The sequence below is a fragment of the Erwinia typographi genome (genome assembly GCF_000773975.1).
GTDB lineage: Bacteria > Pseudomonadota > Gammaproteobacteria > Enterobacterales > Enterobacteriaceae > Erwinia > Erwinia typographi.
Window position 1 is genome coordinate 1 of sequence record NZ_JRUQ01000012.1, and the last position, 55,029, is coordinate 55,029.

Consider the following 55,029-nt stretch of genomic DNA (forward strand, 5'->3'; position numbering starts at 1 on the left):
GCTATGAATAACGCAAGCTGTAGCCGCCGTTCTTTCGCTGCCGTGCTTAACCGGTGCTGGCGTATTGCCATGACCGCCGTCTGCTTTTCCCTGTTTGGGCTGGGCGGGCTGATGTTGTCGCTGGTGTGGTTCAATTTGCTGTTGCTGGTTCAGCGCGACCCTGTTCGCCGCCGTCAGCTTGCCCGCCGCAGCATCTCGTTCAGCTTCCGCTGCTTTATGCGTACCCTACGGCTGTTAGGCGTGCTGGATTACCGTATTGAAGGGGGAGGGCAGCTCCGCAGCGAGCGCCGTTGCCTGATCGTGGCGAACCATCCTTCGCTGATCGACTATGTAATGCTGGCGTCGGTAATGCCGGACGTTGATTGTCTGGTTAAAGCCGACCTGCAGCGCAATTTCTTTATCAGCGGGGTGATACGCTCTGCCAGCTATCTGGTCAACAGCCAGGCGGAAACCCTGCTGCCGGACTGCCAGCAGCGGCTGGATAACGGCGACGCGATCATGATCTTCCCGGAGGGCACCCGTACCCGCTACGGCCAGCCGCTGAAGCTCCAGCGCGGTGCGGCAAATATTGCCGTGCGCTGCCGCTGTGATTTGCGTATTGTGCACATCCGCTGCACGCAGCGGATGCTGGATAAACAGAGCCGCTGGTATCAGGTGCCGCCCGAAAAACCGCTGTTCACCGTGACGGTGGGCCAGCGCATAGACAGTCAGCAATTTACGGCAGGTGATGAGGAGGCGCAGCCGCTGGCCGCCCGTCACCTGACCCGTTTTTTACAGCAAGCATTAACCCCAGAACATTAATAATTATTCGGAAACAGGTATGGAAGAGCTAGCGCTTGAAATAAAACAGATGATCATCGACACCCTTAATCTGGAAGAGATCGCCGTGCATGAGATAGAGAGCGAGGCTCCGCTGTTTGGCGACGGCCTGGGGCTGGACTCTATTGATGCGCTGGAGCTGGGGTTGGCAGTGAAGAATCGCTATGGCGTGGTGCTCTCAGCGGAAAGCGAGGAAATGCGGCAGCATTTTTACTCTGTCGCCACGCTGGCCGCTTTTATCCTGACCCAGCGCAAGCTGGGCGCCTGACCCCTAACATCGCGAGTTATTTATGGACAAGAATGAAATTTATCAGGAAGTTACCGGGCTTCTGGTAAAGCTTTTCGAGCTGGATGCGGCAGATATCAAGCCGGAATCCAGGCTATATGAAGATCTGGAGCTGGACAGCATTGATGCCGTGGACATGGTGGTTCACCTGCAAAAACGCATCGGGCGTAAAATTAAGCCGGAGATGTTTAAAGCCGTGCGTACCGTCCAGGACGTGGTCGACGCTGTTGACCAGCTAGTCCGCGAAGGGTGATGCCGTAAGCATGTCCCGGCTGTTGCAGGCTGCCAGCGCCGTGCTGATGGTGCTATGGCCGTTGCTGGTCTGGGCCTCGCTGACGCACCCGGCGTGGCGCTGGCTGCTCCCGCTGGCGGCGGTGCTGTTTCTGCTGCGCGGGCTGGCCCTGTGGGGACGAAAGGGCGCGCTGCCGCTGGTGGGAAAATGGCTGGCGCTGCTCGGCGCAGGGCTAAGCCTGAGCAGCGGCTTTTTGCAGCAAAACCACCTGCTGCTGTGGTATCCGGTGATGGTTAACGGCCTGATGCTGCTGCTGTTTGGCGGCTCGCTATTTAGCAGAATGCCGCTGGTCGAACGCCTGGCCCGTCTGCGTGAGCCAGACCTCCCGCCGCAGGGGGTTCTCTGGACCCGGCGGGTAACGCAGATCTGGTGCCTGTTTTTCATTTTCAACGGCAGCGTCGCGTTAGCGACCTGCCTGATCAACAATCTTACCTGGTGGACGTGGTGGAACGGGCTGGTCAGTTATCTGTTGATGGGACTGCTGATGGCGGGCGAATGGCTGCTGCGTCAGCGCAGGAGAAGGCGGGCATGAGCCTGCCCGTCGGCCTTTGGCTGACCCGTGAAGCGGACGGGCCGGTGGCCCGCCGTGGCGCGCAAATTTTCACGCAGCGTCAGTGGCAGCGGGCAGTGGTGGCGCTCGGCCACCGCCTGCTGGCTCAGCCCCAGCAGAAATGGGCGCTGTGCTTTGAGGACAGTTATCTGTTCAGCATCGCGCTGCTGGCGGCGCTGCATGTAGGCAAGATACCGGTGATCCCCGGCCACTGCCGCGAGTCGCTGCTTCAGGAGCAAAGCAGCGAGTTTGACGCGGCCCTGAGCGATAGCGCCCTGGCGCTGGATTGTCCGGTTATCCAGCTCACCGCTGACGATGCTGAGGAGGCGGACTTAGCCGCGCTCCCGCCGATCGATCCTTTAGCCTTCGTGGTGCTGTTCACCTCAGGCTCGACCGGCGCGCCAGCCCAGGTGATCAAGCCGCTGAGCTGCCTGGACGAGGAAGTCCGCTGGCTGGCAGATCGCTGGGGAGAGCGCCTGGCGGGCTGCACGGTTATCGCCTCCGTCAGCCATCAGCATCTCTATGGCCTGAGCTTCCGCATTTTTCTGCCGCTGGCGCTGGGCCTGCCTTTTGACAGCCGCCAGGTGTATTACAGTGAACAGCTTTCCGCCCAGCAGGCGAGCCTCAAATTCGCCTTAATCAGCAGCCCGGCCTTTTTACGCCGTCTGGATCGTTCGCTGGCGGCGCCGGACTGTCGGCTGATTGTTTCCGCAGGCGGCCCGCTGCCCTGGCGCAGCGCGCAGGAGGTTTGCGCGTGGCTGAAACAGCCGGTAGACGAAATTTATGGCAGCACGGAAACCGGCGTGCTGGCAACCCGCACCCGCAACAGGGAGGGGGAGCTGTGGCAGCCATTCAGTAACGTGGCCTTTTCGCAGGATGCACAGCAGCGCTGGTGGGCAACATCGCCGTTAATTCCGCAGGCGGAAGGGCTTCAGCTGGATGATAAGCTCCAGTTTGCGCCGGGCGGCTTCCAGCTTTGCGGGCGTTATGACCGCATTGTGAAAATTGAAGACAAGCGCGTGTCGCTCAGTGAAATTGAGCGTCGGCTTCTGGCGCTGCCGCAGATTGTGGACGCCGTAGCCCTTTCGGTCAGCCGCCCGGAGCGCAACGGTATCGGCGTAGTGCTGGTGCTTGATGCTTCTTATGACGAGAATCAGCTGACGCAGCTTAAGCGCCAGTGGCGACACGAACTGCATCAATGGCTGGAGCCGGTAGCCATGCCTCGCTTCTGGCGGATTGTAGAAACGATCCCCCATAACAGTCAGAGCAAACGCGCCTGGCCGCAAATACAGGAGTTATTTTATGCTGCCCGTTGAACTCTCTTGTCAGCAGCAGGCTGACCAGGCCGCGCTGTTGCTGAAGGTGGAGTCCGATCTGTTCTGGTTTCGCGGTCATTTTCCCGCTCAGCCGATCCTGCCAGGCGTAGCTCAGCTGGATTGGGTGATGCACTATGGCGTGCTGCTGCTGGCCCAGGGCAAACGGTTTTCAGCCATCGAAAACATCAAATTTCAGCAGCCGATCCTGCCGGGGAGTACCCTCAGGCTGATGCTCAGCTGGCAGCAGGCGAAAAACTGGCTGCTGTTTGACTACCAAATCCTCGCTGGCGAAGGGGCGCAGCGAGCCAGTAGCGGGAAGATATCCCTGTGCTAGCCGCAGATTTTTCGCCCTGCGTGGTGATCCCTTGCTATAACCACGGTGCGATGATGGCGTCGGTGCTGGCGCGGCTGGCCCCGCTGGCGCTGCCGGTCTTTATCGTCGACGATGGCAGCGACGAAGCCACGCGCGCGCGACTTGAACCGCTGCTGAATGAGCGGGTAACGCTACTTCGCCTGGCTGAAAACCAGGGCAAGGGCGCGGCGGTGATGCGCGGATTACAGGCTGCTGCCGATGCAGGCTTCAGCCATGCGCTACAGGTTGATGCCGACGGGCAGCATCAGATTGAAGACAGCCCGAAGCTGCTGGCCGAAGCCCGCAGGCACCCGGACTGCCTGATCTCGGGCCAGCCGCTGTATGATGATTCGATCCCCAGGTCCCGCCTGTACGGTCGCTACGTCACGCACTTCTGGGTCTGGGTGGAGACGCTGTCGCTGTCGATCAAGGACAGTATGTGCGGCTTTCGCGTCTATCCGCTGGCGCCATGCCTGGCGCTGACCAGCCGCCATCCGGTCGGCCAGCGGATGGATTTTGACACGGAAATCATGGTTCGCCTCTACTGGCAGGGCACGCCAGCTCGCTTTATCCCCACTCGCGTAACCTATCCGCAGGACGGGCTGTCGCATTTCGATGCGCTGCATGACAACCTGCGGATCTCGTGGATGCATACCCGATTGTTTTTCGGCATGTTGCCGCGCATTCCGTCTCTGCTCAGGCGCCGCCGTAGTGGCCACTGGGCGGGCATTCAGGAGCGCAAGGGCCTGGCGGGCCTGAAGTTTATGCTGTGGGTTTATCAGCAGTTTGGGCGCGGCGTATTTACGCTGCTGCTGTGGCCGGTGACGTTTGCTTACTGGTTAAGCGGCGGGCCGCAGCGTGAGGCCTCCCGCCAGTGGCTACGGGCCATCAGCGCCCAGGCCCGCAGGCAAAACAGAGCGCTGCCGGGCCGCCTGAACAGTTTTCAGCACTTTCTGCGTTTCGCTGACTCGATGCTGGAGAAAATTGCCAGCTGGCGCGGCGATCTTCGTTGGGGAAAAGAAATTGACTTCGCTCCGGGCGCTGAGCGGGCGATTAACGCAGGCACGCCTGGCGGCAGGCTGATCCTCGCCTCCCATCTGGGGGATATTGAAGCCTGTCGGGCGCTGGCGCAGCAGGTAAGCGGGCTGACGATTAACGCGCTGGTGTTTACCGATAACGCCCAGCGTTTCCGCCAGGTGATGGATGAGATTGCGCCAGAGGCCAGCAAACACCTTATCCCGGTGACCGATATTGGACCGGATACCGCGATTCTGCTCCAGCAGAAGCTCGACGCGGGCGAGTGGGTCGCCATTGTTGGCGACCGCACCGCCGTAAACCGTCAGCGTGGCGGCGTGCGAAGGGTGATCTGGAGCGAGTTTATGGGCAAACCGGCTCCCTTTCCGCAGGGGCCTTTTGTGCTGGCCGCCGCGCTGCGCTGCCCGGTACTGCTAATGTTCGCCCTGCGCGAAAAAGGCACGCTGCGGCTGCACTGTGAGCCGTTTGCCGATCCGCTGCTGCTGCCGCGAGCCACCCGCCAGCAGGCGCTGCAACAGGCGGTGGATCGCTATGCCGCCAGGCTGGAACACCATGCGCTGATGGCGCCGCTGGACTGGTTTAACTTTTTTGATTTCTGGCAACTGCCAAATCAACCGCAAACGGAAGACAAAGAGGAGCCACAGTGTTAAACGACCCGCGTTTTACTGTTGATGTTGAGCTGAGTATTCCCTTTCACGATGTGGATGCGATGGGCGTTGTCTGGCACGGCAACTATTTCCGCTATTTTGAAATCGCCCGCGAAAAATTATTGAGCAAGTTCAACTATGGCTACCGCGAAATGAAAGCCTCTGGCTATCTGTGGCCGGTGGTGGATACGCGAGTGAAATACCGCGCGGCGCTGACCTTCGAACAGACTATCCGCGTGCGCGCCACGCTGGAAGAGGTGGAAAACCGCCTGCGCATCGGCTATCAGATTTTCGATGCGCACAGCGGCCAGCGTACGACCACCGGTTACACCATTCAGGTGGCGGTGGCGGAGGGGACGCAGGAACTGAGTTTCGTCTCGCCGCCGATTTTATTTGCGCGTCTGGGGGTTCAGCCATGATCAAATTCCTGCTTGCCGGGCTGCTGCTGATCGGCACCGCCGCTCAGGCAGTGACGCTGGAGGAGCTCCAGCAGCGGTTCGCCAGCCAGCCGGTGGTGCGCGCCGAGTTCACCCAGCTACGGGAGATCAAAGGCATGGCGCAGCCGCTGAAATCCAGCGGAGAGCTGCTGATCGCTAAGGATAAAGGGCTGTGGTGGCATCAGGCCAGACCCTTCCCGCTGACGCTGGTGCTGGATGATAAGCGCATGGTGCAGGTGATGAACGGGCAGCCGCCGCAGATTATTACCGCTGAGAGCAATCCGCAGATGTTCCAGTTTAACCATCTGCTGCGCGCGCTTTTCCAGGCTGACCGCAGGGTGCTTGAGCAGAACTTTGCGTTGGACTTTCAGCCTGCTGACCAGCAGAAATGGCAGCTGGTGCTGACGCCGAAAACCTCGCCGCTGGATAAGCTGTTCAACACCATTACCCTCCAGGGAGCGGAATATCTGGAGGCCATTAAGCTGAACGATCGTCAGGGCGATAAAACCGATATCGTGCTCAGCAATCAGCGCCTGACGCCCGTCAGCCTGAGCGAAGAAGAGCAGCAGCGTTTTGATTTCTAAGCATCCACGGGCGGCCGCCCTCGCCTGGCTGGCTATCTGCCTGCTGCTGGCGGCCACGCTTGCCGCGCTGCTGCCGAAGGCAACCATCAACAGCAGCGTGCTGGCTCTGCTGCCTGAGCAGACGATGGGCGACATTCCGGCCGATCTTCAGCAGGGCTTTATGCAGCGGCTGGACCGCCAGATGGTCTGGCTGGTCAGCGCAGGGGAAGAGGACAATCCTCAGGTCGCGGCATGGACGCTGCAACAGCTTCAGCGTTTAGCCATACTGCAAAACGTCAGGGGGCCGGTGGACGCCAGCACCCAGCAGGCGTGGGGGAAATTTGCCTGGCAGCACCGCAACGCGATGATTGATCCGGCCACTCGCGCCAGACTGCAAAACGGCGGCGGCGCTCAGGGGGACTGGGTGCTGGGGCAGCTCTATTCGGCATTTGCCGGCGTCAGCGGACAGGAGATGGCCAACGATCCGCTGCTGCTGGTGCGCGGCGCGCAGCTGGCTATGCAGCAAAACAGTGGCAGGCTGGGGCTGAGCCAGGGCTGGCTGACCACCACGGATAAGCAGGGGCGGGTGTGGTATTTCCTGCACGCGGAGCTGAACGGCAATTCGTTTGATATGCAGCAGAGCCACGCGGTAGTGACTCAGCTTGCCGCGCTCAAATCGCGGCTGAACGAAAAATATCCTCAGGCGCGGCTGCTGTCGCGCGGTACGGTATATTTCAGCGACTTTGCCAGCCAGCAGGCAAAGCACGACGTTTCCACGCTGGGCGTGGCGACCATTATCGGCGTGCTGCTGCTGGTGTTTTCCGTTTTCCGCTCACCGCGTCCGCTGCTGCTGTGCGCGCTTTCGGTTGGCATCGGCGCGCTGGCTGGCGTGACGATCACGCTGCTGATTTTTGGCGAACTGCACCTGATGACGCTGGTGATGAGCCTGAGCATCGTCGGAATCTCGGCGGACTACACGCTGTACTACCTGACCGAACGCATGGTGCACGGCGCGGAATCAACGCCGTCGCAAAGTCTGAGCAAGGTGATTCGGGCGCTGCTGCTGGCGCTGGGCACGACGGCGATCGCCTGGCTGATCATGGTGCTGGCTCCGTTTCCCGGCATTCGTCAGCTGGCAGTTTTTGCCGCCGTGGGGCTGGCGGCCTCCTGCCTGACGGTGATTTGCTGGTATCCGCTGCTGGTGAAAGGCCTGCCGGTTCGCCCGGTGCCGCTGCTGGCGCTGATGGGACGCTGGCTGGTGAGCTGGCGCCGAACCCCTAAGATTCGCATCGGGCTGCCGCTGCTGGTCGCGCTGATGTCAGCCGTCGGGCTGGCCCGGCTGCATGTCGATGATAATATCTCGCAGCTTCAGGCGCTGCCGCCTGCGCTGCTGGCGCAGGAAAAACAGATTGCGCAGCTGACCGGGCAGGGCGCAGAGCAGACCTGGATGGTGGTCTACGGCGAGACGCCTGAGCAGGCGCTGCAACGGCTGGAGACGCTGGCTCCGGCGCTGGCAAAGGCGAAGGCGCGTCAGTGGCTGACCCATTATCGCCTGCTGCCGATTTCCTCGCTGGCCCAACAGCAGCGGGACAACCAGTTGCTCAAGCGCGCCGCGCCGGGGGTGATGGCCCAACTGCGTCAGGCTGGCGTTGCGCTCGCGGAGCCGGATCTTTCGCCGATGACGCTGACGCCGGAACAGTGGCTCGCCAGCCCGAATAGCGAAGGCTGGCGGCTGCTGTGGCTCTCCGTTTCCGCCGGTCGCAGCGGCGTGCTGGTGCCGGTTGAAGGGGTAAAAAACAGCGCCGCGCTGGCCGGACTGGCGAAAAGCCTGCCGGGCGTGAGCTGGATCGACCGCAAAGCCACCTTCGACCAGCTGTTTAGCTTCTACCGAATGCTGCTGGGGTGGCTGCTGGCGGCGGCGCTGGCCGCTATTGCGCTAAGCTATATGCTGCGGCTGGGCCTTCGTCAGGGCGCGATTGGCGTGCTGCCTTCGGTGCTGTCGCTGGGCGGCGGCCTGGCGGCGCTGTCGCTTTCCGGCCATTCGCTCAACCTGTTTTCGCTGCTGGCGCTGGTGCTGGTCTTAGGGATAGGCATCAATTACACGCTGTTCTTCAGCAATCCGCGCGGCACGCCGATAACCTCGTTACTGGCGGTGACCCTGGCGATGATGACTACGTTACTGACGCTGGGAATGCTGGTGTTCAGCAGCACCCAGGCCATAGCCAGCTTTGGCATCGTGCTTTGCAGCGGTATCTTTACCGCCTTCCTGCTGGCCCCGCTGGCGCTGCCGCCTAAAAGGAAAAAATGATGAGAGTGATTGCCGCGGCCGCACTGGCCCTGCTGCTGGTCGGCTGTGCCAGCAAACCCAACGATAATCAGCCCGAAGCGTGGCTTAAGCCAGGGGTGAAGGTCGCCTTGCCCGCGCCCGGCATCGATCCGGCCTTCAGTCAGCAGCAGCTGCTGACCGGGACCTTCAAGGGGAAACAGCAGTCTTTACTGGTTCTGCTGAGCGCCGATCGGCAGCAGCTAACCCTGGCCGGCCTCTCTTCGCTGGGCATCAGGCTGTTCAGGGTGAGCTATGATCGCAGCGGTATCCACACCGAGCAGTCAATCGTGCTGCCGGAGATGCCGCCAGCCAGCCAGGTGCTGGCCGATATTATGCTGAGCCACTGGCCCGTAGCCGCCTGGCAGCCGCGCCTGCCGCAGGGATGGACCTTAGCCGACCACGGCGACCGGCGTCAATTGCGTGACGATCGCGGCACGCTGATTACCGAAATTCGCTACCTGCAGCGCGGGTCGCAGCGTGAGCCGGTCAGCATTCAGCAGTTTGCTTTTGGCTACCATATTCTTATTCAACAGCTGGACTCCTGATGATCTACATTTCAGCGGTCGGTATGCTCAGCGCGCTGGGCAACGACATGGCGACCACCGCAGAGAACCTGGCGCGTAACGAGGCTCCCGGTATGCGGCCGGACAGCGGCTGGCTGCTGCACGGTAAGCCCTGCTGGACCGGCAGAGTGGATGCCGCGTTGCCAGATATTCCCCCGGCGCTTGCCGCCCATCGCAGCCGTAATAATCAGCTGCTGCTGGCCGCTTTGCAGCAAATTCAGCCGCAGGTCAGTGAGGCGATTGAGACGTACGGCCATGACCGCGTCGCCATCGTGCTGGGCACCAGCACCTCCGGGCTGAACGAAGCCGACTCGCAGGTCGCTGTCTGCGCGGAAGGCTATCACTACTATCAGCAGGAGCTGGGCGATCCCTCGCGCTTTCTCGCCAGCTATCTGCGGCTGTCCGGCCCGGCTTATACCCTTTCAACCGCCTGTTCTTCCAGCGCCAGAGCGATCGTTAGCGGTAAGCGGCTGATTGAGTGCGGGCTGGCTGACGTGGCGATCGTGGGCGGTGCAGACACCCTGAGCCGTATGCCGATCAACGGCTTTGACAGCCTTGAATCCCTTTCAGCAGAGCGGTGCGCGCCGTTCAGTAAACAGCGCAGCGGCATCAGCATCGGTGAGGGCGCCGCGCTGATGCTGTTGACTAAAACGCCACATGAAGTGGCGATATCCGGCGTGGGAGAGTCTTCCGACGCCTGGCATATGTCTGCACCGCATCCCGCAGGAGAAGGAGCCATCCGCGCTATTGAGATGGCGCTGAAGCAGGCGAAGCTGGCCGCCGGCGCGCTGGGGTACATCAATTTGCACGGTACGGCAACGCGGCTGAACGACAAAATTGAAGCTGAGGTGGTCAGCAAGATTTTCGGCGAAACCATTCCCTGTAGTTCGACCAAGCATCTTACCGGGCATACGCTGGGCGCTGCCGGTATTTGCGAAGCCGCGCTGTGCTGGCTGATCCTCACGCAGTCCGTAGCGCTGCCGCCGCAGGATTTCACCCTGAGCGGGCAGGATGATACGCTGGCCGCCTGTGGGCTGCTGTTACAGGCCAGGCCGCTGGCGGGAAGCGCCGTGATGACGAACTCTTTTGCCTTTGGCGGCAACAATACCTGCCTGATACTGGAAAAGCATGATGGTTAACTACAAGAGCGCGGCAGCATATCTGCCGCACGATGCGCCAATGGTGCTGCTGGACAGGGTGCTTTCCGTCAGCGACGAAAGCGCCTGCTGCGAGGTGACGGTTGGCGAGGGGGTACTGGCCCCGTTTCTCACTGCTCAGGGCGATCTACCCGCCTGGTTTGGTATCGAAATCATTGCCCAAACCATCGGCGTCTGGGCGGGCTGGCATGGCCGCCAGGTCGACGATTTAAAGCCGTCGCCGGGGATGCTGCTTGGCGGCCGTGGCTATCGCTGCGAGGCTGCCGCGTTTCCCGCTGGATCAACGCTGAAGGTGAGCATCACTCTGCTGATGCGCGACGAAAAAATTGGCAGCTTTGACGGGCAGATTACGATTGATGGCGAGCGCTACGCCAGCGGCAGGCTGAATACCTATCAGCCCGACCGGGAAGAATTACACCAACTTTTGCAACAGGGTAACAACGGATGACGCGTTCTGTACTGGTCACGGGCGGCAGCAAGGGCATTGGCAGGGCGATAGCTCTGCGCCTGGCCGCCGAAGGATTCACCGTCGTTGTGCATTATCATAGCGACCGCGCTGGCGCGGAGGAGACCCTGCGCCAGCTGCAACAGGCTGGCGGCCAGGGCCGTGTCCTGGGGTTTGATATCGCTCATCGGGAAGAGTGCCGCACGCTGATTGAGCAGGATATTGCCGCAGCGGGCGCCTACTACGGCGTGGTCAGCAACGCGGGGATAACCCGTGACGGCGCGTTCCCCGCCTTGAGCGAGGATGACTGGGACAGCGTCATTCATACCAATCTCGACAGCTTCTATAACGTGATCCACCCGTGCATTATGCCAATGATCGGCCTGCGTCAGGGGGGCCGCATTATTACGCTGTCGTCGGTCTCCGGGCTGATGGGCAATCGCGGCCAGGTCAACTACAGCGCAGCCAAAGCAGGGATTATCGGCGCGACCAAGGCGCTGGCTATCGAGCTGGCTAAGCGGAAAATCACCGTCAACTGCATTGCGCCGGGGCTGATTGATACCGGAATGATCCGGATGGAACCCCTGGCCGTAGAGGAAGCGATGAAGATGATCCCGATGAAGCGAATGGGCCAGGCAGAGGAAGTGGCCGGGCTGGCAAGCTATCTGATGTCGGATATTGCTGGTTACGTCACCCGCCAGGTGATTTCGATTAATGGGGGCATGCTGTGATCCGCCGCGTAGTGGTGACCGGGATGGGCGGCGTAACCGCCTTCGGCAACGACTGGCCATCGATTTCAGCAAGAATGCGGGCGGGACGCAACGCGGTACGCAGGATGCCGGAGTGGCAGGTTTACGACGGGCTGAATACGCTGCTGGGCGCGCCGGTCGACGATTTTACGCTGCCGGAGCACTACACCCGCAAGCGCATCCGCTCGATGGGCCGGGTTTCGCTGATGGCGACCCGCGCCAGCGAACTGGCGCTGGCGCAGGCAGGCCTGCTGGAGGCCGCAGTGCTGACCAGTGGCGAAACCGGCATTGCCTACGGTTCCTCAACCGGCAGCACCGGCCCGGTGAGTGAGTTCGCCACCATGCTGACTGAGAAGCATACCAATAACATTACCGGCACCACTTATGTGCAGATGATGCCGCACACGGCAGCGGTGAATACCGGCCTGTTTTTTGGCCTGCGCGGCAGGGTGATCCCTACTTCCAGCGCCTGCACTTCCGGCAGCCAGGCGATTGGCTATGCGTGGGAAGCCATTCGCCACGGTTATCAGACGGTGATGGTGGCTGGCGGCGCTGAAGAGCTTTGTCCTTCCGAAGCGGCCGTCTTTGATACGCTGTTTGCCACCAGCCAGCGCAACGACGCGCCGGAAACCACGCCTTCACCGTTCGACAAAAAGCGTGATGGTCTGGTGATCGGCGAGGGAGCCGGTACGCTAGTGCTGGAAGAGCTGGAACATGCGCAGGCGCGCGGCGCAACGATCTATGCCGAAATTGTGGGCTTCCACACCAACTGCGATGCGGCACACATTACTCAGCCGCAGCGTGAAACGATGCAGATTTGCATTGAGGGCGCGCTGCGGATTGCGGGACTGAAGGCGGAAGAGATTGGCTATATCAATGCCCACGGCACGGCCACCGATCGGGGGGATGTGGCCGAGAGTCTGGCAACGGCCGCCGTGTTCGGCAACCGTACGCCTGTCTCCTCTTTTAAGAGCTATTTCGGCCATACGCTGGGAGCCTGCGGCGCGCTGGAGGCGTGGCTGAGCATTGAGATGATGCGGGAAGGCTGGTTCGCGCCAACCCTGAATCTGACCGAGCCAGCGGTAGATTGCGGCAGCTTAGATTACATCATGCACCAACCGCGCGAGCTGCAAACCGATTATATCCAGTCAAATAATTTTGCCTTCGGCGGCATTAACACTTCGCTGATCTTCCGCCGCTGGAGGGAGTAGAGCAGAAATATCATTCTCTTAAGCCAATAAAGACAGGTTTGATTTTTGAGCATTTTCAGCTTGCATTCTGGAATCTTCTGAGCATAATCGCAATCCGAATAATAATTATTATCAATTGCGTTTATTGTCAGGGGATCGTAATGGCATTGAAAAGAACAGGTAAAAACGGCTTCAAATTAACCTTGCTGGCGGCATTGACGGGATCCGTCATTGCGCCGGCGATGGCCGCTACTGGCGACAGCAGCAGTAAAACCGCAACCACGCAAGACACCATGACGGTGACGGCAAAGCCGGATGATAACTTCAAACCCGGCGGCGACCAGCTGGTTCCGGCCTACCTTGATGGGCCGGTCGCTAACGGCGGCCGACTCGGTATGCTGGGCGAGCAGGAGGCGAAAAACGTCCCGTTTAACGTTATCGGCTACACCAGTAAAATGATTCAGGATCAGCAGGCCACCACGATTAAGGATGTGGTGGCTAACGATGCTTCCGTGCAGAACGTGCAGGGCTACGGCAACTTTGCCGAAACCTACCGCATCCGGGGATTCGATCTGGATGGCGATGATATGACGTTTGGCGGCCTGTCTGGCGTGATGCCGCGTCAGGTTGTCTCTACACAAATGATTGACCGCGTGGAAGTTTTCAAAGGCTCGAATGCGCTGATTAATGGTGCAGCCACTTCTGGCGTCGGTGGGATGATCAACCTTGAACCGAAACATGCTGAAGACACGCCTCTGACCCGGGTTGGCGTGGATTACACGTCTTCTTCGCAGGTAGGCACTACCCTCGATGTCGGCCGCCGCTTCGGTGACAATAACCAGTGGGGCGTGCGGGTTAACCTGCTGCATCGCGAGGGCGAAACGGCCATCGACAACGAAAAACGCCGCGCAACTCTGGCTTCCATCGGACTGGATTATCGCGGTGACAAACTGCGGACCTCGCTGGATTTGGGCTATCAGAAGCAGGAATATCACGGTGGTCGCCTGGGCGTAAACATCAGCAAGGTTGATTTTATCCCTGAAGTTCCGCGCGCCACCAGCAACTACAGCCAGGACTGGGTATACAGCAATCTCGAAAGCGAATTCGGCATGGCCCGTGCGGAATACGATATCGCGCCGGACTGGACGCTCTACGGCGCGATGGGCGGACAGCATTCGCATGAAACCGGGGCTTACGCCTCGCCTAAGCTGACCGACGAAGACGGATCGGCTACCATTGGCCGTATGGACACCAACAAATATATCGATGCTTTCAGCGGCATGGGCGGGGTTCGCGGCAAATTTAATACCGGCGTGGTCAGCCACAGCGTTAACGTCGGCTATGCTGCGCAGACTACGCGCAACAAAACCTCTTATGGTATGGCGCTGACGACTAAAGACACCAATATTTACGATACTTCCGACGTGTCTGCGCCAACCAACACCTATTTTGGCGGCGATCTTGACGATCCGCGTCCAACCAGTCGCGTTCGTACTGAAGGCCTGCTGCTTTCCGATACGCTGGGCTTCATTGATGACAAAGTGCTGCTGACCGTAGGCGCACGTCATCAGAAAGTGGTGGTGCGTAACTATGCCTACGGCACCGCGATTGAAGATACCGACTCCCGCTTCACTAAATCACGCTGGACGCCGGGCTATGGCCTGGTGGTGAAACCGTGGGAAACCGTGTCGTTCTACGCTAACCATATTGAGGCGTTACAGCCGGGTGATACCGCTTCCAACACGGCCCTCAACGCTGGGCAGGTAACGGGCATTTCGCTGTCCAAACAAAATGAAGTGGGCATGAAGGTCGATTATGGTCGCATTGGCGGATCGCTGGCGCTTTTTGAAATCAAAAAGCCGACCGGCATCATCAATCAGCAAACCAACGTGTTTGGCCTGTACGGCGAACAGCGTAACCGGGGCGTTGAGCTGAACGTCTTTGGCGAGCCTATGTATGGCGTGCGTCTCAACGGCAGCGCGACCTGGCTGGACCCGAAGATGAGCAAAACCGAAGATGGCACCTATGACGGCAAAAACGCCATCGGCGTGGCGAACTTCTACACGGTGCTGAGCGCGGAATATGACATCAAACCGGTTGAAGGGCTGACGGCTCTGGCGCGCCTGACCCACTCCGGGTCGCAGTATGCTGACGAGGCCAACACCAAAAAGCTGGACAGTTACACCACGCTCGATCTGGGGATGCGCTACCGGATGAAGGTCCAGCAGAACGATCTGACCTGGCGTCTGGGTGTTGAGAACGTCACCAACGAGAAGTACTGGTCCGGCGTGGAAAGCAACGGCACCTACATTTATCAGGGCGACCCGCGAGAGCTTAAACTCTCACTCACCTACGATTTCTAATCGTCACGGGCCGCGAAAGCGGCTCGTTTGCTTTTTAATATAAATAAAATGCGATAATAACCGTGGGGATTATTTGTGCGCTCTCCGCGAGACAGCTCGCGAAAAACGGCGCGGAAAAGCGCTATCCGTACAGACTAACTCTTTTCTCAGGGTATTACTGTGCTATAGTACAGGCTCCGGTTGCGTCCAGTGAAGGCGCGATCCTTAACAATTTCTGGCATTGAACACCGGACGTTTTGCCAGCAGATGATAAATAATAATGAGCCAACGTCCTGATAACGACTACTCCGGTGAATCCCGCCTGCCGCTGGATGATGCGCAGTTTGCTATTGTGGCACTTGCCATCACCTCGTTTACACTGATCGCCTTCGTGCTGGTGATTACGCTGTGGATGACCTGACCACGCTGCTGTTTTGCCGCTTTCCCTCGTATTGACTCTGCCTCGCTGTCGCTTTAATCCCTCTGCTTCAATTTAATTTGCTGGCTGCGAATTTCCAGCGCATAAGGTTCGTAAATCGTCCGGTTACCGTTGGCATCCGGCAGGCCAAACAGGCCGCCCGGCGAGCGGCGATCGTCGGCCCAGGCGGGGTAATCTACCGCAGGAAAAATTGAAATTCCCTCAACCTCAATCCCCCGATCCATCGCCAGGTCAACCTGTCCGATAACGTCCTTCAGCCACGGCAGTCGCATCTCGCCTTCGGCGCCGGTTTCGGCAATCAGCAGCGGACGCTGATAGCGCTGCCAGACTTCTTCCAGCAGGGAGGAGAGCGGCCGGTATTCAGGCTGATGAGCCTGCAGCGGGTCGCCGTTAATGAACCACTGATTATCCGGGTACCAGGTCAGGCCGATGATATCGAGCAGCGAGGGATCGCCGCCCAGCTCTGGATTCAGGCGGCCGCTCAGCATATCCCAGGCATCAAACTGGGCCTGATGCTGCTGGCTGGCCGCCTGGCGACCTTCGGCGCTTTTTTGCTGGGTGGCGACATTGACCAGCGGATCGGTCAGCACGAACCTTGCCGCTGGCAGCACCTGTCTGATGGCGCGCATAGCCGCAATGGAAGCGCTTACCAGCTGCTGCTTAAGTTCTCTTCCTCGCCCGGTCACGCCAGGATTAAACCAGGCGACGTCGGCTCCGGCCCACGACCAGAAAGAAATCTGATTCACTGGAGTAAAGAAGGGGGCGGTGAAGCCTTCATCACGCATCAGGCAGGCCGCCGCATGGGCAAACGCCGCAAAACGATCGATAAACTGTGGCTGCCAGATATTCAGCCCGTCTGGCCAGCCAAAGTGCGCCAGCTCCCAAATGATCTCAATGTCCTGGCTGCGGGCGGCTTGCAGCATGGGTAAAAACGTCGACCAGTCGTACTCTCCCGGCGTTTTCTCGATCAGATACCAGCGCACGCCATCCCGCGCGGTAAACAGGTGTTCCGTAGCCAGCCTGGCGTAATCCTTTTCCAGCAGCGTATCGTGGCCGCTGTTGACCACCATGTCTATGCGCTTACCTTCAGCCCGGCAGGCCGTTGAGCAGGCAAAGCTGCCCTGATAAAAGCTTTTAAACAGCCGGGGAGCGTGGCGCAGGGGAAGTTGATTCTGCGTTTCGTTATTCATCGCATTTCCTCTTCACTGGAGCTATCTCAATGCACCCGGCTAAGTCTAGACTAAATGGCATCTCAGGCGGCAATCAGAACAGTCGCATGACAATGAGAGCCAACAGCCCTGATAATGAACGCAGCAGGAATCTCTCTTTCGAACTAAGGATCCTTAATGGCCGAAGCCTATATTCAGCAACCTGACGAACCGGTTTTCGGGCAAACCCGTCTGACCCGCGCCGTTTCTCCGCTGGTGGAGGAGCATCCCGAACACAGCGGGATCTATCCGTTGGAAGAGGGGCTGGATGCGTTTGCCGCCCGATATCTGCTGATGACCATGGCGGAACATACGCTGGATATTCAGTACTACATCTGGCAGAACGACATGTCCGGTCGTCTGCTATTCAGCGCAATGCTTGAGGCTGCCGGACGCGGGGTGAAAGTGCGCCTGCTGCTGGATGACAATAATACTCAGGGCCTGGACCCGACGCTAAGCCAGCTCAGCAGGCACGAAAATATCGAAATCCGGCTGTTTAATGCCTTTTCGTTTCGCACGCTGAGAGCGCTCGGCTATCTCACCGACTTTGCCAGGCTCAATCGGCGGATGCACAACAAAAGTTTCACCGTTGACGGGGAAGCCACCATTGTGGGCGGACGGAACGTGGGCGATGAGTACTTTGGCGCGGGCGAAGAGCCGCTGTTTTCCGATCTCGACGTGCTGGCCATCGGGCCGGTCGTGGCGGAAGTCACGAAAGATTTTGAACGCTACTGGAACAGCCGGGCGGTTGAACCGTTCAGCAAGGTCGTCGAGCTTGATGAGCAGCAGGCGCATTCTGCCGTCTCGCTGCCGGAGGCCTGGCAAAGCGACCCTCAGGTGGCGCGTTACCTGGAGCGTATTCACGCTTCAGCCTTTGTCACCCAGCTGGAGTCGGGCGATCTACCGCTGATCTGGGCGCAGACTCGCCTGTTGAGCGACGATCCCCGCAAAGGCCTGGGCCGCGCCAAAGCCGCTTCGCTTCTGCCGCAGCGTTTGCTGGAGGTGGTTGGTCAGCCGCAGTCGCAGTTCGATATTATCTCCGCCTACTTTGTGCCTACCCGTGCTGGCGTGGCGCAGCTGCTGGCGCTGGTCAGGAAGGGGGTGAAGATCGCCATTCTGACCAATTCTTTGGCGGCGAATGACGTTTCCGTGGTGCACGCGGGATACGCAAAATGGCGCAAGAAGCTGCTGCGCCACGGTATCACGCTGTATGAACTTAAGCCCCATTCGGACAGTCGCGACGCGCCACATGACCGTGGCCTCACCGGCAATTCTGGCTCCAGCCTGCACGCCAAAACCTTCAGCGTCGACAATGAGAAGGTATTTATTGGATCGTTCAATTTCGACCCGCGTTCGGCGATGCTGAATACCGAAATGGGTTTTGTGATTGAAAGCGAGTCGCTGGCCAGCGGCATTCATCAGCGGTTTATCAGCAGTATGCGCGACCGGGCCTGGACTTTGCGTCTGGACAAGTGGGGCAGAGTGAACTGGATTGAGTATCCTGGCGAAGGGGAAAAAGAAAAGGTGCATAAGCATGAACCGCGCACCCGCTTTATGCAGCGTCTGCTGGTGCGTCTGGTCTGGCGGCTGCCTGTCGAGTGGCTGTTGTAAATCCCTTGCCGCCCGTTCAGATGGCTGAACGGGCGGGGACTTCAGTCAGGTTCTGCGCTGGGGCTTTCCTGAGAACAGGAAGCGCAGGAAAGGAATGCGCAGATGGATTTCGTAAAGAATAAACGCGATGCCAAACACGAAGAACAGCCCCGCAAAGAAGCCCACGCTGTTATTGCTGATATCGGGAACGAAGAGAATGCCAAACAAAATCGTCAGCGGGTGGTGCACCAGGTAGATAAACAGCGAGGCATTGACCAGGTAGGTTACGCGCGGCGAGTGCGAGTTAAGCAGACGATGCCCCAGTGAGAACACCACGTTCACCATCCACAGCCCCATCAGCATTGACACTACCGTATCGATCTCATACAGCCAGCCTTCGCCTTTGTTCCAGGTCTGATTGGCTACGTAGGCGATAAACGCCAGCGCCGATCCGATAAACGTCCAGGCAACGGGCTTCACAAACAGCGCCTTAATAGCTGGATATTTCCAGGCCATCGCGCCCAGCACAAAGAAAGGCAGGAAGAACAGCGATTGCATCACCGCAAAGTTGAACAGGCCGTCGCCCAGCAGCAGGGGCTGATAAATAAACAGCAGGCGGCGAATGACTCCCCAGATCAGGCTGCAAAGCAGGATGGCGAGGGTCAGTTTACCCCACGTCAGGTCGGAATAGTCTGTTTTTGCACGCCTGCCGTCGCGCAGTTTTTTAAAGATCCACAGGCCGGCAACGGTCAGCACGATCAGCACCAGCAGGAACCACAGGTGGGAAATTAAATTCCACGCGATAGCATTAAATTTTTGATAGAAGCTGAAGTTATGCCAGTCGCCAATCTTGCTGGTCCAGGCTTTGATCATAAAAAATTGCGGCAGCGTGAGCAGCGGGATCGCCGCCAGCATAGGGATGCCGAGACGCTCAAGCCTGACTTTCAGCCAGCGTTTTGAGCTGTACCGCAGATAGAGCATGTAGGAAAAATAGCCGGAAATGACGAAAAAGACCTGCATACGAAAGGCATGAATAAAATCATTTAAAAGCGTCAGCCATTCGGAAGGAGCAGGGCTGTTAACGGTCCAGGACTGTGTGGAATAAATCAGGGAAACGTGAAAGGGCACGCCCAACAGCATTAAATATGCCCTGATTGAATCAAAAAAATACTCTCTTTCCTGTGTTTTATTCGTCATAATCATCCAATATTCAACAGGTTATCGCAATGGCTCACCCTGAGCCACGCTAAAGCTTTACGCTCACTTTAGGGGACAAACGGCGGGTATACTATCAGGGTAATCTGTATCCGCTAAGCATTTGAGAATAGGGCGCTTAAGGCTGAGGCCAACAGGAACTAAATTATTGTCGCGCTGTCGGAATGCAGAATAATCCATTAAGATGGATGGGATTGATTTAAGCACACGAAAGGGGGGGATGTGCTGATTAAAATGAAAAACAAGCCACAACGAATGAAATTGCGCTGGCTTGGCGTATCGGTTTTGCTGTCGATGTATGCCAGCTCAAGCTGGGCTTTCAGCATTGATGATGTAGCAAAACAGGCTAAAGATTTGGCAGGGAAAGGGTATGAGGCACCGAAAAGCAATTTGCCATCCCAACTGCGCGAGATGAAGTATGCCGATTACCAACAGATTCAGTTCAATCGTGATAAAGCCTATTGGAGTAAGCTTAAGACCCCATTCAAGCTTGAGTTTTATCATCAGGGAATGTACTTCGACACGCCGGTTCAGGTGAATGAAGTCACCGCCTCTACCGTCCGACAGATTAAGTATTCGCCTGACTACTTTAACTTCGGCAACGTTAAGCATGATGCGGAAACCGTGAAAAACCTCGGCTTTGCCGGTTTTAAGGTGCTGTTCCCGCTCAACAGCAAAAACAAAAAAGATGACGAGATCGGCAGCTTCCTTGGCGCAAGCTATTTTCGCGTGATCGGCGCAGGCCAGGTTTACGGTCTCTCTTCTCGTGGTCTGGCAATTGACACCGCGCTGCCTTCTGGCGAAGAGTTCCCACGCTTTAAAACGTTCTGGATTGAACGTCCAAAACCGTCTGACAAGCATCTGGTGATCTATGCGCTGCTGGATTCGCCACGGGCAACGGGGGCGTATCGCTTCCTGATTACCCCAGGTAAAGACAGCACGGTCGACGTGCAGTCTAAAGTTTACCTGCGCGACAAAGTGGGCAAGCTGGGCGTCGCGCCGCTGACCAGCATGTTCCTGTTTGGGCCGAACCAACCTTCGCCTAACGTGAACTTCCGTCCGCAGCTGCATGACTCAAACGGTCTGTCGATCCACGCTGGCAACGGCGAATGGATCTGGCGTCCGCTTAATAACCCGAAACATCTGGCGGTCAGCACCTTTACCGTCGAAAATCCGAAAGGCTTCGGCTTGTTGCAGCGCGGGCGTGACTTCGATCAGTACCAGGACCTGGACGATCGTTACGATCTCCGGCCGAGCGGCTGGATCGAACCGCAGGGTGACTGGGGTAAAGGCCGCGTAGAGCTGGTCGAAATCCCAACGGCGGATGAGACCAACGACAACATCGTGGCCTTCTGGACGCCGGAAAACCTGCCGGACCCTGGCAAAGAGATGAACTTTAAATACCGTCTGCACTTCACCCGCGACGAGAACCAGCTGCATTCGCCGGAGATGGCCTATGTGAAAGACACGCTGCGTTCAACCGGCGACGTGAAGCAGTCCAACCTGGTGCGCCAGCCTGACGGCACGGTGGCCTTTGTGGTGGACTTCACCGGTCAGGAGATGAGCAAGCTGCCGGATAATACGCCGGTAACGCCTCAGGTCAGCATCGGCAATAACGGTGAGCTGGTGGAAAACAGCGTGCGTTACAATCCGGTGACCAAAGGCTGGCGTCTGGTGATGCGTTTACGTATCAAAGACAACAAGCAGCCAACCGAGATGCGTGCCGCGCTGATGAACGGTGATAAGACGCTGACAGAAACCTGGAGCTATCAGTTGCCTGCCAATGAATAAGTCTACTGTTGTACCCACTGACTATATCGATGCGCTGCCCCTTTCCCCAGAGCGGAAAGGGGCGCTGCGTGAAACGCTGCCTGAACAGCCTGATGAGGCGTTCAGCCAGCTACACCAGTCGCTTGCTGAGGGCGGTCCGGTAGAGTGTCGTCCTGACGATGCGCCGCTGGAGTCGGTCAAATCGCGTATTGAAATGAGCTGGCCAGATTCGCTGGGCCCGAATGGGGAGCAGTTCGGCACTGACGAACTCGACCGCACCACGCTGAAAGCCATGCCTCGCCATACCCGCTCTTCCATGTATCCGGAAGCCTGGCGCACCAACCCGGTTGCGCGCGCCTGGGATTCCGTTCGCGGCCGTAAAACCACGCCTCGCTTTGACACTGCTGAAGAGCAGAAGCAGGAAGATAAGTGGCGTCACGTCGGCTCGATTCGTCGCTACATTCTGCTGCTGCTGACCATTGCGCAGACCGTGGTGGCGACCTGGTACATGAAGACCATTCTGCCTTATCAGGGCTGGGCGCTGATCGATCCGATGGATATGATCAACCAGAACTGGCAGCAGTCGGCGCTGCAACTCCTGCCTTACATTCTGCAAACCGGGATTCTGTTCCTGTTCGCGGTGCTGTTCTGCTGGGTCTCCGCCGGCTTCTGGACGGCGCTGATGGGCTTCCTGCAATTGATGATCGGCAAGGACAAGTACAGTATTTCCTATGGTCTGACCGGCAACGAGCCGATCAACCCGGAACACCGTACCGCGCTGATCATGCCGATCTGTAACGAAGATGTGGAACGCGTCTTCGCCGGTCTGCGCGCAACCTGGGAGTCGGTGGTAAGAACGGGCGAACAGCAGAATTTTGACGTCTACGTTCTGAGCGACAGCTACAACCCCGATATCGCCCTGGCGGAGCAGAAAGCCTGGATGGAGCTGGTCCGTGACGTGGGTGGAGAAGGGCGTATTTTCTATCGTCGTCGTCGTCGCCGCGTGAAGCGTAAAAGCGGTAACATTGATGACTTCTGCCGCCGTTGGGGCAGCCAGTACAGCTACATGGTGGTGCTGGATGCGGACAGCGTCATGAGCGGCGACTGTCTTACCGGCCTGGTGCGGATGATGGAAGCCAACCCGAACGCCGGGATTATTCAGTCTTCGCCTAAAGCGTCAGGTATGGATACGCTGTATGCCCGCTGTCAGCAGTTTGCAACCCGCGTATACGGTCCGCTGTTTACCGCAGGTCTGCACTTCTGGCAACTGGGTGAGTCCCACTACTGGGGGCATAACGCCATCATTCGCGTGGCGCCGTTTATCGAGCACTGTGCGCTGGCGCCGCTGCCGGGTGAGGGCTCCTTTGCGGGCTCGATCCTCTCCCACGACTTCGTGGAAGCGGCGCTGATGCGCCGTGCGGGCTGGGGTGTGTGGATTGCTTACGACCTGCCGGGCTCTTATGAAGAGCTGCCGCCAAATCTGCTGGACGAGCTGAAGCGCGACCGCCGCTGGTGTCACGGTAACCTGATGAACTTCCGCCTGTTCCTGGTGAAAGGTATGCACCCGGTGCACCGTGCCGTGTTCCTGACCGGGGTGATGTCCTATCTGTCTGCGCCGCTGTGGTTTATGTTCCTGGCCCTGTCAACGGCGTTGCAGGTGGTGCATACGCTAATGGAGCCGCAGTACTTCCTGCAGCCCCGGCAGCTTTTCCCGGTGTGGCCGCAGTGGCGTCCTGAGCTGGCGATAGCGCTGTTCTCCACCACGATGGTGCTGCTGTTCCTGCCGAAGCTGCTCAGCATTATGCTGGTCTGGTTCAAAGGCGCGAAACCTTACGGCGGCGTGATTCGCGTGACCGTTTCGCTGTTCCTTGAGATGCTGTTCTCGGTGCTGCTGGCGCCGGTACGGATGCTGTTCCATACGGTATTCGTAGTCAGCGCCTTCCTCGGCTGGGAAGTGGTGTGGAACTCTCCTCAGCGTGATGATGACGCGACACCCTGGAGTGAAGCGTTTAAGCGTCACGGTTCGCAGATGGCTCTGGGTATCGTTTGGGCCGCCGGGATGGGCTGGCTTGACCTGAACTTCCTGTGGTGGCTGGCGCCGATCGTCTTCTCGCTGATCCTGTCGCCGTTCGTGTCGGTGTTCTCAAGCCGTTCCACCACGGGTAACGCTTCTAAGCGCGCCAGGTTGTTCCTGATCCCGGAAGAGTTTTCGCCGCCGAAAGAGCTGGTGGATACCGATCGCTATGTCGTGGTGAACCGTGAACGCGCGCTGAAAGACGGCTTTATGCACGCGCTGTTCAACCCGTCGTTTAACGCGCTGGCCAGCGCGATGGCGACCTCACGCCACCTGAAAAGCGATGTGCTGGAGTATGCCCGCGATCGTCAGGTCGATCAGGCACTGAGCGAATCACCGGCTAAACTGGACCGCGATCGTCGCCTGGCGCTGATTAGTGACCCTGTCACGTTGTCGCGGATCCATTATCGCCTGTGGCAACATGCCGATAAATATCATGACTGGTTCGATTACTATAACTCGTTGAAAATTAACCCTAAGGCGATTCAGACAGAGAAATAACTTAAGCCTGAAGCGCAGAAAGGCCGGGAATGACTTCCCGGCCTTTTTTTTATCTCCGCCGCCTGAGGGGGCTGCCTTACCAAATCCTTACGCAAGTTTTGCGCATTTTCCCAGCAGAAACCCGCTGGTTTACACTACAATGGCGCGTTTCATTTAGCTGAATGGTAATTATGATCAAATTCATTTCTCGCGGCCTGCTGGCAGGCCTCATCGCACTGCTGCTGAGCGGTTGCGGCAGCATCATCAGCCGCACGGTGCCGGGCCAGGGACACGGTAACCAGTTTTATCCTGGCGTACAGTGGGACGTTCGCGACACGGCGTGGCGATTCCTGACCATTATCGATCTGCCGTTGTCGTTGGTGGTGGATACGCTGCTGCTGCCGGTAGACGCGCACCATGGCCCTTATGAGTAACAGCCCGGCTGAATGAGCCGGGCTGTTTACGGGGGGAGATTGCTGGTTCAGGAGTCAGTCATAGCGATCGGAATCGCTATTATCGTCTTCCCACTCCTCTGCCGCGGCTTTACCTTCTTCGCTTTCCGTCGGCGGCTCAAGCTGAAACTCACCGTCATCCCACTCGTGCAGCGTATTTTCCGGTAGCCACTCCTGACGCAGTTCAATCTCGTCAAAATCGTCGTCAAAGATAGCCTGCGCCGCTTCGCCACCGCGCAGGGACAGACACTCCCCCTCGTCGCCCTCGTTGGCGAAAAATTCGGCCTGCCACATGATATCACCGTCCTGCATCACGTATTTTTGCAGGTTGAACTGGCCAACTGACGCTTCATCCTCTTCCATCTCTGGGTTAGCCGCCAGGAACTCTTCCCGTGCGGCATCGATGGCCTCTTCCAGCGTTGCGTACATGCTCATTGGGGTCTCCATAACAACGGTTTCAGGTTTTAAAAAGAATAGTCGAAGATTGTCGAAGGAAAGGGAAAAAAAAGAAAAGTTGTTTAGGTAATTATTTCATTGGGTTACTGAGGTCGAACGCAGAAACCGGGCCGGGAATGCGCGGAAAAGCAGGCGACAGGGTTATTCATCAAGCATACTGCTGCGGTCAACCCGGCGGCGCAGACTGATCCACGAGTAGAGGGCATTAAACAGCACCACGCAGGCGGTGACGACAAACACGGCGCGAAATCCCCAGTGGGCAGAAACGGCTGCGCCCATCAGTGGTCCGGTCACGTTACCAATATCTCTGAAAGACTGGTTATAGCTGAAGATCCGCCCGGCAACCTTGTTGCTGGCGTTGTAAATCAGCAGCGTCTGTACGGCTGGCAGCAGTGCGCCATCGGCCGCGCCAAGCAGAAAACGTAAAATACCGAGCTGAAGGGGATTCTGTACCAGCGACATCGGCAGCAACAGCAGTGCCGACACCAGCAGCATCGCAACCAGAATGCGCTCTGGCCCAATGCGATCGCCAAGCTTGCCTAATCGGGGGGCGCTGATCAGTGCTGCCACGCCGGGAACGGAGGCGATCAGGCCGCTGACAAAGGCCAGGTTCTGGATATCGCCCGCCAGATCCCGCACGTACAGCGTCAGGATTGGCGCAATGGAGCCGGTTGCAACCTGAATAATCAGCGTGGTGACAAACAGTGTCAGCACCAGCCTGGGGTTCTTCAGCGTGGTGAAGACCTGATAGGCCCGCAGCATGTCTTTTTTCTGCACCGGAATAAACGTCTCACGAACGGCAAACAGCGTCATCACAAAGCAGATAAACAGCACGGCGGCGGTGATGAAAAATACCGGGCGCAGACCAAAGCTGTCCGCCAGCAGGCCGCCAATTAATGGCCCAATCAGTGCGCCGCTGACGGCGCCGGTAGAGAGCCAGCCAAGCGCCCAGCCGCTTTTATTCCGCGGCACCTGCGTGGCAATCAGCGCGTTGGCATTGGGCACGAAGCCGCCCAGCAGTCCCAGCAGCGCCCGTAGCACCAGAAATTGCCAGATACTGGTTGCCAGTCCCATCAGCAGCATGACGATCGCCATACCGAGCGCGGAGCGCAGCAGCATAATCTTTCTGCCTTTGCGATCGGCGAGACCACCCCAGAAGGGCGAGGCAACCGCAGAAAACAGAAAGGTAATGCTGAAGACCAGGCCTGACCACAGGTTCAGCTCGTGGGGATCGGTCACGCCGAGCAGTTCGACATACAGCGGAAGAAAGGGCATGACCAGGCTGAAGGCGATACCAGTCAGAAAGCAGCCGCACCAGGCGACAAACAGATTTTTTTGCCAGTTGATCAGAGGAGGCGAAACGTCAGCAGTAGCCATAGCGTGGTGATTGACCTGTAGGGTATCGGAAATAATTTTATTATTAGCAGGCTAATTATGCGCTCAAATTCGCCAGCTGAACAGGGCGGCAGCTGAAAATCAGTAAAAATGAAAAGGAGTTTTAGTTTGCTGGCGGGCAGCGAAACGGCTCGCCAGCGGGAGGAATTAATAGTAGGAGGGTTCGCCTGGCGGCCGGGTTTTAAAGCGACGATGAAGCCACATATACTGCTCAGGTGCCATCAGGACGCCGTGCTCCACGACCTTATTTATTCTGGCCGCCGTTGCCGCCTCGTTATCCAGCGGCACCGCTTGCTCTTCCGGCAGGATCACCATCTCGTAGCCTTTACCGTGCGGCAAGCGGCGCGGGACGAAAGGGATGACGGCGGGTTGGCCGCTGCGAATCAGCAAATAGCTGCCTTTGGTCGACGCGGCTTTTTCGACCCCGAAGAAGGGCACAAAAACGCTGCTTTTCGGGCCATAATCATGGTCCGGCGCGTACCAGATGATATCGCCGTTTTTCAACGCGCGGATCATTCCCTTCAGGTCTTTACGATCCAGCATGCTTTTGTTGGAGCGCATACGCCCCCAGGTTTGCAGCCAGTCCAGCAGCGCATTGTCGTTAGGGCGGTAAACACCGATGCCGGGGTTATAAATGCCGAAGATGCGGGCGCCCAGCTCCAGGGTTAAAAAATGCATGCCAATCAGCAACACGCCCTTGCCTTCGCGGTGAGCCTTATCGATGTGCTCAAGCCCGCTGACGTGGAACCACTTGCGGATGCGCCAGTCGGGCCAGAACCAGGCCATGCCGGTCTCAATCAGCCCCATGCCGACCGATTCGAAATTGCGCACCACCATTGCCTCACGCTCCGCTTCCGGCATGGTGGGGAAGCACAGTTCCAGATTGCGGTGAGCTACTTCTACCCGGCGGCGAATAAAACGCATCGACAGGCGACCCAGGCCACAGCCGAGATGATAAAGCACCGGATAGGGCAGCAGAACCAGCAGGTACAGAAAACCGATACCCAACCAGGTAAACCAATAACGAGGATGCAACAACGCTCGCGTAAATTGAGGCAGCTGAGTCATGAGTTTCCAGATCGCAAAAAAGGGCATCATTATGCTGCCCGTGATTTTTTATTTATGGCCTATTGTGCCATTTTTCGGCCACAAACTGAAACAACCCGCTGTGCTGTGGTGCTTTTTTGTCGCCGCCAGGCTGAATACTGGCCGCGACGACCTCATCCGGCTTACTGTTTAAACAGCCCTTTGACCTCATGTGGTTCGCAGCGCCAGTACTGCTCTGGCGCCCGTACCTTCGCGCCAAGTTTTGCCGCCGCGTGCCACGGCCAACGCGGGTCGTAGAGCATACCGCGAGCCAGGGCCACCATATCAGCCTGATGGTCGTTAAGCACCGCTTCTGCCTGCTCCGGCTCGGTAATCATACCGACCGCGATGACCGGAATATTCACCGCTTCTTTTACTCCCCCGGCGAAGGGCACCTGATAGTTTGGCCCCACTTTGATCTGCTGAGCAGGCGAGAGACCGCCGCTGGAGACGTGGATAAAGGCGCAGCCTTCCGCTTCCAGCGCTGTACTGAGCGCGATGGACTGCTGGAGATCCCAGCCTCCTTCTACCCAATCGGTAGCTGAGATCCTGACGCCAACCGGTTTGTGAGCAGAAACTACCCGGCGCACCTCGCGAAAGATTTCGAGGGTCAGGCGCATCCGGTTTTCCAGCGAGCCGCCGTAGTTATCGTCGCGCTGGTTAGCCAGCGGGGATAAAAATTGATGCAGCAGATAGCCGTGTGCCGCATGTATCTCGATCAAATCCAGCCCGATGCGGTCGGCACGAATGGCCGCATCAATGAAGGCCTGCTTGATCTCCTCAATGCGGGCTTTGGTCAATGCCAGCGGCGTACCGTCCGTCTCATTAAACGGCACGGCGGAAGGGGCCGAGGTCTGCCAGCCGCCTTCTTCAGGCCGCAGGAAGCCGCCGCCGTGCCAGGGGGCATCGGTAGAGGCTTTGCGTCCGGCGTGGGCAAGCTGAATGCCGAGGGGCATCGCGGAATATTTGCGGACATCTTTGACTACCTCGCTTAACGCCTGCTCGGTGGCTTCATCCCAAATCCCCAGATCCTGCGGCGTTATGCGGCCAGCGGGTTCGACTGCCGAAGCCTCAATAATCAGCAGGCCCGCGCCAGAGAGCGCCAGATGCCCAAGATGGATACGGTGCCAGGCCGTGGCTTTACCACAATCGGCGGAGTACTGGCACATTGGGGCTATCGCGATTCGGTTCTCAAGGGTTAACTTTCCCAGAACAATCGGGCTGAAGAGTTGGCTCATGCAATGTCTCCGTTAGCAATGAAAGGGTAAAAGCTAACTATAGGCGGATTTTTTTGTGACGTTGGTCAGGTCATGCTGTTGCTGAACCGTCGGTGAAAATCTCCGTATCGCGAGGAAATTTGCTGATTCAGCTTTGATTTCCCCCTTATTCAGGTATGATATCGCCCGCAAAATTTCTCTCTTGAACGCAGGAAAGTACACCATGCCAGTGTTACATAACCTTGTTTCCAATGAAGAGCTGAGAGCGCGGATGCTGGCCGAGACCGAACCGCGTACCACAGTGTCTTTCTATAAATATTTTACCCTTGATGACGCGAAAGCCTTCCGCGATGCGCTGTACGTTGCGCTGACCAGGCTGAAGGTTTTTGGCCGTGTCTATGTGGCCAGCGAAGGGATTAACGCCCAGATCAGCGTGCCAGCCAGCCAGTATGAAGCGATGAAAAGCATGCTCTACGCCTTCCATCCGGCGCTGGATAATCTGCGCATGAACGTGGCGCTGGACGATGATGGAAAATCGTTTTGGGTGCTGCGTCTGAAAGTGCGTGAGCGCATTGTGGCCGACGGCATTACCGATGAAACCTTTGATGCCAGCGACGTTGGCGGTTATCTGAAGGCGGCCGAAGTGAATGCCATGCTTGACGATCCCGACGCGCTCTTCGTGGATATGCGCAACCACTACGAATATGAAGTGGGCCACTTTGATAACGCGATGGAAATTCCCGCCGATACCTTCCGCGACCAGCTGCCGATGGCGGTTGATATGCTGAAAGACGATAAAGAGAAAAAAATCGTCATGTACTGCACCGGTGGGATCCGCTGTGAGAAAGCCAGCGCGTGGATGCGTCATAACGGTTTTGAGAACGTTTACCACGTTGAGGGCGGCATTATTGAATACGCTCGTCGCGCGCGTGAACAGGGGCTTCCCGTTCGTTTTAAGGGCAAAAACTTTGTCTTTGACGAGCGGATGGGCGAGCGGATTTCCGGGGATGTCATCGCCTCCTGTCATCAGTGCGGCGCGGCTTGCGATACCCACGTCAACTGCAAAAACGATGGCTGCCATCTGCTGTTTATCCAGTGTCCGAGCTGCGCTGAAAAATACCAGGGATGCTGTAGCCCAATCTGCATGGAAGAGCTGGCTTTAACCCCGGAAGAGCAGCGCGCGCGCCGTGCTGGTCGTGAGAATGGCAACAAGGTATTCAACAAGTCTCGCGGCAAGCTGACGATGACGCTGAATATCCCTGCCGAAGAGTAAATGAGTCAGGCCGGTGGGCACCCCCCGGCCTGATTTGATCCGCTTGCTCTACTTCTACTGACGGATACCTTCAACCGAGATCGTCAGCTCTACTGTCTGAGAGGCCGGTCCCAGGTCGGTGGTAATGTTAAAGTCTTTCAGGGCAATTTTCGTTTCAGCTTCAAATCCTGCACGATAGCCTCCCCACGGGTCTTTGCCTTCACCCAGCTTTTTCGCCTCCAGCTTGACGGGTTTAGTCACGCCGTTTAGCGTCAGATTACCGTTGATAGCCAGCTCGTCACCGTCTTTTTCCACCCCGGTTGACACAAAGGTCGCCTGCGGGAATTTAGCTACGTTCAGGAACTCGGCGCTGCGTATATGCTTGTCGCGCTCGGCGTGGTTAGTGTCCACGCTGTTGGTGTTGATGGTGACGTTCACCTTGTCTTTGGCCGGATCGGCTTCATCAAAGGTAAAACTGCCGTCAAAATCTTTAAAGGTACCGTACAGCCAGCTGTAGCCCAGGTGCTGAATGCGGAACTGGACAAAGGCGTGCTGCCCCTGTTTATCAATTTTAAAGTCAGCGGCAGAGGCCGCGGTCGCACTCATTAACAGCGCGGCGCCAGCCAGCGCCGACAGGCTTTTTTTCAACATAGTGACGTTCCTTTCCAGAGGTTAATCGATGCGGCTGCCCAGCATCCGCTTCAGCGTAATATCACGGTCAATAAAATGGTGTTTTAACGCGGCCAGCCCGTGCAGCACGGAGAGGATCACCACGCTCCAGGCCAGCCAGAGGTGAATATCCCCGGCCAGGTCCGCCTGTTCGCCAAACCCTTCCAGCGTGGCGGGCACAGAAAGCAGGCCAAAGACCTCAATCGGTTTACCGTCAGCGGTGGAGATCAGATAGCCGCTGATAAAAATGGCAAACAGGATGCCGTACAGCAGCAGATGCACCGCGACTGCACTGACGCGCGTCAGCGAGGAATAGCTGCTTAGCGGCCTGGGCGGCGGGGAGATGAAACGCCAAATCGTTCTCAGGATCATCACCGCGAACAGGGTGATGCCGATGCTTTTGTGCAGCTCAGGCGCGGGGTGATACCAACTGTCGTAATAACCGAGGGTCACCATCCACAGGCCCAGCGCAAACATGCCGTAGACGGCCAGCGCGACCAGCCAGTGCAAAAGCTTACTGATAGCGCCGAAGTGGGTAGAGGTGTTTTTCCACAGCATAGTGGTATCCGGTAGCCAGTTTTTGCCAAGACTGACCAGGCTAATACATAAAATCAATCACTAATTAAGTGGGCATGAAAAATAATTCGTAACATTCAATAATATTGAACAATTTTATGAATTAAAATTTAAATTACTGATGAATTAATCCTGAGAAAGAGATTTTGCGCCCATAATGAAAGGGTTTTTCGTGATTTTGGTTGGATTTGTATTGTCTGTATATTTGATGTTTACTTAAATAAATGTCAGTTATTTGTCACGTTATGTCAGCATGACGGCGGGAAAAGGTTCATTTTCTCTTATTTATTTCCGGTGAGACTGAGCCCAGGCTGATGAAAGCGGGGAACAGGCATTTTGCGCCTGGCAGGGACGGCTACAAAGCGCGTCGACAACGGTGGTCTTGTTCTGAAATGGTGTGGAAATACGGCGATGGCTGTCACAAACTTCACGCTGCGTGAAACGGCGCGGAAACCTCTGTCAGGCTCTGCGCCAGCCGTTGCCAGCGAAGTCGAAGCGCATAAGCTGATTAACACGCTGCGGCAGCAGCGAAAAGACATCGCTGCGAAATAAATCATCTGCAGCCAAAAGCCGGCGCGCCCCTGAGGCTGGAGTGCTTAAGTGACCAGCTTCAGGTGCCGCGCCCGGCTTTTTTATTACTGCCGGGATTAATTAAAAGCGGGACAGGGCGAAGGAAGATAAATCAAATTCCGTGCGCTTATTCTGGGCAAAGTCAGCGGCAATCTCACCCAGCACGCTGGCAAATTTAAATCCGTGGCCGCTTAATCCGCTAATAATAAGCCGATCTGGCGAACCGGGAAGCGTGTCAATAATAAAGTCCTCATCCGCCGTATTATCATAAGTACAGGCTTCCCCGCGCAGGCAAACGCCAACGCCCGGCAGGAAGTGACGCAGGAAAGAAAACAGCTCGCTGCCGTCTTCTGCCACCGAGCCAAAAGGTTTGCGCTGTTCGGGGCTGGTAATCGGCTGGCCGCCGTCATGACGGCCAATTTTCAGGGCGTTATTGTCCGCTGGAAAGCCGTAAAAATGCGTGCCGTCCGGCATTTCGACGGTAAATGCAGGGAATTTATTATTTTCGCTGTAGCGGCCGTCGGCCTGGTGCCAGGCAAACACTTTTCTTACCGGCTTGATCGGCAGCTCAGGAAGCAGGGATTGTACCCAGGTTCCCGCACTCAGCAACAGTTTGCGGCCGCTAAAGGCGCCGTCAGCCGTGTGGACCCACTGTAGTCCATTGCGCTCTTCTATAGAGTCCACGCCACAGTTAAATAGCTGCGCGCAGCCAGCCTCCTTAGCAAGGCGGATCAGCTGGCGGATGGCCGTTTCTGATTTCAGATATCCTGACTGAGGTTCAAATATGCCGGTATAGCCTGCGGGGACGCTTAGCTGAGGCCAGCGTGTGGTGGTCTGCTCGCCGCTAAGTATCTCAACGGGCAGAGAAAACGCCTCGGCGCTCTGGCGAACGTTGCGGATAAATTCCGAGTCGTTGGGGGCCAGGTTAATCACCCCGCTGCGGTGCATGATGCGCTCGCCGCACTGTGTTTCCAGCTCGTCCCACAGCTGCTGCGCACGCAGAACCAGCGGAACGTAGCGGGCTCCTTCCCCATAGGCATGGCGAATCAGGCGGGATTCCCCGTGATGGCTACCTTCGCTATGCGGAGGGTGCGCGCGGTCAATCATCAGCACCTTAAGGCCTGCCTGCGTGGCGTACCACCCGGCTGCGGCGCCAACTGAACCACTTCCCACCACAATTAAGTCATAAACCATCTGCACCCGGCTCCTTTGTTGATCAGGCATTCGGTGCAGAATAGCAAAATGTGGCAGCAATGAAAAAGGCACCCTGTAGGGTGCCTTCAAGCGTGGAACAACAGAAATTAATGCTTTTTAAAATCCCGGTCCTGGTAATCTGTTGCTTCAATCTTTGCTATGCCAGCCTCCAGTATGGAGATAAATTGTCTGGCAACGTCGGTGGTTAACCAGTAGGTCTGGCCGACCTCGGCGTCTTCGGTCTGCTGCGCATTGGAAGTCAGCGAATGCAGGCGAATCATCATGGCATCGTAAGAGTCTACAGTACTGATATCCCACCCGATGAGGGGATGTGTCTGGATTACGTCTTTGTTTCTGTCCATTATAACCCCCTTATTACTCGTATTAGTGATGACAACGAAGTGATTTATCGAGGTTCAATGCGGCCTTTTTTCCATAGAGCAAAACAATTATAACAGGATTTTAAATTCCCGGAGAATGAAATTTTAAGGTGGAAAGAGAAGATAGTTTGATTAAAGATTTTATATAAGCGTGAATGGGAAGGCGAAAATTAATCTGCCCTGAATCCAGGAAAGTTCTGGAAGATGTGCGGAATTGATTAAATAGTAATCAATAAAAATAAAAAAGCCGGATGGCGAAACCCGGCAAACAACGGCAAAAAAGAGAGGAAAAGGCGCGCTAGTCGGTAATAAACCACTCTTCAGCACTTTCCCAGGTTTCCTGCAGAATTTCGGTGATGCGGTCTTTGGCTTCTTTTCCCCCGCCCATCACCGTCAGATTGTTGGCCCCGGCATAGCGTACGGAAACGCTGTTGGCCGTTTCGGGAAACTGTTGGTCGATACGTTTGCCCAGCTCCGACGACAGCGCATCAATTGCGCCAGCGGGAAGCGAAGTAGTTTTTGCTACAGTGACTTCAATACGCATAAAAAGCCTCCGGATAAGATACTGTGAATATATACAGTATTTTGACCGAAGGCAATCATTTACCGCTCTTTATCGCCGAAGGATTAACGCTCTACGGTCCAGTTGAGCGTTTCACCGGCGAGGAACGGCACCAGCGAGTGCTCTCCCAGCGTGATGCTCTCTGCCACTTTCCACGGCTTGCGAACCAGCTTAATCGTGCCTTCATTTAACGGCAGCCCATAAAAACGCGGGCCGTTTTCAGAACAGAAGGCTTCAAGGTGCTGCAGGGCATTCATCTCTTCAAACACGGTCGCGTAGGCCGGGAGCGAAGAAGGGGCGTTAAACACCCCGGCGCAGCCGCAGCTGGCTTCTTTCAGGTGGCGCAGATGCGGAGCCGTATCGGTCCCGAGGAAAAAGCGATCGTCGCCGCTGGCGACCACTTTACGCAGCGCTTCCTGATGCACATTGCGCTTGAGGATAGGCAGACAGTAAAGATGCGGACGCACGCCGCCAACCAGCATATGGTTGCGGTTAAACATCAGGTGCTGCGGGGTAATGGTCGCGGCCAGCAGGCGGTTGCCTTCTTCAACATAGGCGGCGGCTTCTTTGGTGGTGATATGCTCGAACACCACTTTCAGCTCGGGGAACTGCTTACGCAGCGGCTCCATCACCGTCTCAATAAAGCGCGCTTCGCGGTCAAAAATATCAATTTCTGCCGCCGTCACTTCGCCGTGGATCAGCAGCGGCATCCCGATTTTTTGCATCCGCTCCAGCACATTAGCAATACTGGCGATATTAGTGACGCCGTGGCTGGAGTTAGTGGTGGCATGAGCCGGGTAGAGTTTTGCCGCGGTGAATACGCCGTCGCTAAAACCCTTTTCAATTTCGTCAGGGTCCAGCGAATCGGTCAGGTAGCAGGTCATTAGCGGAGCGAAGTTATGTCCGGCGGGGATGGCGTCCAGAATGCGATTGCGGTAGGCGATTGCCGCCGCGACGCTGGTCACCGGAGGAACCAGGTTGGGCATTACGATCGCCCGGCCGTTAACTTCGCTGGTAAAGGGCAGCACGGTTTTTAGCATCTCATCGTCTCGCAGATGGATATGCCAGTCGTCAGGGCGGCGGATGATAAGTTGCTGGGGTTGTGCTGTCATTGAAGTGCTCCGGCAGAAGTGAAATCGGGATGGCGATTTAGCCGGGTTCTAAGCATAGGGGTAAAGAACGGGGAATGCACCTGGTTTGTTAACCTCGGGGAAAAACAGGCTTCAGCACGCCCTCCGCTGGGCGAGCGGGGAACGTGCTGAAACAGCTGGCTTACTGACTGGTGAAGGGGATCACCAGTTCGCCCGGTTTCACTTCCAGGCCCTGGGCAAAGCGTTTAGCCAGCGATTCGGCCTTGCTGCGATCGCTGCTGAGCACCCACGCCGGTTTTTGATTGAAGTAGTCTTTCAGCGACTGATTCAGATACGGCGTCAGGGTCTTAAGTACGCCCTGCATCTTTTCAGGCTGCACCTGCACATCCACTAACTCCATATCCTTCAGGAAGATCGCTCCCTGCGCTTTATCGAAGACCGGCTGCGCCTTCATGGTCAGCTTCATCTCCGCCTGCTGTGGGCCAAACAGGGAGCTGATGTTGACTTTAGCGTTACCGGAAAGGGTGACCTTATTCGGCTCTTCCCGGCCAATCTGGCTGCTGAGATCGGTCAGGACTATGTGGGCGTCGACCAGCCCGGCCACGCCAATCTGCTTCTCATAATTATTGTGCTTAGCCAGCGCCTGATTGATTTCCTGTTCGCTGATGGTGTACTGCGTCAATTGGTTGCAGCCGCTCAGCAAGCCTGCCAGCAGCAGGGCGCACAGCCCCAAAAATACTTTGTTCATCGTTATCCTCTGTAAATTCCCAGCGTCAGTCATCCTCCTGACGTGAGGCGATAGAGTGCCCGACAATGGCTTAAGAGTCACCAGGGGAAAGGGTAAACGGCCGGTAAAAATTGTGTGACGGGAAGCAACAGGGCCGCGAAAACGGCCCTGACAGGGTCAGACCGCTACAGAGGAGAGCAGATTGATTTGCGTCTGTTTGGCGAGGTTATCGCGGTAGTCCGCTACGCGGCTGGGATATTCGACGCCGGCGATCAGCGACAGCGAGCGCAGCACCGGGAACAGATGGATATCGTCAAGCGACAGTTCGCCGTTTACCGCGTTAGCCTTGACGATTAGCTTGTCCAGCCTGCGGAGATCGTCGTTCACATTTTTGATATAGCCCGCGGCGTGCAGCTTCAGCTCATCAAAGCTGCCGAGGTTCGCCTCTTTCTTCTCTTTGAAATAGCGACGGGCTTCCGGCGTAGCGAATTCAGCAAACGGCGCTTCCGCAATGCGCGGCAGCAGCAGCTTATTCAGATAGCCATTAATATGGCGCAGCCAGTCCGCGATTGCCGGGTTGGTTTTACCGGTCAGCAGCGGCTCGCGATCCTTTTTATCGATGTAGTGCACGATATCGAGGCTTTCCGGCATACAGCTGCCGTCCTCTTTCATCAGAATGGGCGCCATTTTTTGCCCGATCAGCTTTTTGGGCGTGGCTTCATCATCATTCAGCATGACTACCAGCTCGACCGGCAGATTTTTCAGGCCGAAGATCATGCGGGCTTTGACGCAAAATGGGCAGTGATCGTAGATATAGAGTTTCAAAAATGCCTCCTGATAACTATGACGGTGCAGAATGCCACCATCAATCATTTGAATGCATTAAGGAAGTATGGAAGAGATCGGCCAGCAGGGCAAACCGTCATCGGCAATTGGCGAGCTGCCGCGCAATTCATAAATTTTATCCGCATTATTTTACCCGCCCGGGTTCAGGCAGTTATAGTGGATAACAAGTGCAGGAATAGCCCGGTTATTCGGGTCGGCTGCGTAATTATTTAATCCTTTATCGGTCAGATCAGGAGAAAAGATGTTTGGCTACCGTTCCGCTGCACCGAAAGTCCGCCTGGTCACTGACCGGCTGGTGGTTCGTCTTGTTCATGAGCGTGATGCCTGGCGTCTGGCGGATTACTATGCTGAGAACCGAGCTTTTCTGAAACCCTGGGAGCCGATCCGCGACGAGAGCCACTGCTATCCTTCCGGCTGGCAGGCCCGGCTTGGCCTGATTACCGAGATGCATAAGCAGGGAAACGCCTTCTATTTTGCGGTGATGGACCCGGATGAAAATGAAGTGCGCGGCGTGGCTAACTTCAGCAACGTGGTGCGCGGATCGTTCCACGCCTGCTATCTGGGTTATTCGCTGGGTGAAAAGTGGCAGGGGCAGGGGATGATGTTTGAAGCCCTCCAGTCGGCAAACCGCTATATGCAGCGTCAGCAGCGTATGCACCGCATTATGGCGAACTACATGCCGCACAACCAGAGAAGCGGCAATCTGCTTGCCCGGCTGGGGTTTGAAAAAGAAGGCTATGCCAAAGAGTACTTGCTCATTGATGGGCGCTGGCAGGATCACGTACTGACCGCGCTGACCGCCAAAGAGTGGCTACCTGAACGTCGCGGGTAAACTGATGAATAAACCGGGGTGCATTTGATATGGCGGGATTGAAGGTGGGCATTGTTGGCCTGGGGGGCATTGCTCAAAAGGCCTGGCTGCCGGTGGTGACGCAAACGGCTGGCTGGGAAATCGCCGGGGCCTTTTCACCTAATCAGCAGAAGGCGCGGGTAATTTGCGACAGCTATCGTATCCCGCTGTTCGACAGCGTGGCCGGGCTGGCCGCCGCCAGCGATGCCGTTTTCGTTCATACTTCCACCGCAACCCACTTCAGCATTGTAAAAGCGCTGCTGCTGGCCGGGGTGGACGTTTGCGTCGACAAGCCGCTGGCCGCCCGGCTGAGCGAAGCGGAGCAGTTGGTTGAGCTGGCCCACAAACAGGGACGCAAGCTGATGGTCGCGTTTAATCGCCGCTTCGCGCCTCGCTATCTTCAGCTAAAACAACAGCTTGATCCGCTGGCCTCACTGCGAATGGACAAGCACCGCAGCGATAGCGTCGGGCCGCACGATCTGTTCTTTACGCTGCTGGACGATTATCTGCACGTAGTGGACACCGCTCTCTGGCTGAGCGGCGGGCAGGCCCGGCTGCAAAGCGGGACGCTGCAAACCACCGACGCGGGTGAAATGCTTTATGCCGAGCACCATTTTGTGCGGGGAGAAATACAGATCACAACCAGTATGCACCGTCGTGCCGGAAGCCAGCGCGAATCGGTACGTGCGGTGACCGACGGCAGCCTTTTGCTGGTTGATGAGATGCGCGATTTTCAGCAGGAAACCGCCGGCAAGCTGATTATCGACCCCATCCCCGGCTGGCAAAGCACGCTGGAGCAGCGCGGGTTTAGCGGTGCCGCTCATCACTTTATCGCCTGTGCGGAAAATCAGACAATGCCGCAGACTTCCGGCGAGCAGGCGCTGATGGCGCAGCGCGTGGTGGAAAAGCTCTGGCGGGAGATTGACCGTGAATAACGCGCTGTAACAAACGGATGTGGTTATTTCCTTCCACATCAGTAGACTATGGCCGTCCTGCTTCGGCGTGAGGAGGCGCTATCCGCCGCCCGAAGTATTCAGGCTATATGCCCCATTCTGGCTGGCCGCCGCGGCTATGCCCCCTAGCTGGTAAAACACAAAAGAACATGAACCTGTTGAAATCGTTGGCAGCGGTCAGCTCAATGACCCTGTTTTCGCGCGTGCTGGGATTTGCCCGCGATGCCATTGTGGCAAGAGTTTTCGGCGCCGGAATGGCTACCGACGCTTTCTTTGTGGCCTTTAAGCTGCCGAATTTGCTGCGCCGTATTTTTGCTGAAGGCGCGTTTTCTCAGGCATTCGTCCCAATCCTTGCCGAATACAAAAGTAAGCAGGGCGAGGAGGCCACCCGAATTTTTGTGGCCTATGTTTCCGGCCTGCTGACCCTGGCACTGGCGGTGATCACCCTGCTGGGGATGCTGGCCGCGCCCTGGGTAATCCTGGTCACGGCGCCTGGCTTCGCGGATACGGCCGACAAATTCGCCCTGACGTCGGCGCTGCTGCGGGTGACCTTTCCCTATATCTTCCTGATTTCTCTTGCTTCGCTGGCCGGGGCGATCCTCAACACCTGGAACCGCTTCTCCGTGCCGGCCTTCGCGCCGACGCTGCTCAACATCAGTATGATCGGTTTCGCCCTGTTTGCGGCTCCGCATTTCCATCCGCCGGTAATGGCGCTCGCCTGGGCGGTGGTAGCCGGTGGCGTGCTGCAACTGGGCTATCAGCTGCCGCACCTGAAAAAAATCGGGATGCTGGTATTGCCGCGCCTGAACCTGAAAGATGCGGGCGTCTGGCGGGTGATGCGTCAGATGGGGCCTGCGATCCTCGGCGTTTCCGTCAGCCAGATCTCGCTGATTATCAATACCATCTTTGCCTCTTTCCTCGTTTCCGGTTCCGTTTCCTGGATGTACTACGCCGACCGGCTGATGGAGTTTCCCTCCGGCGTGCTGGGCGTAGCCCTGGGCACCATTCTGCTGCCGTCGCTGGCGAAAAGCTTCGCCAGCGGCAATCATGATGAGTATTCCCGGCTGATGGACTGGGGCCTGCGTCTCTGTTTCCTGCTGGCGCTGCCCTGTGCGGTGGCGCTGGGTATCCTGGCGAAGCCGTTAACCGTCGCACTGTTTCAGTATGGCAAATTCAACGCTTTTGACGCCTCAATGACCCAGCGTGCGCTGGTGGCCTATTCGGTCGGGCTGATGGGGATTATCGTGGTCAAGGTGCTGGCTCCGGGCTTCTACTCGCGGCAGAACATCAAAACGCCGGTGAGAATTGCCATCGTGACGCTGATTGCGACGCAGCTGATGAATCTCGCGTTTATCGGGCCGCTGAAGCATGCCGGCCTGTCCCTGTCAATTGGTCTGGGAGCCTGCCTGAATGCGGCGCTGCTCTACTGGCAGCTGCGAAAACAGCAGATTTTTCAGCCGCAGCCAGGCTGGAGCTCGTTCCTGGTGCGGCTGCTGATTGCCGTAGCGGCGATGTCCGCCGCCCTGGTTGGTATGCTACATGTGATGCCAGAATGGGCGACCGGCAGCATGCCGTGGCGTCTGGTTCGTCTGGCTGGCGTTTGCGCGGTGGGCGGCGGCGTATTCTTTGCGGTGCTGGCGGCACTGGGCTTTCGCGTGAAGGACTTTGCGCGTAAAACGCTGGTCTGATAAAAGGAAAAGCCCCGGCGCAACAGGCTGCATCGGGGTTATATCGTGTTTATCTGGGGAGCAAACCCGGCCTAAACTTTGCGGCTGATAAAGCCGCTGGAGGTCGCCTGACCATCCGGGCCGTAAAATTTCTGCGTTTGATGCGGCTTTAAGACTTCCAGCGCCTGCGCGGTAAATCCGATCTGGTGATTCAGCAGCAGGCCATTATGCAAATTGGTATCGCGCAGCTTTACGGTCTGTTCCTGAATGGCTGCCCAGCGCTGGGCCATCTCAGGGTTGAGGCTATACGGCGCATGTAGCCCGGCCTCTTTTTCGGCGTCGCGGCGCATCTGCTCAATAAAGTCGAGCGTGGCGAGCAGGGAGCTTTTGTCTTCGGTAATCCGCTGTAGCAAGCTGCTGTTAATCTGTCCGCCTGAGAGCTGCTGCTGCTCGGCTGTCATCACTTCGGCCAGATGGGTCAACACTTCCAGCATTTTATCCAGTGCGGTCAGCAGCTTTTGCATCACCTTAATTACCTTCTAAAGAATCTTTTGCCGTCTGGATCAGGGCGTCGGCGATTTTACCGGTGTCCATCTTCAGCTCACCGTTGCGAATGGCGGTTTTTAGCTCTTCAACGCGCGCCACGTTGATATCCTGCGAGCTGGCTTTAGTCAGCTGCGCCTGGGCGCCGCTCAGATTAACCTGAGTACCGGCCTGCGGGGTGTTGCTGCTCTCTGCCTGACGGGCCTTTGGCGTAGCGGTTTCGCTGGTCTCGCGAGGTTGCACGGTGGCGGCCGGGGTCAGGGGTTGAGTTCTGTCGATGCTCATTATCTGGCTCCTGTATAATCAGGCGCTAAATCGACCTGATAAGCTAAGTGTACTACGTCTGTTATTAACACTATCGGCAGAACTGAACCCATCTTTAGCGGTTTATAACGTTATAAGAATATTCCCATCCGTACCGACTTTGCCACTGACAATTTGCCCCGAACTCATCCTGACCCGAACCAGCTGAGCCGCGGTGGCATTATTCATTGCGCGCCCCTCGCTGCTTACGCTAAACCCGCCGCCGTTAGCGGTAACCGTGACGTTCTGACCCGCCTTTACGCGCCAGGGTTGCCTGACCATCATCAGCGTGACGGGCTGTCCCGGCATAATATCGCGCAGCGTTACTGCGTCGGCTATCTCCAGTGCAGACATCACCGTGCGGGCGGGGAGGGTATCCAGCCTGCCACGTTCAATCTTGACGTCGGCCGCCGTCAGCGTTCCACCGCGCGGGATCTGGCGAGTCGCCACGATGTAATTGCCGGTGACCTGCACCTGCACCTGGAGATAACGGCGATTCTGGTCGCAGTTAGCCGCCACGCTGATGTTGCCCCACATCCGACTGTTGCCGGGGAGAGAAAACTGTGGCGCGGGGCAGTCTGGCCACTGGGACTGCGGCGTTTTTACCACCACGCTCAGGGTATCGGCATTCTGGCCGGTTTCTCCATAGCGCGATTGAAAAAATTGATTGAGCTGAGCCGTCAAATCGCCCGCGCTGGCGGACAGCGTGACCAGCCCCAGCAGGCCGACCAACAAGGAAGTCATCCCCCGCATTTTCGCTTCTCCCATAAATCAAACTGGTTCTGATTCTACTCCTGAGGCGCGGAGGTCAAGGCGCAAAATAGCAGCAAAATTTAGCGCTATTCAGACGATGGCTATTGTTCGCCCCGATTATGCTGTCAGCTCTGAATTTTCATTTTGCGGAGGAAGCATGCTCGACAAACTGGACGCGGCACTACGGTTTAACACCGAAGCATTGAACCTGCGTGCCCAGCGGCAGGAGATCCTGGCATCCAACATCGCCAACGCTGACACGCCAGGCTATCAGGCTCGCGATATCGATTTCGCCAGCCAGCTGAATAAGGTGATGGAGCAGGGGCGGGCGGAAGGATCGGGCCTGTCGCTGGCGGTGACGTCAGCACGCCATATTCCCGCACAAACGCTGCAGCCGTCGTCTGTCGATCTGCTGTACCGGATACCGGACCAGCCTGCGATGGACGGCAACACGGTTGATATGGATCGCGAGCGCACGCAGTTCGCGGACAACAGCCTGAAATACCAGACCGATTTGACGGTTATCAGCAGTCAAATCAAGGGCATGATGTCAGTGCTACAGGGGCAATAATCTATGGCTTTACTGAATATCTTTGATATCGCCGGATCGGCAATGAACGCCCAGTCGCAACGTCTTAACGTCAGCGCCAGTAACCTGGCCAACGCCGACAGCGTGACCGGGCCGGACGGCCAACCTTATGTCGCAAAGCAGGTCGTTTTCCAGACTGACGCGCTGCCCGGTTCACCGACCGGCGGCGTCCGCGTGGCGCAGGTTGTGGACGATCCTACGCCAGCCAAACTGGTGTATGAGCCGGGCAATCCGCTGGCCGACGCGAAAGGCTACGTGAAAATGCCTAACGTCGATGTAGTAGGGGAAACGGTTAATACCATGTCCGCGTCGCGCAGCTATCAGGCCAACGTGGAAGTGCTGAACACCGTCAAGCAAATGATGATGAAAACCCTGACGATGGGTCAATAAGGAGCAGACTGATGGGCATTGCAGTAGGCGTCAATGAATCACTTGATAACTCTTCCATTGCAACCACGTCGTCAACCTCTGACACGTCGGCAGCGGACCTGCAAAGTAACTTTCTGACGCTGTTAGTCACCCAGTTACAGAACCAGGACCCGACCAACCCAATGGATAACAGCCAGCTGACCACCCAGCTGGCGCAGATCAATACCCTGAGCGGGATCGAAAAGCTAAACACCACGCTGGGATCTATCTCCGGCCAGATCAACAGCGGGCAGTCTTTGCAGGCCACAACGCTGATCGGTCACGGAGTGATGGTCGACGGTAGTCAGATCCTGGTTGGCAGCGGGCAGACCACGCCGTTCGGCGTTAGCCTGGAACAGGCTTCCACCGCCACCACCGCCACCATTTCTGATGCAACCGGCAAGGTGGTGCAAACCATCAGCCTGGGCGGTTTGAGCGCTGGCGTACATACCTTCTCCTGGGATGGCACAACCTCCGACGGCACTACCGCCGCCGACGGTAAATATAGCGTTTCACTTAGCGCCAGCAACGCGTCCGGGCAACTGGTTACGCAGCCGCTGAACTATGCGCTGGTTAATGGGGTGACTAACGACACGAGCGGTGCCGTTTTAGACCTCGGCACGATGGGAACCACTACCGTCGCAAATGTTCGTCAGATTATTTAATAACCTAACCCTTTTTCAGGAGTGAACACATGGCTTTTTCCCAGGCAGTCAGCGGCTTAAACGCCGCGTCCAGTAACCTTGATGTCATCGGCAACAACATCGCCAACTCCGCAACGGTTGGCTTCAAATCCGCTACCGTTTCCTTTGCCGACATGTTTGCTGATTCTAAAGTGGGCCTCGGCGTGAAAGTGGCTGCGGTGACGCAGGACTTTAACGACGGTACCACCACTTCAACCAGCCGTGGCCTGGACGTGGCGATCAGCCAGTCTGGTTTCTTCCGTCTGACTGACACCAGCGGCGCGGTCTACTACAGCCGTAACGGTCAGTTCACGCTGGATGCCAACCGTAACATCGTTAACGCCGACGGCCTGCAGCTGACCGGCTATCCGGCAACCGGTACGCCGCCAACCGTGCAGACGGGGGCGAATCCCGTGGCCCTGAGCGTGCCTACCACTGCGATGTCTGCCAAAGCGACCACTACCGCCGCGCTGGTGGCAAACCTGAACTCAACGGACTCGGTGCCGACGAAAACGCCGCTGGATATCAATGATACCGATACCTACAACAGCAAAGCGTCGATGACCACCTATGACTCGCTGGGTAACGAACATAACCTGAACCTGTATTTTACCAAAACCGGTGACGGAACCTGGACCGTTAACGTCAAGGATGGCAGCTCTGCCGATCCAACGGCCGATGTGGGCACTTTCGACATGACCTTCAACAGCAGCGGCCAGCTGACCTCCACCACCGATCAGACGATTACCCTGCAACCGCTGAAAGGCTCTGCCACCAACACCTTCACGCTCAGTATGCTTAACAGCCAGCAGCAGAACACCGGGACCAGCACCTTCGGCAACCCAACCCAGGACGGCTATAAGCCGGGCGAACTGACCAGTTACCAGATCAACAATGACGGCACCGTTGTCGGCACCTACTCGAACGAGCAGACGCAGACTCTGGGGCAGATCGCTCTGGCTAACTTTGCTAACCCGGAAGGCCTGAAGTCTGAAGGGAATAACGTCTGGTCGGCAACCAGCTCTTCCGGCCAGGCGCTGGTCGGGCTGGCGGGAACCGGTAACCTCGGCACCCTGACCGCTGGCGCGCTGGAATCCTCCAACGTCGATCTGAGTAAAGAGCTGGTGAACATGATTGTGGCACAGCGTAACTATCAGTCCAACGCCCAGACCATTAAAACTCAGGACCAGATCCTCAACACCCTGGTCAACCTGCGCTAATTCGGCTAACAGGATCGTCTTATGGATCACGCGATATATACCGCCATGGGGGCTGCCAGTCAGACCCTTGAGCAGCAGGCAGTGACGGCGAGCAACCTCGCCAACGCCTCCACACCTGGCTTTCGGGCGCAGCTGAGCGCGCTGCGCGCCGTGCCGGTGGAAGGGCTGTCCTTGCCCACCCGTACGCTGGTGACGGCCTCTACCCCCGGGGCCGATATGGCCCAGGGGACGCTGGACTATACCGAACGCCCGCTTGACGTCGCCGTGCGTGAAAACGGCTGGCTGGCAGTGCGCGCGCCGGATGGCAGCGAGGCCTATACCCGCAACGGCAACATGGAGCTCAATCCCGCCGGGCAGCTCACTATCCAGGGCAACCTGGTGATGGGCGACGGCGGGCCGATTGCCGTGCCGCAGGGGTCGGAAGTCACCATCGCTGCTGACGGATCTATTACCGCGCTGAACCCAGGCGATCCGCCGAATGCTACTGTCCAACTGGGCCGTCTGAAGCTGGTGAAAGCCGTCGGCTCAGAAGTCACCCGCGGCGATGACGGACTGTTCCGTCTCACCGCGACAGCTCAGGCACAGCGCGGTGCCGTCCTGCAAAACGATGAAACCATTCAGGTGATGCCCGGCGTGCTGGAAGGCAGCAACGTCAAACCGGTCGAAACCATGGTTGATATGATCGCCAACGCACGCCGCTTCGAGATGCAGATGAAGGTTATCTCCAGCGTCGATGAGAATGAACAACGCGCTAACCAGCTGCTGTCAATGAGCTAAGTGCAGAGGAAAAACTATGATCCGATCCCTGTGGATTGCCAAAACCGGTCTTGACGCTCAGCAAACCAATATGGACGTCATCTCCAACAACCTGGCAAACGTCAGTACCAACGGCTTTAAGCGCCAGCGTGCGGTGTTCGAAGATCTGATGTATCAGACTATCCGCCAGCCGGGCGCACAGTCCTCCGAACAGACAACCTTACCTTCCGGTATGCAACTGGGGACGGGAACGCGTCCGGTAGCGACTGAACGCCTGCACACCCAGGGTAACCTGAACAAAACCGACTCTTCTAAAGACGTGGCGATCAGTGGTCAGGGGTTCTTCCAGGTACAGATGCCGGACGGCACGCTGGCCTATACCCGCGACGGCTCATTCCAGACTGACCAGAACGGCCAACTGGTGACGAATGGCGGCTTCCCTGTCCAGCCAGCGATTACCATTCCAGCCAACGCCCTGAGTATGACCATCGGGCGCGACGGCGTGGTGAGCGTTACCCAGCAGGGCCAGACCCAGCCGGTTCAGGTAGGGCAGCTGACGCTCAGCACCTTTATTAACGACGCCGGCCTGGAAAGTAAAGGCGAGAACCTTTACCAGGAAACTCAGGCTTCAGGCGCGCCGACCGACAGCACGCCAGGTAATAACGGGGCGGGGCTGCTGTACCAGGGCTATGTCGAAACCTCTAACGTCAACGTGGCGGAAGAGCTGGTGAGCATGATCCAGACCCAACGCGCCTATGAGATCAACAGCAAAGCCATCAGTACCTCCGATCAGATGCTGGCTAAGCTGACTCAGCTGTAATCCGTGGTTTTTAAGTACCAATGACCGGGTTCTCCCGGTCATCAATAAAAGAACTCTTTCATTATTAAAGGTAGTGATTCCATGGCGAAGCAAATCTCAATGCCTGGACGTTTGTTAGTAGCCACGCTGCTCCTGACGCTTAACGGTTGCGCGCTTGTTCCCCGTAAGCCACTGGTCGAAGGTTCGACAACGGCCCAGCCGCTGCCTGCTTCGCCGCCGGTGGTAAACGGCTCCATTTTTCAGGGCGTGATGCCGATGAACTACGGCTATCAGCCGCTGTTTGAGGATCGTCGCCCGCGTAATATCGGCGATACGCTGACCATTACCCTGCAGGAAAACGTCAGCGCGAGCAAAAGCTCCACGGCCAGCGCCGGGCGCGATGGCAGCACCACGCTGGGGCTGACCGTACCAAGCGCTCTGACCGGGCTGCTGGGGGGCGATAAAACCAATATCGACGCCAGCGGCAAGAATGATTTCGCTGGCAAAGGCGGCGCCACCGCCAACAACACCTTTACCGGCACCATCACCGTCACCGTTAATCAGGTGCTGCCGAACGGCAACCTTAAGGTGGTTGGTGAGAAACAGATTGAGATCAACCAGGGAACGGAATTTATCCGCTTCTCGGGCGTAGTTAACCCTCGCACCATTAGCGGCAGTAATAGCGTGGTGTCGACTCAGGTGGCGGATGCCCGCATTGAGTACGTCGGCAACGGCTATATCAATGAGGCGCAGACGATGGGCTGGCTGCAACGGTTCTTCCTGAACCTGTCACCGTATTAAGAGGTTCCGATGCGTAAGATGATTTTTCGCTTCACCCTGCTGCTGCTGGCTGGCTTCAGCGCCTTCGCCAGCGCCGATCGCATCCGCGATCTGACCACCGTCGGCGGCGTACGTGAAAACCAGCTGATTGGCTATGGCCTGGTGGTGGGGCTGGACGGCACGGGGGATCAGACCACCCAGACGCCTTTCACCACCCAGAGTCTGAATAACATGCTGTCGCAGCTGGGGATTACCGTCCCGGCCGGAACCAACATGCAGCTGAAAAACGTGGCGGCGGTAATGGTGACCGGCAAGCTTCCGGCTTTCGGTCGTCAGGGACAGGTCATCGACGTCGTGGTTTCCTCTATGGGTAACGCCAAAAGCCTGCGGGGCGGCACGCTGCTGATGACGCCGCTGAAAGGGGTGGATAATCAGGTCTATGCGCTGGCCCAGGGCAATATCCTGGTCGGCGGCGCCGGGGCTTCCGCTGGCGGCAGCAGCGTGACGGTCAACCAGGTCAACGGCGGGCGTATTACCGGCGGCGCAACCATTGAACGCGAGCTGCCGAATAATTTCGGCAGCGCCAGCGTGATTAATCTGTTCCTGAATGAGGAAGATTTCAGTATGGCGCAGCGCATCTCCGATGCGATCAACGCCCGCAGCGGCTACGGTTCGGCGCAGGCGCTCGACGGGCGTACCGTGCAGGTGCAGGTTTCCGCTAACGGCACCTCTCAGGTTCGTCTGCTGGCCGATATTCAGAACATTGATGTCTCCGTGCCGATTATGGATGCGAAAGTCATCATCAACTCGCGCACGGGTTCCGTGGTGATGAACCGCGAAGTGCAGCTTAGCAGCTGTGCGATTGCCCAGGGCAACCTGTCGGTCACCGTTAACCAGTCGCAGAACGTCAGCCAGCCAAACACGCCTTTTGCTGGCGGCCAGACTGTGGTGACGCCGCAGACGCAGATTGACCTGCGCCAGAGCGGCGGGGCGCTGCAAAGCGTCAATGCCAGCGCCAACCTCAATAGCGTGGTTCGCGCCCTGAATGCGCTGGGCGCCACGCCGATTGATCTGATGTCAATCCTGCAATCGATGCAGAGTGCGGGCTGCCTGCACGCCAAACTGGAAATAATCTGATGAGCGATGCCCAGTCTCTGATGGGGGCGGCGTACGACAGCCGCTCGCTGAACAACCTGAAGCGCCAGGCCAGCGGCGATCCTAAAGCGCACGCGAGGGAAGTAGCGAAGCAGGTCGAAGGGATGTTCGTACAAATGATGTTGAAAAGTATGCGCCAGGCGTTGCCGCAGGATGGGCTGCTGAGCACCGAACAAACGCGGCTTTACACCTCAATGTACGATCAGCAGATTGGACAGCAAATCGCCTCGAAGGGCCTTGGACTGGCGGACATGATGGTGAAGCAGATGGAACAGGCCGCGCCGCTGGATGAGAAAGCGGGCACCGTGCCGATGCTGCTGGATAAGAGCTTCATTAACACGCTGTCGCCGCTTGCAATGGAACAGATTGTCCGCAAGGCCGTTCCGCGCCTGCCAGCTGCCGATACGCCGCTCAGCGGCGACAGCAGTGACTTTATCGCGCAGCTTTCTCAGCCAGCCAGGCTGGCCAGTGCGGAGAGCGGCATTCCCCATCACCTGATACTGGCGCAGGCCGCGCTGGAGTCCGGTTGGGGCCAGCGCCAGATCCTGACCTCGCAGGGCAGACCAAGCTACAACGTATTTGGTATTAAGGCGACGGGGAGCTGGCAAGGGAAAACCACAGAGGTCATGACCACCGAGTATGAAAATGGCGAAGCGAAAAAGGTGAAGGCGAAATTCCGCGTTTATGACTCTTATTTCGATGCGCTAAACGACTATGTCAAGCTGATTGGCAGCAACCCTCGCTACAGCGCGGTGACCACGGCAGCGACGCCTGAGCAGGGGGCAAAAGCCTTGCAGCAAGCGGGCTATGCCACCGATCCGAACTATGCGCACAAGCTGATGGGCATGATCCAGCAGTTCAAAAATATGGGTGAAAAAGTGCTCAAAGCTTATAGCCAGGACAGCGGGGATTTGTTCTGATTTTTACTCAAGTTTGCCAGGGTTTTACCGATAACCTTTTCAGGCCGGGTTTGTGTTAAGGCACACCGGCGACGCTTAATGCCGGCCCGTGCTGTGTCAGGGTAAACAAGGAACCGACATGTCTAACTTAATTAATACCGCGTTAAGCGGGATCAACGCGGCTTCGGCGGCGCTGAACACGACCAGTAATAACATCAGTAACTACAGCGTTGCTGGCTATTCACGTCAGACCACCATCCTTGCCCAGGCCAACAGTACGCTGAGCGGGAGCAACTATTACGGCAACGGCGTTTCAGTCGCCAGCGTCAACCGCGAGTATGACGCCTTTATTACTAATCAGCTGCGCAGCGCCAGCACTCAGGCCAGCGCGCTGACTACGCAGTACAGCCAGCTGTCGAATATTGATGATATGTTCTCCAGCACCACCAACACGCTGTCGACCAATATTCAGGACTTTTTCTCCTCGATTCAGACGCTGGCCAGCAACGCCGACGATGCTTCTGCGCGTCAGGCGGTGTTGGGGAAAGCTGAAGGCCTGGTTAACCAGTTTCAGGTGACCGATACCTACCTGCGCAACCTGGACAGCAGCCTGAATACTTCCATCTCTTCAACGGTGGATCAGATTAACGGCTATGCCAAACAGATTGCGAATGTTAACCAGCAGATAGCCAAGCTGAAAGGGGCAGGCGACGGCAGTGCGCCTAACGATTTGCTGGACCAGCGCGATCAGTTGGTTAGCAGCCTGAACGCGCTGGTTGGCGTAACGGTCAGCCAGCAGGACGGCGGCAGTTACAACATCAGCATGGGTAACGGCATCTCCCTGGTACAGGGCGACAGCTACAGTCAGCTGGCTGCGGTTCCTTCCAGCAGCGATCCCACTCGTACTACCATTGCTACCGTTGACGCCTCGACCGGCGTGAAAACAGAAATCCCGGAAAAACTGGTTACCACCGGCTCGCTCGGCGGTCTGCTGGCCTTCCGTACCGATCTCGACAATACCCGTAATCAGCTTGGACAGCTGGCGATGGCGCTGGGCGACAGCTTCAATACTCAGCATGAGGCGGGTTATGACAGCAACGGTGACGCGGGCGAGGCCTTCTTTAACCTCGGTTCGCCTTCGGTCACCGCCAATACCAAAAACAGCGGTACGGCGACGGTCAGCGCGGCGTGGACGGATACCAGCAAGGTCCAGGCCTCGAACTATAAAGTGAGCTATGACGGCAGTAACTGGAACGTGACCCGCCTGTCGGATAACGCCACTATTACCCCGACCGTCGACAGCACTAACGGGACGCTGAGCTTTGATGGCCTGCAGCTCACCGTCAGCGGAACGCCAGCGGCAAAAGACAGCTTCCTGGTGAAGCCTGTCTCTGACGCGATCGTCAATATGGACGTCAATATTAGCGATGAGGCTAAAGTTGCCGCCGCCGGAGCCGATGATGGAGTGAGTGATAACACTAACGCTCAGGCGCTGCTGGATCTGCAAACCAAAAACGTGATTGTCGGCAGCAAAACGCTGACCCAGAGCTATGCCAGCATGGTTGCCGATATCGGTAACAAAACCAGCAACCTGGAAACAACCAGTACCACGCAGAGCAATGTGGTGACGCAGCTGACCAATCAGCAGCAGTCGATCTCCGGGGTTAACCTGGACGAGGAATATGGCAACCTGACGCGCTATCAGCAGTATTACACCGCGAATGCGCAGGTTATTCAGACGGCCAGCGCCATTTTTAATGCGCTGATCGACGCCGTCAGCTGATAACAGAATAAGGAGTCGATGATGCGTCTCAGTACCGCACAGATTTACGATCAGCAGATGCGTGGGATCTCAAGCTCCCAGGCCAGCTGGTTAAAAGTGGGTGAGCAACTCTCTTCGGGCAAGCGGGTGGTCAATCCCTCTGATGACCCTGTTGCCGCTGCCCAGGCGGTGGTTCTTGGTCAGGCTCAGGCCCAGACCAGCCAGTATTCAACGGCGCGAGGTTTTGCCACCACTAATATTTCGCAGGAAGAAACCAATCTGCAACAGGTGACCAGCGTTGTGCAGCAGGCGCAGACGCTGGTGGTAGCGGCTGCTAACGGCACCCTGTCTGACGACGACCGTGCGTCTTATGCGCAGCAGCTGACCGCCGTTCGTGACCAGTTATTGAACCTGGCAAATACCACTGACGGCAACGGTCGCTATATGTTTGCTGGTTACAAAACGGATACCGCGCCATTTACTCAGGACGCTAACGGTGACGTGACTTATGTCGGCGGCACGACGGCAATTACTCAGAAGGTTGACGCCAGCCGCACCATGACCACCAATCACACTGGCGACCAGGTTTTTATGTCCCTGACCAGCAACCCCACGGTTGAGCCGGACGGCAGCGCGAGTGAAAGCAACATATTTACCACGCTGAATACCGCGATTAACTCGCTGAACACGCCGTTACAGGATGCTGATGATACGACGAAAGATGCTGCGTCAGCCGCGCTGGACAAAACCAACCGTGGGCTGAAAAACTCGCTGAATAACGTGCTGAAAGTACGTTCTGAACTGGGGACGCAGCTGAGCGAACTGGACAACCTGGACGCCAAAGGGGATGACACTAAGGTGAACCAAACCACGCAAATGAGCAACCTGGTGGACGTTGACTATACCGGCGCTATCTCTTCTTACACCATGCAGCAGACCGCTTTGCAGGCATCTTATAAAGTCTTTAGCGATATGTCCGGCATGTCTTTATTCCAGATGAATACTTGATGCTTCATCCATTTTGAACGTGCTTAAACCGGGTACGTTCAGTTTCTCCCGCTATCAGCGTTAACCTTCTGATAGCGGGTTTTTTTTGCCCTGCAAAACCTGACGGTAGCAAAGGGAGTGTCTGCTGCATATTTGATGCAGGGACACATTCTCTGAATGGATCAATGCCTGAAAGGAGGAAAATTTATCTTTTAAGTTATAGCCAGAATAAGAAGTAAATGGTGATAAAAAGCTATTATATTCGTCTTAATTAGTGAAGTAATTCTATTAACCCACAGCAAATCGCCTTAATCATATTAATGTCAATCTGTCGGTTTGATGACTTAAGGCGTCTTTTTCAGTCGCTTTTATTAAGAATTGATTTTTATCAATTTTCGCTCTTCACGCCGTTATCTTTTTTTTATATATTTCGTCTGTTAATGCGATCTCAATAAATTAGTGGGTGGGCTAATGACGTTACTGTTTTATCCCACAAGGAAGTACGTAGTGGCAGAATGTTCTTTATCTGCATCTTTTCCAAATACTCAAGGTGGAGTAATAATTTTATGTCAAATTCTAAACCGCGACATCACAATATCATCGGTCGTAAAAGTTTAATTGCTGTTGCCATATTGATGGCTTTCAACGGACCAGATGCCATGGCATCTTCTCATAGAACGGTTCACGCCAGTAATGAGCTTAAGTCCTGCCCGACGGCTGAAGAATTTAAAAAGCTGAGTAGCGGGGAGCAGGATAAACTCCCTACAGAATGTCAGAAAGAAACGTCGATTTTTAACAACAAGCTGGTGCTTGGCGGCGCCGCCGCTGCAGTGGTGGGAATAGGGGCATTAGTGGCCGGCGGTTCCTCCTCTGGTGGGAGTGGTGGTTCATCAGATAATTCAAATAACAACGACGACAACGGCAACGAGAATAACAACAACGACAACGACAAAGAGAATAACAACGACAACACTGACAAAGAGAATAACAACGACAACACCGACAAAGAGAATAACAATGACGAAAACGGCAACAACGGAAAAATTGTGCCGGGTCCGGGTGAAATCGGTAACATCATCTCTGGCGATGGTCAGCAGGTGATGATAAAAGAAGATACTATCGCTGCTGGCGAGGGGACGATTGGCACACTGATTACCGGTGAAAACACCACTGCAACCATTACCGGCGATACCACCGTTTTATCCGGTGGTAAAGGAACGGTCATTGACGGTAATAACAGTACCGTCAAGGTAGACGGCAATGTTTTCGCTTCCGGCACAGATAGCATTGCCGTTGAGGTGAAAGGCGAGAACTCTGATGTCCACCAGAATGGGGATATGTGGGTTAGCGGTGGCGCAACCGGTCTCAAGATAAGTGGTGGAAGTAATAAGGTGAGCAATACCGGATCGGTATTTGTTCAGGATGCATCCTCAGTCGGTCTGGACATTACGGGTGATAATGCATTCTTCACCAATACCGGCAATATTTACGCCATGGATTATGGCACGGGCGTTCAAATTACCGGCAATAACGTACAGGCTAATCTGGACGGCAGCATTGTCGCTGATGCCGGTGATAATAGACTCTCCGCTAGCGGAGTTGTAGTGAACGCATCAAATAGTAAGGTTACAATCTCAGGAAATGTCACTGTAAAAAGTGACAAGCACACTGCGATAGCGGATTATCTTGAGGTCAACGGGGTCCGCGTTGATGGGGATCACAACCGCCTTGATATTTCCGGGGCGATCAATATTCAGCAGCATGCTCTCAATAAAAGTTCGTATGGTGAAGGAGGTCTGTATGGTGTCAATGTATTGGGTAATAGTAATGCGATCAATATTTCTGGCGGAATAAATATTGACACCACTTACGATTCCGCGGTTACTGGTGACATGTTATCTATTGGAGGGATTAACGTCAACGGAAGTAATAACCATCTCAGTCTTAGTGGCAAATCAACTTTTCATAGTATAGGGGGTACCGCTCAAGGTGATTGGACTAATATCGTCAGGATGTCTGGGGAGAATAATGATCTTATTCTGAATAAAGATTTTTATCTTGATATAGCTGTGGGGAAATTACAAAGCGATCCATTATGGTATGACATGCCCATGCAACGTTTCTTTTCTACAATTGGTGGAAGGATTACGTCCAATGGCGATGTTTCTGGTCATATATCAGGAACTCTGTTCAGTAGTCAATCTTCCGGCCAGGTAATAAACAACGGCAAGGTTGATTTGGATCTAACTGACATGACCGGACAATTAAACATTATTAGTGTCATACAAAGTTCTGGCCATAATACGGAAGAAGGTAAGTTAGCAGTTAGATCGTCAGCTCAGTATCAACAAACCGGTCGTGGAGCAGTGGCTAAGATTCCCTTTATGGGAGTAGGCGTCGCTACGGCCATGCGATCAAGCGGCACTGAAGGAAAGATTACCAATGACGGGGTTATCAATGTCCTTGGCTCTTCCACTTATGGGATGTTCGCTGGTGATGAATCACAAGCTTTTAATAACGGCACCATCTCCGTTGACGCCATGCGGCAGCATACCAGCGATCGGGGTGAGTTTCTCAACGAGAAGTCGCTTACCTACGACGCCAAGTCAATGTACCGAGGCGCGGCCATGATTAGTCGCAAGAGCGCAACTCTCCTTAACAATGGCGACATTGTCGTCAACAACGCAGGAACCGGCATGTATGCGGATGGTGCAACTGCCATGAATCGGGGCAACATTACCCTTCTCGCGGATCACAGTGACGCGGATACTATGTACGGCATGATAGCCACTAATGGTGGGGTTGCTATCAACTCCGAAACTGGGATTATTAATATCGATTCCGCCAACGGCATTGCCTTGTACGTAGATGATACTAGCACGGTGCTTAACTACGGCAAGATCAACAAAAAAAACGGCGTGGAGCCCCGCAACAATCCGACAGGTAACATAACTAATTACGTCATCGGGACTAACAGTGATGGAACCGCTGGTAAGTATGCCGGAGGGGATATCGTTATTGGTAAAAACGTGCTGATTAGCACCGACTTTACCGACGGCACGGCCGATAAAGCGGTGACCTTCAGTGAAGTGTTCCAGGGCAGTAACATCAGCGGTGAGCAGAATATCGCCTCGTCGTCGGTGGTCTGGAACGCCTCTGCAAGCAAAAATGCTGAGGGTAACGTTGACGTCACCATGATCAAAAACGACTACGCCGATGTCGTCACTGACAGCAGCGTAAACGGCCTTGCCGCCGCGCTGGATAAGTCCTACACCAGCAACAAGCTGTTTAACAGCCTGAACGTCAGCACGGCATCGTCGCTGAATAAGGCGCTGAAGCAGCTCTCTGGTAAGCAGGCGAAGTCGCTCGACCGTGAGAAACGCGTGCTGAGCCAGCGCTTTACCATGCTGGCGGAAAACGCGCCTGTGACTACGGAAAACGGACTTTCCTTTAACGTGGTAGCGAAAGGCGATCGTCGTGCGGAGATGGACAACAAGGTCACCTACGACATGATGGCCGTCCAGCAGGACTTTAATGCGGGTGCTGGCAAGCTGTCTGCTTCCTACGGTATTGCCCGTTTAAGCGGTAAGGGCGGCAATGCCGG

55 protein-coding genes and 1 pseudogene are annotated in these 55,029 nt (G+C 56.5%); 39 read left to right on the plus strand and 17 right to left on the minus strand.

All coding sequences use genetic code 11. The features are described from left to right. Positions 1-3 precede the first annotated feature (3 nt). From NG99_RS02700 to NG99_RS29640, 17 genes are all read left to right on the plus strand, one after another. Positions 4-801 (plus strand): lysophospholipid acyltransferase family protein, encoded by a 798-nt coding sequence (locus tag NG99_RS02700; RefSeq protein WP_034888247.1) that lies wholly within the window; start codon positions 4-6, stop codon positions 799-801. 19 nt (positions 802-820) lie between these two features. Next, complete coding sequence (locus tag NG99_RS02705; protein WP_034888166.1) at positions 821-1,087, plus strand: phosphopantetheine-binding protein; 267 nt, start codon at positions 821-823, stop codon at positions 1,085-1,087. A 22-nt stretch (positions 1,088-1,109) separates the two neighbouring features. Next, on the plus strand, positions 1,110-1,358 hold the full coding sequence (locus NG99_RS02710; protein ID WP_034888168.1) for an acyl carrier protein: 249 nt from the start codon (positions 1,110-1,112) through the stop codon (positions 1,356-1,358). Positions 1,359-1,368: 10 nt separating this feature from the next. Beyond that, positions 1,369-1,929 carry a COG4648 family protein gene (locus NG99_RS02715; RefSeq protein ID WP_034888170.1) on the plus strand — a complete coding sequence of 187 codons (561 nt, stop codon included), beginning with the start codon at positions 1,369-1,371 and terminating at the stop codon, positions 1,927-1,929. Beyond that, complete coding sequence (locus NG99_RS02720; protein WP_232298154.1) at positions 1,893-3,263, plus strand: AMP-binding protein; 1,371 nt, start codon at positions 1,893-1,895, stop codon at positions 3,261-3,263. Before NG99_RS02715 ends, NG99_RS02720 begins: the two co-directional genes overlap by 37 nt. Next, positions 3,250-3,597 (plus strand): 3-hydroxyacyl-ACP dehydratase FabZ family protein, encoded by a 348-nt coding sequence (locus tag NG99_RS02725; protein WP_034888174.1) that lies wholly within the window; start codon positions 3,250-3,252, stop codon positions 3,595-3,597. Before NG99_RS02720 ends, NG99_RS02725 begins: the two co-directional genes overlap by 14 nt. Further along, positions 3,591-5,300, plus strand: coding sequence for a glycosyltransferase family 2 protein (locus NG99_RS02730; protein ID WP_034888176.1), 1,710 nt, complete (start codon positions 3,591-3,593; stop codon positions 5,298-5,300). The genes NG99_RS02725 and NG99_RS02730 overlap by 7 nt, the downstream gene beginning before the upstream one ends. Next, entirely contained in the window at positions 5,294-5,716 is a 423-nt protein-coding gene (locus NG99_RS02735) for an acyl-CoA thioesterase (RefSeq protein ID WP_034888178.1), read from the plus strand. Before NG99_RS02730 ends, NG99_RS02735 begins: the two co-directional genes overlap by 7 nt. Beyond that, on the plus strand, positions 5,713-6,318 hold the full coding sequence (locus tag NG99_RS02740) for a LolA family protein (RefSeq protein ID WP_034888180.1): 606 nt from the start codon (positions 5,713-5,715) through the stop codon (positions 6,316-6,318). Before NG99_RS02735 ends, NG99_RS02740 begins: the two co-directional genes overlap by 4 nt. Further along, a complete protein-coding gene (locus tag NG99_RS02745; protein ID WP_034888181.1) occupies positions 6,308-8,605 on the plus strand; it encodes an MMPL family transporter in 2,298 nt (765 codons plus the stop codon). Before NG99_RS02740 ends, NG99_RS02745 begins: the two co-directional genes overlap by 11 nt. After that, complete coding sequence (locus NG99_RS02750; RefSeq protein ID WP_034888182.1) at positions 8,605-9,168, plus strand: DUF3261 domain-containing protein; 564 nt, start codon at positions 8,605-8,607, stop codon at positions 9,166-9,168. The genes NG99_RS02745 and NG99_RS02750 overlap by 1 nt, the downstream gene beginning before the upstream one ends. Next, the gene (locus NG99_RS02755) at positions 9,168-10,325 is read left to right on the plus strand and encodes a beta-ketoacyl-[acyl-carrier-protein] synthase family protein (RefSeq protein ID WP_034888183.1); all 1,158 of its coding nucleotides are present in this window, start codon (positions 9,168-9,170) and stop codon (positions 10,323-10,325) included. The genes NG99_RS02750 and NG99_RS02755 overlap by 1 nt, the downstream gene beginning before the upstream one ends. Next, entirely contained in the window at positions 10,318-10,791 is a 474-nt protein-coding gene (locus NG99_RS02760; protein ID WP_034888184.1) for an ApeP family dehydratase, read from the plus strand. The genes NG99_RS02755 and NG99_RS02760 overlap by 8 nt, the downstream gene beginning before the upstream one ends. Then, positions 10,788-11,519 (plus strand): 3-ketoacyl-ACP reductase FabG2, encoded by a 732-nt coding sequence (locus tag NG99_RS02765; protein ID WP_034888185.1) that lies wholly within the window; start codon positions 10,788-10,790, stop codon positions 11,517-11,519. Before NG99_RS02760 ends, NG99_RS02765 begins: the two co-directional genes overlap by 4 nt. Then, complete coding sequence (locus NG99_RS02770) at positions 11,516-12,748, plus strand: beta-ketoacyl-ACP synthase (RefSeq protein ID WP_198138718.1); 1,233 nt, start codon at positions 11,516-11,518, stop codon at positions 12,746-12,748. The genes NG99_RS02765 and NG99_RS02770 overlap by 4 nt, the downstream gene beginning before the upstream one ends. Before the next feature lie 146 nt (positions 12,749-12,894). Next, on the plus strand, positions 12,895-15,090 hold the full coding sequence (locus NG99_RS02775; RefSeq protein WP_408606384.1) for a TonB-dependent receptor: 2,196 nt from the start codon (positions 12,895-12,897) through the stop codon (positions 15,088-15,090). A 259-nt stretch (positions 15,091-15,349) separates the two neighbouring features. Next, the gene (locus NG99_RS29640) at positions 15,350-15,490 is read left to right on the plus strand and encodes a hypothetical protein (protein ID WP_198138719.1); all 141 of its coding nucleotides are present in this window, start codon (positions 15,350-15,352) and stop codon (positions 15,488-15,490) included. 53 nt (positions 15,491-15,543) lie between these two features. Here NG99_RS29640 and NG99_RS02780 read toward each other — a convergent pair whose 3' ends face one another. Further along, positions 15,544-16,698, minus strand: a complete 1,155-nt coding sequence (locus NG99_RS02780; protein ID WP_034888187.1) for a beta-glucosidase — start codon at positions 16,696-16,698, stop codon at positions 15,544-15,546. 156 nt (positions 16,699-16,854) lie between these two features. Here NG99_RS02780 and NG99_RS02785 point away from each other — a divergent pair, with 156 nt between their 5' ends. Then, on the plus strand, positions 16,855-18,327 hold the full coding sequence (locus tag NG99_RS02785) for a phospholipase D family protein (RefSeq protein ID WP_034888188.1): 1,473 nt from the start codon (positions 16,855-16,857) through the stop codon (positions 18,325-18,327). Positions 18,328-18,372: 45 nt separating this feature from the next. Here the strand turns inward: NG99_RS02785 and mdoC are convergent, their stop codons facing one another. Further along, the gene (gene mdoC / locus NG99_RS02790) at positions 18,373-19,503 is read right to left on the minus strand and encodes a glucans biosynthesis protein MdoC (RefSeq protein ID WP_034888251.1); all 1,131 of its coding nucleotides are present in this window, start codon (positions 19,501-19,503) and stop codon (positions 18,373-18,375) included. 252 nt (positions 19,504-19,755) lie between these two features. Between mdoC and NG99_RS02795 the strand changes: the two genes are divergently transcribed. The 3 genes from NG99_RS02795 (at position 19,756) to NG99_RS02805 (ending at position 24,279) form a co-directional block, all read left to right on the plus strand. Continuing rightward, positions 19,756-21,312 carry a glucan biosynthesis protein G gene (locus NG99_RS02795; RefSeq protein ID WP_157032538.1) on the plus strand — a complete coding sequence of 519 codons (1,557 nt, stop codon included), beginning with the start codon at positions 19,756-19,758 and terminating at the stop codon, positions 21,310-21,312. Beyond that, positions 21,305-23,866 carry a glucans biosynthesis glucosyltransferase MdoH gene (gene mdoH, locus NG99_RS02800; RefSeq protein ID WP_034888190.1) on the plus strand — a complete coding sequence of 854 codons (2,562 nt, stop codon included), beginning with the start codon at positions 21,305-21,307 and terminating at the stop codon, positions 23,864-23,866. The genes NG99_RS02795 and mdoH overlap by 8 nt, the downstream gene beginning before the upstream one ends. Before the next feature lie 170 nt (positions 23,867-24,036). Then, positions 24,037-24,279, plus strand: coding sequence for a YceK/YidQ family lipoprotein (locus NG99_RS02805; RefSeq protein WP_157032536.1), 243 nt, complete (start codon positions 24,037-24,039; stop codon positions 24,277-24,279). Between the two features lie 54 nt (positions 24,280-24,333). Here NG99_RS02805 and NG99_RS02810 read toward each other — a convergent pair whose 3' ends face one another. The 3 genes from NG99_RS02810 to NG99_RS02820 all read right to left on the minus strand — a co-directional run bounded on the left by NG99_RS02810 (position 24,334) and on the right by NG99_RS02820 (position 27,216). Next, entirely contained in the window at positions 24,334-24,732 is a 399-nt protein-coding gene (locus tag NG99_RS02810; RefSeq protein WP_034888191.1) for a MysB family protein, read from the minus strand. 162 nt (positions 24,733-24,894) lie between these two features. After that, positions 24,895-26,130, minus strand: a complete 1,236-nt coding sequence (gene mdtG / locus NG99_RS02815) for a multidrug efflux MFS transporter MdtG (protein ID WP_034888193.1) — start codon at positions 26,128-26,130, stop codon at positions 24,895-24,897. Positions 26,131-26,295: 165 nt separating this feature from the next. Beyond that, entirely contained in the window at positions 26,296-27,216 is a 921-nt protein-coding gene (locus NG99_RS02820) for a Kdo(2)-lipid IV(A) acyltransferase (protein WP_034888195.1), read from the minus strand. On the opposite strand from NG99_RS02820, the gene NG99_RS29060 reads away from it, so the two are divergent. Next, complete coding sequence (locus NG99_RS29060) at positions 27,215-27,388, plus strand: hypothetical protein (RefSeq protein WP_157032537.1); 174 nt, start codon at positions 27,215-27,217, stop codon at positions 27,386-27,388. The two genes, NG99_RS02820 and NG99_RS29060, sit on opposite strands and share 2 nt — an antisense overlap. On the opposite strand, the gene NG99_RS02825 is transcribed toward NG99_RS29060, so the two are convergent. Continuing rightward, positions 27,378-28,472, minus strand: a complete 1,095-nt coding sequence (locus NG99_RS02825) for an NADH:flavin oxidoreductase/NADH oxidase (protein WP_034888197.1) — start codon at positions 28,470-28,472, stop codon at positions 27,378-27,380. The genes NG99_RS29060 and NG99_RS02825 overlap by 11 nt on opposite strands. 202 nt (positions 28,473-28,674) lie before the next feature. Between NG99_RS02825 and trhO the strand changes: the two genes are divergently transcribed. Beyond that, complete coding sequence (gene trhO / locus NG99_RS02830) at positions 28,675-29,724, plus strand: oxygen-dependent tRNA uridine(34) hydroxylase TrhO (RefSeq protein ID WP_034888199.1); 1,050 nt, start codon at positions 28,675-28,677, stop codon at positions 29,722-29,724. A gap of 54 nt (positions 29,725-29,778) precedes the next feature. On the opposite strand, the gene NG99_RS02835 is transcribed toward trhO, so the two are convergent. Continuing rightward, the gene (locus NG99_RS02835) at positions 29,779-30,354 is read right to left on the minus strand and encodes a YceI family protein (protein ID WP_034888201.1); all 576 of its coding nucleotides are present in this window, start codon (positions 30,352-30,354) and stop codon (positions 29,779-29,781) included. A gap of 21 nt (positions 30,355-30,375) precedes the next feature. Continuing rightward, on the minus strand, positions 30,376-30,930 hold the full coding sequence (locus NG99_RS02840) for a cytochrome b (RefSeq protein WP_034888204.1): 555 nt from the start codon (positions 30,928-30,930) through the stop codon (positions 30,376-30,378). A gap of 429 nt (positions 30,931-31,359) precedes the next feature. Between NG99_RS02840 and NG99_RS29645 the strand changes: the two genes are divergently transcribed. Then, complete coding sequence (locus tag NG99_RS29645; protein ID WP_232298155.1) at positions 31,360-31,500, plus strand: hypothetical protein; 141 nt, start codon at positions 31,360-31,362, stop codon at positions 31,498-31,500. A gap of 99 nt (positions 31,501-31,599) precedes the next feature. Here the strand turns inward: NG99_RS29645 and solA are convergent, their stop codons facing one another. The 6 genes from solA to grxB form a co-directional block, all read right to left on the minus strand. Continuing rightward, positions 31,600-32,712 (minus strand): N-methyl-L-tryptophan oxidase, encoded by a 1,113-nt coding sequence (gene solA, locus NG99_RS02845; protein WP_034888206.1) that lies wholly within the window; start codon positions 32,710-32,712, stop codon positions 31,600-31,602. A gap of 107 nt (positions 32,713-32,819) precedes the next feature. Next, positions 32,820-33,074 carry a biofilm formation regulator BssS gene (gene bssS, locus NG99_RS02850; RefSeq protein ID WP_034888208.1) on the minus strand — a complete coding sequence of 85 codons (255 nt, stop codon included), beginning with the start codon at positions 33,072-33,074 and terminating at the stop codon, positions 32,820-32,822. Positions 33,075-33,390: 316 nt separating this feature from the next. Then, positions 33,391-33,636, minus strand: a complete 246-nt coding sequence (dinI, locus tag NG99_RS02855) for a DNA damage-inducible protein I (protein WP_034888210.1) — start codon at positions 33,634-33,636, stop codon at positions 33,391-33,393. A gap of 83 nt (positions 33,637-33,719) precedes the next feature. Continuing rightward, positions 33,720-34,766: a dihydroorotase gene (pyrC, locus tag NG99_RS02860; RefSeq protein WP_034888212.1), complete on the minus strand. Its 1,047-nt coding sequence runs from the start codon at positions 34,764-34,766 to the stop codon at positions 33,720-33,722. 160 nt (positions 34,767-34,926) lie between these two features. Continuing rightward, complete coding sequence (locus tag NG99_RS02865; protein ID WP_034888214.1) at positions 34,927-35,493, minus strand: lipoprotein; 567 nt, start codon at positions 35,491-35,493, stop codon at positions 34,927-34,929. A gap of 156 nt (positions 35,494-35,649) precedes the next feature. Next, positions 35,650-36,297 (minus strand): glutaredoxin 2, encoded by a 648-nt coding sequence (gene grxB / locus NG99_RS02870; RefSeq protein ID WP_034888255.1) that lies wholly within the window; start codon positions 36,295-36,297, stop codon positions 35,650-35,652. Between the two features lie 262 nt (positions 36,298-36,559). Here grxB and rimJ point away from each other — a divergent pair, with 262 nt between their 5' ends. From rimJ to murJ, 3 genes are all read left to right on the plus strand, one after another. Then, entirely contained in the window at positions 36,560-37,150 is a 591-nt protein-coding gene (gene rimJ, locus NG99_RS02875) for a ribosomal protein S5-alanine N-acetyltransferase (protein ID WP_034888216.1), read from the plus strand. 29 nt (positions 37,151-37,179) lie between these two features. Next, the gene (locus NG99_RS02880) at positions 37,180-38,103 is read left to right on the plus strand and encodes a Gfo/Idh/MocA family protein (RefSeq protein ID WP_034888218.1); all 924 of its coding nucleotides are present in this window, start codon (positions 37,180-37,182) and stop codon (positions 38,101-38,103) included. Positions 38,104-38,270: 167 nt separating this feature from the next. Next, positions 38,271-39,809, plus strand: coding sequence for a murein biosynthesis integral membrane protein MurJ (murJ, locus tag NG99_RS02885; protein ID WP_034888220.1), 1,539 nt, complete (start codon positions 38,271-38,273; stop codon positions 39,807-39,809). A gap of 71 nt (positions 39,810-39,880) precedes the next feature. Here murJ and flgN read toward each other — a convergent pair whose 3' ends face one another. The 3 genes from flgN to flgA all read right to left on the minus strand — a co-directional run bounded on the left by flgN (position 39,881) and on the right by flgA (position 41,387). Further along, positions 39,881-40,312, minus strand: a complete 432-nt coding sequence (gene flgN / locus NG99_RS02890; RefSeq protein ID WP_034888257.1) for a flagellar export chaperone FlgN — start codon at positions 40,310-40,312, stop codon at positions 39,881-39,883. Positions 40,313-40,316: 4 nt separating this feature from the next. Continuing rightward, positions 40,317-40,616, minus strand: coding sequence for a flagellar biosynthesis anti-sigma factor FlgM (flgM, locus tag NG99_RS02895; RefSeq protein ID WP_034888222.1), 300 nt, complete (start codon positions 40,614-40,616; stop codon positions 40,317-40,319). 102 nt (positions 40,617-40,718) lie between these two features. Beyond that, positions 40,719-41,387, minus strand: coding sequence for a flagellar basal body P-ring formation chaperone FlgA (flgA, locus tag NG99_RS02900; protein ID WP_034888259.1), 669 nt, complete (start codon positions 41,385-41,387; stop codon positions 40,719-40,721). 157 nt (positions 41,388-41,544) lie between these two features. Here flgA and flgB point away from each other — a divergent pair, with 157 nt between their 5' ends. The 12 genes and pseudogenes from flgB to NG99_RS02960 form a co-directional block, all read left to right on the plus strand. After that, positions 41,545-41,958, plus strand: a complete 414-nt coding sequence (gene flgB, locus NG99_RS02905; RefSeq protein WP_034888224.1) for a flagellar basal body rod protein FlgB — start codon at positions 41,545-41,547, stop codon at positions 41,956-41,958. Between the two features lie 3 nt (positions 41,959-41,961). Next, entirely contained in the window at positions 41,962-42,366 is a 405-nt protein-coding gene (flgC, locus tag NG99_RS02910; RefSeq protein ID WP_034888226.1) for a flagellar basal body rod protein FlgC, read from the plus strand. An 11-nt stretch (positions 42,367-42,377) separates the two neighbouring features. After that, the gene (flgD, locus tag NG99_RS02915; protein WP_034888228.1) at positions 42,378-43,049 is read left to right on the plus strand and encodes a flagellar hook assembly protein FlgD; all 672 of its coding nucleotides are present in this window, start codon (positions 42,378-42,380) and stop codon (positions 43,047-43,049) included. Positions 43,050-43,078: 29 nt separating this feature from the next. Beyond that, on the plus strand, positions 43,079-44,287 hold the full coding sequence (gene flgE / locus NG99_RS02920; RefSeq protein WP_034888230.1) for a flagellar hook protein FlgE: 1,209 nt from the start codon (positions 43,079-43,081) through the stop codon (positions 44,285-44,287). Between the two features lie 21 nt (positions 44,288-44,308). After that, on the plus strand, positions 44,309-45,064 hold the full coding sequence (locus NG99_RS02925) for a flagellar basal body rod protein FlgF (RefSeq protein WP_034888231.1): 756 nt from the start codon (positions 44,309-44,311) through the stop codon (positions 45,062-45,064). A 16-nt stretch (positions 45,065-45,080) separates the two neighbouring features. After that, on the plus strand, positions 45,081-45,863 hold the full coding sequence (gene flgG, locus NG99_RS02930) for a flagellar basal-body rod protein FlgG (protein ID WP_034888233.1): 783 nt from the start codon (positions 45,081-45,083) through the stop codon (positions 45,861-45,863). Positions 45,864-45,944: 81 nt separating this feature from the next. Then, on the plus strand, positions 45,945-46,643 hold the full coding sequence (locus NG99_RS02935; protein WP_034888235.1) for a flagellar basal body L-ring protein FlgH: 699 nt from the start codon (positions 45,945-45,947) through the stop codon (positions 46,641-46,643). A gap of 9 nt (positions 46,644-46,652) precedes the next feature. Continuing rightward, positions 46,653-47,759 (plus strand): flagellar basal body P-ring protein FlgI, encoded by a 1,107-nt coding sequence (locus NG99_RS02940; protein WP_034888237.1) that lies wholly within the window; start codon positions 46,653-46,655, stop codon positions 47,757-47,759. Beyond that, positions 47,759-48,697 carry a flagellar assembly peptidoglycan hydrolase FlgJ gene (gene flgJ / locus NG99_RS02945; RefSeq protein WP_034888239.1) on the plus strand — a complete coding sequence of 313 codons (939 nt, stop codon included), beginning with the start codon at positions 47,759-47,761 and terminating at the stop codon, positions 48,695-48,697. Before NG99_RS02940 ends, flgJ begins: the two co-directional genes overlap by 1 nt. A 118-nt stretch (positions 48,698-48,815) precedes the next feature. Next, entirely contained in the window at positions 48,816-50,459 is a 1,644-nt protein-coding gene (flgK, locus tag NG99_RS02950) for a flagellar hook-associated protein FlgK (RefSeq protein WP_034888241.1), read from the plus strand. Between the two features lie 21 nt (positions 50,460-50,480). Beyond that, positions 50,481-51,446: a flagellar hook-associated protein FlgL gene (flgL, locus tag NG99_RS02955; protein WP_034888243.1), complete on the plus strand. Its 966-nt coding sequence runs from the start codon at positions 50,481-50,483 to the stop codon at positions 51,444-51,446. A 545-nt stretch (positions 51,447-51,991) separates the two neighbouring features. Next, positions 51,992-55,029 (plus strand): annotated as a pseudogene (locus tag NG99_RS02960) (hypothetical protein); the annotation flags it as partial.

Bases quoted from the DNA above. Each gene is read 5' to 3' on its own strand.
- NG99_RS02700 (WP_034888247.1), top strand. From the start codon at position 4: ATGAATAACGCAAGCTGTAGCCGCCGTTCTTTCGCTGCCGTGCTTAAC.
- NG99_RS02705 (WP_034888166.1), top strand. From the start codon at position 821: ATGGAAGAGCTAGCGCTTGAAATAAAACAGATGATCATCGACACCCTT.
- NG99_RS02710 (WP_034888168.1), top strand. From the start codon at position 1,110: ATGGACAAGAATGAAATTTATCAGGAAGTTACCGGGCTTCTGGTAAAG.
- NG99_RS02715 (WP_034888170.1), top strand. From the start codon at position 1,369: ATGTCCCGGCTGTTGCAGGCTGCCAGCGCCGTGCTGATGGTGCTATGG.
- NG99_RS02720 (WP_232298154.1), top strand. From the start codon at position 1,893: ATGGCTGCTGCGTCAGCGCAGGAGAAGGCGGGCATGAGCCTGCCCGTC.
- NG99_RS02725 (WP_034888174.1), top strand. From the start codon at position 3,250: ATGCTGCCCGTTGAACTCTCTTGTCAGCAGCAGGCTGACCAGGCCGCG.
- NG99_RS02740 (WP_034888180.1), top strand. From the start codon at position 5,713: ATGATCAAATTCCTGCTTGCCGGGCTGCTGCTGATCGGCACCGCCGCT.
- NG99_RS02750 (WP_034888182.1), top strand. From the start codon at position 8,605: ATGAGAGTGATTGCCGCGGCCGCACTGGCCCTGCTGCTGGTCGGCTGT.
- NG99_RS02755 (WP_034888183.1), top strand. From the start codon at position 9,168: ATGATCTACATTTCAGCGGTCGGTATGCTCAGCGCGCTGGGCAACGAC.
- NG99_RS02760 (WP_034888184.1), top strand. From the start codon at position 10,318: ATGGTTAACTACAAGAGCGCGGCAGCATATCTGCCGCACGATGCGCCA.
- NG99_RS02765 (WP_034888185.1), top strand. From the start codon at position 10,788: ATGACGCGTTCTGTACTGGTCACGGGCGGCAGCAAGGGCATTGGCAGG.
- NG99_RS29640 (WP_198138719.1), top strand. From the start codon at position 15,350: ATGAGCCAACGTCCTGATAACGACTACTCCGGTGAATCCCGCCTGCCG.
- NG99_RS02780 (WP_034888187.1), bottom strand. From the start codon at position 16,698: ATGAATAACGAAACGCAGAATCAACTTCCCCTGCGCCACGCTCCCCGG.
- NG99_RS02785 (WP_034888188.1), top strand. From the start codon at position 16,855: ATGGCCGAAGCCTATATTCAGCAACCTGACGAACCGGTTTTCGGGCAA.
- mdoC (WP_034888251.1), bottom strand. From the start codon at position 19,503: ATGACGAATAAAACACAGGAAAGAGAGTATTTTTTTGATTCAATCAGG.
- NG99_RS02795 (WP_157032538.1), top strand. From the start codon at position 19,756: ATGAAAAACAAGCCACAACGAATGAAATTGCGCTGGCTTGGCGTATCG.
- mdoH (WP_034888190.1), top strand. From the start codon at position 21,305: ATGAATAAGTCTACTGTTGTACCCACTGACTATATCGATGCGCTGCCC.
- NG99_RS02805 (WP_157032536.1), top strand. From the start codon at position 24,037: ATGATCAAATTCATTTCTCGCGGCCTGCTGGCAGGCCTCATCGCACTG.
- NG99_RS02810 (WP_034888191.1), bottom strand. From the start codon at position 24,732: ATGAGCATGTACGCAACGCTGGAAGAGGCCATCGATGCCGCACGGGAA.
- mdtG (WP_034888193.1), bottom strand. From the start codon at position 26,130: ATGGCTACTGCTGACGTTTCGCCTCCTCTGATCAACTGGCAAAAAAAT.
- NG99_RS29060 (WP_157032537.1), top strand. From the start codon at position 27,215: ATGAGTTTCCAGATCGCAAAAAAGGGCATCATTATGCTGCCCGTGATT.
- NG99_RS02820 (WP_034888195.1), bottom strand. From the start codon at position 27,216: ATGACTCAGCTGCCTCAATTTACGCGAGCGTTGTTGCATCCTCGTTAT.
- NG99_RS02825 (WP_034888197.1), bottom strand. From the start codon at position 28,472: ATGAGCCAACTCTTCAGCCCGATTGTTCTGGGAAAGTTAACCCTTGAG.
- trhO (WP_034888199.1), top strand. From the start codon at position 28,675: ATGCCAGTGTTACATAACCTTGTTTCCAATGAAGAGCTGAGAGCGCGG.
- NG99_RS02835 (WP_034888201.1), bottom strand. From the start codon at position 30,354: ATGTTGAAAAAAAGCCTGTCGGCGCTGGCTGGCGCCGCGCTGTTAATG.
- NG99_RS02840 (WP_034888204.1), bottom strand. From the start codon at position 30,930: ATGCTGTGGAAAAACACCTCTACCCACTTCGGCGCTATCAGTAAGCTT.
- NG99_RS29645 (WP_232298155.1), top strand. From the start codon at position 31,360: ATGGCTGTCACAAACTTCACGCTGCGTGAAACGGCGCGGAAACCTCTG.
- solA (WP_034888206.1), bottom strand. From the start codon at position 32,712: ATGGTTTATGACTTAATTGTGGTGGGAAGTGGTTCAGTTGGCGCCGCA.
- bssS (WP_034888208.1), bottom strand. From the start codon at position 33,074: ATGGACAGAAACAAAGACGTAATCCAGACACATCCCCTCATCGGGTGG.
- dinI (WP_034888210.1), bottom strand. From the start codon at position 33,636: ATGCGTATTGAAGTCACTGTAGCAAAAACTACTTCGCTTCCCGCTGGC.
- pyrC (WP_034888212.1), bottom strand. From the start codon at position 34,766: ATGACAGCACAACCCCAGCAACTTATCATCCGCCGCCCTGACGACTGG.
- NG99_RS02865 (WP_034888214.1), bottom strand. From the start codon at position 35,493: ATGAACAAAGTATTTTTGGGGCTGTGCGCCCTGCTGCTGGCAGGCTTG.
- rimJ (WP_034888216.1), top strand. From the start codon at position 36,560: ATGTTTGGCTACCGTTCCGCTGCACCGAAAGTCCGCCTGGTCACTGAC.
- NG99_RS02880 (WP_034888218.1), top strand. From the start codon at position 37,180: ATGGCGGGATTGAAGGTGGGCATTGTTGGCCTGGGGGGCATTGCTCAA.
- murJ (WP_034888220.1), top strand. From the start codon at position 38,271: ATGAACCTGTTGAAATCGTTGGCAGCGGTCAGCTCAATGACCCTGTTT.
- flgN (WP_034888257.1), bottom strand. From the start codon at position 40,312: ATGCAAAAGCTGCTGACCGCACTGGATAAAATGCTGGAAGTGTTGACC.
- flgM (WP_034888222.1), bottom strand. From the start codon at position 40,616: ATGAGCATCGACAGAACTCAACCCCTGACCCCGGCCGCCACCGTGCAA.
- flgA (WP_034888259.1), bottom strand. From the start codon at position 41,387: ATGCGGGGGATGACTTCCTTGTTGGTCGGCCTGCTGGGGCTGGTCACG.
- flgB (WP_034888224.1), top strand. From the start codon at position 41,545: ATGCTCGACAAACTGGACGCGGCACTACGGTTTAACACCGAAGCATTG.
- flgC (WP_034888226.1), top strand. From the start codon at position 41,962: ATGGCTTTACTGAATATCTTTGATATCGCCGGATCGGCAATGAACGCC.
- flgD (WP_034888228.1), top strand. From the start codon at position 42,378: ATGGGCATTGCAGTAGGCGTCAATGAATCACTTGATAACTCTTCCATT.
- flgE (WP_034888230.1), top strand. From the start codon at position 43,079: ATGGCTTTTTCCCAGGCAGTCAGCGGCTTAAACGCCGCGTCCAGTAAC.
- NG99_RS02925 (WP_034888231.1), top strand. From the start codon at position 44,309: ATGGATCACGCGATATATACCGCCATGGGGGCTGCCAGTCAGACCCTT.
- flgG (WP_034888233.1), top strand. From the start codon at position 45,081: ATGATCCGATCCCTGTGGATTGCCAAAACCGGTCTTGACGCTCAGCAA.
- NG99_RS02935 (WP_034888235.1), top strand. From the start codon at position 45,945: ATGGCGAAGCAAATCTCAATGCCTGGACGTTTGTTAGTAGCCACGCTG.
- NG99_RS02940 (WP_034888237.1), top strand. From the start codon at position 46,653: ATGCGTAAGATGATTTTTCGCTTCACCCTGCTGCTGCTGGCTGGCTTC.
- flgJ (WP_034888239.1), top strand. From the start codon at position 47,759: ATGAGCGATGCCCAGTCTCTGATGGGGGCGGCGTACGACAGCCGCTCG.
- flgK (WP_034888241.1), top strand. From the start codon at position 48,816: ATGTCTAACTTAATTAATACCGCGTTAAGCGGGATCAACGCGGCTTCG.
- flgL (WP_034888243.1), top strand. From the start codon at position 50,481: ATGCGTCTCAGTACCGCACAGATTTACGATCAGCAGATGCGTGGGATC.